The sequence below is a fragment of the Curtobacterium sp. NPDC098951 genome, from assembly GCF_044759965.1.
Lineage (GTDB): Bacteria > Actinomycetota > Actinomycetes > Actinomycetales > Microbacteriaceae > Curtobacterium.
This window is the reverse complement of sequence record NZ_JBIWAG010000002.1, coordinates 455,533-513,203: the sequence shown is the minus strand read 5'-3', so window position 1 is coordinate 513,203 and position 57,671 is coordinate 455,533. Positions and strand designations below refer to the sequence as shown.

The following is a 57,671-nucleotide window of genomic DNA, read 5'->3' as shown; positions in this document are numbered from 1 at the left end:
CGGTCTCCGTCAGGGCGATGCTCACGCACATGGAGCTCTCCCTGTGCTGCCATGACCTCAGCGCGACACTGCCGCCACTCGGTCGAGTCAGCGGGGAGGGAGCTGGCAGTCCTCCGTGCCCACCGGAGGACCCCGTCAGCCCCGTACCACCGCCGCAACCGTCGCCACGACGACCTCCCGCCGCCGCGCCGCCCCCACCTCGTCCGTCAGTCGGGCGTACTCCGGTGTCGCACCACTCCACAGCGCCGCGGTGTGGATCACGACCCCGAGGAGCTCCGCCGCCGAGAACGCCGTCGGCAGCCGTCCGTCCCGCTGTGCGTCCTCGATAGCCCGGAGCTTCGCGGCGTTGCTCTGCACCACGGCATCGATCGGGTGCGAGGTGTCGCCCCGCTCGAGCCGGTACCAGGTCGCCAGGCGCTGCACCCACGGCCGGTGCGCGTACGAGTCGTGCAGGCGTCCGGCGTACTCGGGGAGGTCGTCGGCGTCGATCGTGACCTCGTCGAGCGTCTCGGCGACCATCGCGTCGAAGACCGCGTCGAACAGGCCGTCCTTGCTGCCGAAGTAGTGGTAGATCTGCGCCTTGTTGCTCGCAGCGGCGGCGGCGATCCGGTCCACCCGCGCGCCGGCGATCCCGACCGCCGCGAACTCGTCGCGGGCGGCGACGAGGAGTCGGGCGCGGGTGGCGTCGGCGTCGCGGGGCATCGGCATCAGCCCACGTTATCAACCGGGCGGTTGACAAGCGAGCGACGAAGGTGTTCCATGGGGCCTGTCAACCAACCAGTCAGTTAGGAACACCATGTCCGTCTTCCTCGTCACCGGCGCCTCGCGGGGCCTCGGCCGCTCGATCGTCACCGCAGCCCTCGCCGCCGGTCACCAGGTGGTCGCCGGGGTCCGGGACGTCCACGCCCTCGACGACCTCATCGCCGGCACCGAGCCGACGTCGGCCAGCGCCCAGCTCGTCCCGGTCGCCCTCGACGTCACCGACCCCGACGCCGCCCGTGCAGCCGTCCGCACCGCGGTCGGGCGCTTCGGACGGCTCGACGTGCTCGTGAACAACGCCGGGTACGCGAACCTCGCCAGCATCGAGGACGTCGACCCCGCCGACTTCCGCGCCCAGGTCGAGACGAACCTGTTCGGCGTGGTGACCCTCAGCCAGGAGGCCGTGCACGTCATGCGCGAGCGGGGCTCCGGGCACATCGTGCAGGTCTCGTCCGTCGGTGGCCGCATGTCGACGCCGGGGCTCGGCGCGTACCAGACCGCGAAGTGGGCCGTCGGCGGGTTCTCCTCGGTGCTCGCGAAGGAGGTCGGGCCCCTCGGCATCCGCGTCACCGTCCTCGAGCCGGGCGGTATGCGCACCGACTGGGCCGGCTCGTCCATGTCGGTCGCTCCGGTCCGGCCGGAGTACGAGGCGACCGTCGGCGTGTCCGCGCGGATGCACGGGGGCACGAGCATCGGTGCGAGCGACCCGGACCTCGTCGCCCAGCTCGTCCTGCAGGTCGTCGCGATGGACGAGCCGCCGCTCCGCCTGCTCGTCGGTCCGGACGCGTTCGAGCACGGGACGACCGCCGGTCGCGCGCTCCTGGCCGAGGACGAGCGGCACGAGGCGCTCAGCCGGTCGACGCAGGCGGCCGACGCGACACCCGAGCAGCTGGACCCGCTGGCGCACGCCTGAGTCGTGACCACCCGCCGGACGGGAGGCGCGGTGCCAGCTGGCACCGTCCCTCCTGTCCGCGAACGGTGCCGTCGTCACGCGCTGGCCGACAGTTCACGGGGCGGGGAGCGCGTGAGGTGTCGGTGAGCGCGAAACGTCCCCTGCACGCGCACCCGCCCCCCGCGTGCACGACGCACCGTGCGGGTACACGGTGCGTCGTGGTGTGGTCACGTCGCGACACGCGCCGTTGCGCGCCGCGACGCGAGTCCGTCGGCCGCGGGGCGGCAGGGGCTGGTCGTGCGGTCCCGACCGTGGGTCCGGCCGGTGTCAGGAGCGTACGCAGGATCGGGGCTGCCGTGGCGGAGTGCTGCGGGATGCCGAACACGCCCTGCGGGTCCACGCAGGCGAGCGTCCGGTCAGGCGGAGGCCAGCGCGCCCATCTCGGCGACGACGGCGCGGAGCCTGGTGGCGAGTTCCTCCGGGCCGCTGACGGTCTCACGGTGCGCCACCTCGGACAGCGCGGACATCACGAGCGCCACCGCGGTGCGGGCGGTCTGCTCGTCGGTCCGGGCCCCGACCGTGGCGAGCAGGGACTGCCGGGACTCGGCCATCCACTGCATGACCATCGCGGACATCTCGGGGCGGAGCACGAGCAGCTCCTTCATCCGGCGCCGGTCCTGCGAAAGGGGCACGGTGGCGGCGACGAGGCCGCACAGGTCGTCGATGAACCGACCCTCGGCGGCGGCGAACCAGGTCGCGGCAGCCTCCGGGACCTCGACGGTGTCGAGGCCGAGGGCGGCGTGCGCCTTCGACGAGAAGTAGTTGAAGAAGGTCCGCGGCGAGACGTCGGCATCGGCGCAGATCTGCTCCACGGTGACCCCGTCGAGGCCGTGCGCGGAGACGAGCGTCAGCGCGGCGTCGTGCAGCGCCGTGCGGGTCTGCTGCTTCTTCCGTTCACGCAGCGAGCACGGCTCCGTCGCCGTCGTCGCGGGGATGGTGGTCACGGTCGCTCCTGGGGTGGTGGTGTGGGGCGCCCGTCCACGAAGGGGGACAGCGGACGGACGCCCCGGTCGGTCACCGACGCCGCGCGGGCTGCGTCGGGGTGGATCCGGTCATCGGGCCGGTGAAGGACCCCGCCTCGGCGGCGGCGAGACCGGCGGCGGCCTCGAGCTCGTCCTCGGCGGAGAGCCGGTCGTCGTCGGCGTCGCGCTTCGCATCGGCGGCATCCGCCTGCTCCTGCAGGGCCGAGCGCTGACGCAGCGGCGGCACCCGGAAGAACCAGGTGAGGACGAAGGCGAGCAGGATCACGCCGAGCCCGACCCAGTAGATCGTCACGGACGAGGCGTTGAAGCCCGCCATGAACGGCCGGGTGAGCCGGCTGTCCGCACCGGTCAGGAACGAGGTGTCGTTCGTGCTCATGGTGCTCGACCCGGAGTCACTGCTGTCCGAGACCTGCTTCGCGACGGCCGGGGTGAGCTCGCCCACCCAGTACGACCGCTCGGAGGCGTCCGACCAGTCGACGACGAGCCTGCCGTCCTGCACCGAGGCGTGGGCCTTCTCGGCCGCTGCGGCGAGGGCCTGGTCCTGCACGGCTGCCGGGGCGCTCGCGGTCGCCTGCTGCACCTGCGCGGTGACGTCGTCGAGCGACGCCTGCACGTTCTGCTCGAGCGGGGTGATGATCGGCGACCAGATCTCGTCCATGACGCCGCGGTTCGCCGGCGCCGTGGCGACGGTCGGGTTCGTCGCCGCCTCGAGTGCCTGGCGCAGGTCGGTCCGGTCCGCGGTCGCGTGCAGGATGTTCGACGGCATGACCGAGAACAGGATGGACAGGAGCACCGCGGTGCCGAGCGTGCCACCGATCTGGCGGAAGAACGTGGCGGACGACGTGGCGACGCCCATGTCCCGGGCCTCGACCGAGCCTTGCGACGCCAGGGTGAGCGACTGCATGACCGAGCCGAGCCCCAGGCCGATGAGGAACATGCCGATCATCAGGAACCAGAGCGGCTTGTCGATCGTCATGAACGTCAGCACGACGTAGCCGGAGGACACCAGCGCGGTGCCGATCACCGGGAAGATCCGGTAGCGGCCGACGCGGGCGACGATCTGGCCGCTCGTGATCGACGCGATCATGAGCCCGCCGACGAGGGGGAGCGTCGCGAACCCGGACTCGGTGGGGGTCAGGCCGACGACGATCTGCAGGTAGAGGGGGATGGTCAGCATGGCGCCGAACATCGCGAAGCCGACCAGGAAGCCGATGACGGTCGCCATCGAGAACGTGCCCGAGCGGAAGAGCTTGAGCGGGATGATCGCGGCGTCGCCCATCTTCGACTCGACGAGCAGCAGGACGACCAGGCCGACGACACCGATGACGTAGCAGGCGATCGCGGCGGGCGACCCCCAGCCCCAGGTGCGGCCCTGTTCGGCCACGAGCAGGAGCGGGACGAGCGTGACGATGACCGCCGTGGCGCCCCACCAGTCGACCTTCGGCTTCGCACCGTCGCCGCCGTGCACCTTCGGCAGGTGCAGGAAGACGAGCACCATGACGAGGGCCGCGATGCCGATCGGCACGTTGATGAGGAGCACCCAGCGCCAGCCGGTGATCCACAGGATCTCGGAGGAACCGGCGAGCAGACCGCCGATGAGCGGGCCGATGACGCTCGAGATGCCGAACACCGCGAGGAAGTAGCCCTGGTACTTGGCACGCTCACGCGGGGCGAGGATGTCACCCATGATCGCCAGCGGCAGCGACATCAGCGCACCGGCGCCGATGCCCTGCACGGCCCGGAAGCCGGCGAGCATGAGCATCGAGGTCGACATCGACGAGAGCACGGCGCCGAGGATGAACACCACGATGCCGAAGATGTAGAGGGGACGGCGTCCAAAGATGTCGGAGAGCTTGCCGTAGATCGGCGTTGCGATCGTCGAGGTGATGAGGTACGCGGTCGTGACCCAGGCCTGCTGGTCGAGCCCGTGCAGGTCGTCACCGATCGTCCGGATGGCCGTGCCGAACACCGTCTGGCCGAGCGAGGACAGGAACATGCCCGCCATCAGCCCGTAGATCACGAGGAGGATCTGGCGGTGGGTCATCAGCGGCTGCTGACCGGCTGCGGCGGAGTCCGTGGGGACCCCGGCTGCGCGTCGGCCGTGCTGCACCGGGACGGGTGCGGTGGCGGTCATCGAGCTCCTTGCTTCGTGCTGTGTTTCCTGCTGTGAAAGTTTGCAGACCGCGCAACGATACATCCATTGCTTCCGGGAAGCAACTAATTCCGCCCACTACGCTGTGCGGCATGACCGAGGACCGGGACGACGCCGAGCGGCTGCTGCGTGCCCAGCTCGACCGACTGTGGGTCCGGCAGACCCTTCGGTCATCGCTCATCGAGTCGCGCGGGGGACTCGACCCCACGGCACGCGTGATCCTGCGCGCGGTCGACCACTTCGGGGCCGTGCGGTCGATGGCCATCGCGGACGCCACGGGGCTCTCGCGCCCGGTGATCAGCCGTCGCGTGGCGTCGCTCGTCGAATCCGGGTACCTCGGCACCGAACCGGACCCGGCGGACGGTCGCGCCAGCCTCGTCTCGATCGCGCCGGCCGGACGCACGCTGCTCGACACGCTCGACGTCGCCGGCGCCGAGGTCTTCGACGACCTCACCGGGGCCTTCGCGACCGGGGAGCTGCACACCCTCGCGGGGCTCCTCGCCCGGCTGAACGACCGCGCCGACGCGGTCCTCGGGATCGGCGCCACGGACCGGCGCGACGCGTCCTGACGACGCGGCACGCGTCCTGGACGTGACCACGGGGCGGACGGGAGGCGCGGTGCGGGCCCGCCCCGCCCTCCCTCGCAGGCTCGGTCGGCGCGTCTCGCGTGCCGCTGGCGCGTCACCGCTGAGCGAGACGCGCCACACCGTCACTGCTGACGCCGTATTCGAGATACCGTTTCCGCATGAGCACGGACACCGCCACCACCACTGAGACCCTCGACGACGGGCCAGTGGTGACCTTCGCCGACCTCGGCCTGAGCGATGCTGTGCTCAAGGCCGTCAAGGACATCGGCTACGAGACCCCCTCCGCCATCCAGGAGGCCACGATCCCGACGCTGCTCGAGGGGCGCGACGTCGTCGGCCTCGCGCAGACCGGAACCGGCAAGACCGCGGCGTTCGCGCTCCCGATCCTGTCCCGCATGGAGGCCGGCGCCAAGGTGCCGCAGGCGCTCGTGCTCTCCCCGACCCGTGAGCTCGCCCTGCAGGTGTGCGAGGCGTTCGAGCAGTTCGCGTCGCACATGAAGCACGTGCACGTCCTGCCCGTCTACGGCGGCCAGGCCTACGGTGTGCAGCTGTCCGCGCTCCGCCGTGGCGTCGACGTCGTCGTCGGGACCCCCGGTCGCATCATGGACCACATCGCCAAGGGCACGCTCGACCTGTCCGAGCTGAAGTACCTCGTGCTCGACGAGGCCGACGAGATGCTCAAGATGGGCTTCGCCGAGGACGTCGAGACGATCCTCGCCGAGACCCCGGACGACAAGCAGGTCGCGCTCTTCTCGGCGACGATGCCCGCGCAGATCCGCCGCATCTCTCAGCAGTACCTCACCGACCCGGCCGAGATCACGGTCAAGACGAAGACGAAGACCGCCGCGAACATCACGCAGCGGTACCTCATGGTGTCGTACCCGCAGAAGGTCGACGCGCTCACCCGCATCCTCGAGGTCGAGGACTTCGAGGGCATGATCATCTTCGTCCGCACGAAGAGCGAGACCGAGACCCTCGCCGAGAAGCTCCGCGCCCGCGGGTACGCCGCAGCAGCCATCAGCGGTGACGTCGCCCAGGCCCAGCGCGAGCGCACGGTCAACCAGCTGAAGTCCGGCAAGCTCGACATCCTCGTCGCCACCGACGTCGCCGCCCGCGGCCTCGACGTCGACCGCATCACGCACGTCGTGAACTACGACATCCCCGTCGACATCGAGTCCTACGTGCACCGCATCGGCCGCACCGGGCGTGCCGGCCGCTCGGGCGACTCGATCAGCTTCGTCACCCCGCGTGAGCGTCGTCTGCTCTCGGCGATCGAGCGGCACACCAAGCAGCCGCTCACGCAGATGCAGCTGCCGACGATCGAGGACGTCAACGAGACGCGCCTCACCCGCTTCGACGACGCCATCACCGCGGCGCTCGAGCAGCAGGACCGCATCACCGCGTTCCGCGACATCATCGCCCACTACGTCGAGCACCACGACGTGCCGGCGGACGACGTCGCCGCCGCGTTGGCCGTCGTGGCGCAGGGCGAGGATCCGCTGCTGCTCGACCCGAAGGCCGACGAGCTGCGGAACCGCGTCGACCGCGACGGCCGGGGCAGCGACCGCCGCGACCGCGACGACGACCGCGGCGCCCGGGGCGAGCGGTCCGACCGTGGCCCGCGCCGCTCGCAGCCGATGACCGCCTACCGCATCGAGGTCGGGCGTCGGCACCGCGTCGAGCCGCGCCAGATCGTCGGGGCCCTGGCGAACGAGGGCGGCCTGCGCCGCGACGACTTCGGGGCGATCCAGATCCGTCCGGACTTCTCGATCGTCGAGCTGCCCACCGACATGGACGCCGGGGTGCTCGACCGGCTGACGGACACCCGCATCAGCGGCAAGCTCATCGAGATCAAGCCGGACCGCCGCGGTGGCGGTGCCGGTGGTGCGCGTCGGTTCGACCGCGACGACCGTGGGCCGCGTGCCGGTGGTCGGGACCGCGACGACCGCGGCCCGCGTCGGTACGACCGCGACGACCGTCCGGAGCGCAAGCCGCGTCACTGAGGCACGACCGGGCGCGGGCTGCCCGCGCGGCGGATCACGGAACGCCCCGCCGTCCGGGTGCCGCCTTGCGGGATGACGCACGAGGGCGTGCGCTGCCCGCACGATCCCCGTGCCGACGGGTCCGCGGCGCCCGAGCGGTGGTCTGATACCCCTAGCCGTGGCGCAGGACCACGGGACGACCGAGGGGAACGCACGTGTTCAGAGCCGTAGTCACCGCCGCCGCAGCGGTGGCGCTCGTCATCGGGGGAGCAGCGCCGGCGACGGCCGCACCCTCGTCGGTGCCGGGTGCGCCCACCTCCGTCCGCGTCACGGGTGCCGCCGACAGCGCGACCGTCACCTGGGGACGGCCGGGGTCCGGTGCGAAGGTCACCGGCTGGCGCGTCACGGTGTCGCCCGCCGAGCAGCAGCCGGACGGCGGGGTCGACCGACTCCCGGCGACCGCCCGCTCCGACCGGTTCGGCGACCTGACCGCGAGCACGACCTACACGTTCTCGGTCCGTGCGGTCGGGTCCCGCGGCGCGGGCAAGGCCGTCTCGGTGCGCTACACCGCGCCCGGGTCGGTCCGGACCGTGCAGTCGCTGTACGCCCTCGACGGCACCGGCTCCGTCGTGCGCTTCCCGGTCAGCGGGACCGGCGCACCGACCACGATCGCGCCGAACGGCGCGGGCTTCACGGCGGACGACGTCGGCGACGTCTTCGTGCCCTCGGGAGACCGCACGTCCATCGTGATGTACCCGGCCGGCGGCGCCGCTCCCCGGACGGTGGCGACGGGTCTGCACCTCGGCGCCGACCTGCGCTCGGACGTCGCCGGCAACCTGTACTGGGTCGACTCGTCGACCGGCGCGATCACCAAGCTGCCGGTGACGGGTGCCGCGCCGAGGGCGATCATCCCCTCGGCCGGGACCGGGTGGGCGGTCGGACGCGACGGCACGGTCTCCGCGGTGACGTTCGGCCGGGCGGGCGCGGACAGCACCGTCGTCTCCGTGTCACCCTCGGGTGCGCGCACCACGCGGAGCTTCCCGGAGACGGGGTACCGCGTGTTCGCCGGCGTCCTCGCCGACGGCCACGGCAACCTCTACCTGAACTACACCGCGACGGGTGCCTCCGGCGCCAGCGGGTGGGTGCTCCTGGCCGCCGGCTCGTCGACGCTCACCGCCGCCGACGACCGGCTCGCATTCGACTACGCGGCGACGACCACCCGTTCGCTGCTCATCGCCAAGTCTGCGGAGTGGTGCGCCGCCCCGGCGGACTCCAGCCCGACCGGCTGCTCGGCGGACAAGACGATCACGAGCGTCGTGTCCCGGAACGCCGACGGCTCCGTGGCCGAGCGGGTCACGAGCGGCGTGAAGGCCCAGGGGCGCGGGCTGTGGATCGGCGCCGCCGACGAGGCCGGCGACCTGTTCATCGACGTGCGTGCCGGTGCGACACCGGGCCTCTGGCGGCTCGACGCCGCCGGCGGCGTCGCCCAGCGGCTGTCCGCCGGAGCGTTCACGCGGTTGCTGGTGATCTGAGGTCGGACCCGACCGGACGCCGGACGCCAGGCGCGGTGCCAGCGGGTGCCGCGCCTGGCGTCCTGCCGTGCGTGGCGGTCACACCACACCCGTCACGGTCCGTCGGCACACCTCGTCCCACGGGGTCGGCTCGATCCCGAACCGGGCGCGGCTCGCCGAGTCGTCGACCACGTACGGCGCGGTCCACTGGTAGCCCATCTCGGCGATCTCGCGCATCATCGGTGACACCAGGCCCATCGCGCGGAACACGCCGACGGGCATCCGACCGACCCGCACCGGGGGCTTCCCGGCCGCGGCCAAGACCTCGGTGAGCGCCTGCACCTGCGTCCGGGGCGCGTTGCTCGGCACCATCCAGGTGCGCCCGTGGGTGCCCTCGTCCGCACCGGCGGCGACGAGCATCCGTGCGACGTCGAGCACGTCGGTGAAGGTGTGCGGCAGGTCGGTGCGTCCGACCATGGACACGGACCGGCCCTCGAGCGCGGCCGGGAGCACGCGGGTGACGTGCCCGTTCTGGCCGATGCCGGGGCCGACGTAGTCCGACGCGCGGACCTCGACGGCGCGGACCCGTCCGGCCTCGTGCGCGGCGCGCGCATCGGCCCAGAGGCGTGCCCGCAGGATGCCCTTGTGGTCGGTCGCGGCGTCCGGCAGGCTCTCGCGCATCGGGCCGTCCACCGGACCGTACGGGTAGAGGTTGCCGGTGATCGCGTACACGGCGCCGGTCCGTTCGGCGGTGGTGAGCAGTGCGGTCGCGAGCGGCGGCCAGGTCCGTTCCCACTGCGTGTAGTCGCCGGGGTTCGCGCAGTTGTAGAGGACGGCGGCCCCGTCGGTGACGCGGGTGAGCGCGTCGGCGTCGGACGCGTCGAGTGCGACGTGTTCGACGCCGTGGACACCCGTGTCCCGGCCGGACCGGGTGACGACGGCGACCCGCTCGCCCTGCTCGGCGAGGAGTGCGGCGACGTGACGGCCCACGGGACCGGCGCCGACGACGACGTGCTGGTGGGACATGACTTCCTGCTTTCGTTCGTGAGCGAGAGCACCGCTCTCTGTGTCCAGGATGCACGCCCGGTCGTCGAATTGCAAGAGCAGTGCTCTCGTTTGTGTGCAGTGCTCTCGCGTGGCATGGTGGAGGGATGACCGACACGGCCCCGACCGCCCGAGCCCGCGCTCGCGAGGCGGTGCACGCGAGCATCCTCGCCGCCGCCCGGGTGCGGCTCACCGACGAAGGTCCATCGCAGCTGAGCCTGCGGGCCGTGGCCCGTGACGTCGGCATGGTGTCGTCGGCCGTCTACCGGTACTTCCCGAGCCGCGACGACCTGCTGACGGCGCTGCTCATCGCCGACTACGACGAGCTCGGGGCCGCGGTCGAGGCGGCCGACGCGGCAGCGGGTCCGGCCCCGGGGGCACGGTGGGTCGCGGTCTGCCGAGCGATCCGCACCTGGTCGATCGCCCACCCGGGGGACTTCGCGCTCCTGTTCGGCTCGCCGGTGCCCGGGTACGCCGCGCCGCGATCGACCGTCGAGCCGGCGTCGCGGACGACGCTCACGATCGTGCGGGTGGTCGCCGATGCCGTGGCCGACCCCGGGTACCGGGCGCCGGACGCGCCCCGGTCGGGCCCGGGCCGGCTCACGCCCGCCGTCGCCGACGGGGTGGAGTCGCTCCGGGCCTTCGGAACGGGGCTACCGGAAGAGGTCCTCGCCCGCACGCTCATGGCCTGGACGACGGTGTTCGGCACGGTGTCGTTCGAGCTGTTCGGGCACTACGTCGGGTCGGTCTCCGACGGCGCGGCCTTCTTCGACGAGGTCGTCGCCCGGCTGGCCGAGGGGCTCGGGATCGTCGCCGCGTTCGACTGAGTGCTGTCCGTCCCACGCCGGTGGACGGATGCGGGCTGTCCCCAGACCGGGGCGCCGGTCTGGCAGGAGGGTGCTCCCTGCGGTAGACAGGTCGTGGGCCCCGGCCGTACCCGACGGCGCAGCCCTCGCCCGGGACGGCACACCTGGAGTCACCCCGGACGGACCACCACCCTCGGGCGCGCGCCGCGGCCGGGGCCGACGGATCAGGGAGGCACGCTTGCGACGCAGCACGTTCGGCGACGCCGTCGGGGGCACCCGGTGACCGCGCTCGACGTCAGCCGGCAGGACCGCCGCCGCCTCACCACCGGCACGTCCCGGCGTCGACTCGTCACGGTGCGGACCGTCGCACTGCTCGCCTCGATCGCCGGCGTGAACTACGTCGTGTGGCGGTGGGCCGCGTCGGTGAACTGGCACTCGTGGTGGATCGCCGTGCCGCTGATCCTCGCCGAGACGTACAGCGTGATCGACTCGCTCCTCTTCGCGTTCGGGGCCTGGCGGCTCCGTGAACGCGGCGAGCCACCGACCTCGCCGGGGGACCACGTCACCGTCGACGTGTTCATCACCACCTACGACGAGCCGGTCGACCTCGTGCTCCGCACCGCGCGCGCCGCGAAGGCCATCCGCCACCCGCACGCCACGTGGATCCTCGACGACGGCAACCGTCCGGAGATGCGTGCGGCCGCCGAGTCGCTCGGCATCGGGATCATCACCCGTGGGGCCGACTGGGTCGATCGGCCCCGGCACGCCAAGGCCGGCAACCTCAACAACGCACTGCTCGCGACCCAGGGCGAGTTCCTGCTCATCCTCGACGCCGACCAGGTGCCGGACCCGGCGATCCTCGACCGCACGCTCGGGTACTTCAAGGACACCGAGATGGCGCTCGTGCAGACGCCGCAGTGGTTCGAGAACGTCCCCGACGCCGATCTGCTCGGCAGCCAGGCGCCGTTGTTCTACGGCCCGATCCAGCAGTCGAAGGACGGCTGGAACGCCGCGTTCTTCTGCGGTTCGAACGCGATCCTCCGCCGCGAAGCGCTCATGCAGCTCGGGGTCACCCGCTACGTGCGCGAGGTCGAGGCGTCGGTCGCGCGGACGATCAAGACCTCGCGGAAGCTCCTCGCCCGTGCGCGGGAGACCGAGACCGACGAGCGGGTGCTCGGCGCCCTCGACGAGGCCGAGGCCGTGATCGACCGGGCTCGCGACCAGGTGGAGCGCGGCGAGCCCCTCGGCGACGTGACCTACGACTTCCAGCGCGGGATCGACGCCATCTCCTACCGGTTCGCGGCCTCCGACCTCGAGTCCGTCCGCAACGACCTGCAGGAGCTCGCGGCGATGTCGACCGACGCGAACACCTTCGCCGGCCTCGACGACGCGGCGCTCGACGTCCTCGGTCGTCGCGACGCCTCGCCGGTCGCCGCGATCGAGTCCATCGCCGTGCTCACCCGCGCGCTCGACGTCAACCGCGACGACGAGGCCCAGCCGATCATGCCCCTGGCGACGATCTCGGTGACCGAGGACATGGCGACCGCGATGCGTCTGCACGGCCTCGGCTGGAAGTCGGCGTACCACGACGAGATCCTCGCGACGGGCCTCGCCCCCGAAGACCTGCCGACCATGCTCGTGCAGCGGCTCCGTTGGGCGCAGGGCACCATGCAGGTCTTCTTCCGCGAGAACCCCCTCGTGCAGAAGGGGCTCTCGTGGGGGCAGCGGCTCATGTACTTCTCGACGATGTGGAGCTACCTGTCCGGCTTCGCCGCGATCGTCTACATCGCCGCGCCGGTGCTCTGCCTGTCGTTCGGCGTCGTGCCGGTCCAGGCGTACAGCGTGGACTTCTTCGCCCGGCTCATCCCGTTCCTGGTGCTGAACCAGCTGCTGTTCTGGGTGGTGGCGGCCGGCAGACCGACGTGGCGCGGACAGCAGTACTCGCTGGCGCTGTTCCCGGTGTGGATCGAGTCGGTGACGAGCGCCTTCGAGAACGTGTTCCGCGGCAAGCCGTTGGGCTTCCGGGTCACCCCGAAGGTCCGTGACGAGTCCGAGCAGCGGCCGCGGTGGGACCTCGTCAAGCCGCAGCTCGTCGCGATGGGAGCCCTCGTGGCGGCGCTCGTGCTGATCGGCATCCGGTACCTGACCGGTCAGGCATCCGGCATCGCACCCCTCGTGAACACCGCGTGGGTCGTGTTCGACCTGTTCATCTTCAGCATCGTCATCCGTGCGGTGCTGTACCGGGGGCCCGGGACGGCACGGTCCGGACACGGATCGAGCACGGTCGGAGGACCCCTGTGAGCCCGGAGCGCATCGAGTTCGACGTCCCCGCGGTCCCCGAGTCGCTCGACGAGGTGCAGGACCGCTTCGGTTCGTGGTGGGACGCCCTGGGCATCGACGACCTCCGACTCCGGTTCGGTCTCGAGACCGCCGTCGCCGAGATCGCGGCGAACATCGTCGAGCACACCCGTCGTGCCGACCAGGAAGCAGGCAGGCGCTACACCGTGGAACTCGACGTGACCGACCGCGAACTCGTGGCCGTCCTCACCGACAACGGGCTGCCCGTCGACATCGACCTCGCCGCGGTGACGATGGCGGACGTCGACGAGGAGAGCGGCCGCGGCCTCGCCCTCGCGATCGCCGCACTCGACCGGCTCGAGCACCGGCACGAGGGCGGGCACAACGTGTGGACCCTGGCGTGCACGCGGTGAGCCGACCCGCCGCCCGGCTCCTCGCGTTCCTGGTCGTCCTCGCGACGTTCGCGCTGGGCGGTGCGCTGCCGGCGTCCGCGGTGCAGGCGACGACCACCGCAGCGGCGTCGGCGACGACCGCCGAAGCTGCGTCTGCGACGACCGCCGCAGCGGCGTCTGCGACGACCGCCGCCGCGGCGGGACCGAGCTCCGGGACGACCTGGTTCGGCCCGGACATCGACTGGGGTGACGACGCCCCCGACGGCTACGCCGGACGCCTCGGCGCGACACCGTCGATGTACGGCGTCGAGATCCCGTACCCGCTCGACCGCAGCGCCCGCAAGGAGTTCCTCCGCGCGACCAGAGCGGCGGCGACGCAGGGCGCGGTCCTCGTCGTGAGCTTCGAGCCCGACCGGTCGCTCGGGTCCCTGACCGCCGCCGACGCCCGAGCCGCGAACACCCTGCTCGAGGACGTCCACCGGCAGTACTACACCCAGGTCCTCGTCCGGTTCGCACCGCAGATGAACGGCACGTGGGTGCGGTGGGGGCAGCAGCCGACCCAGTTCGTGCAGGCCTTCCGCGCGCTCGCGACGGCGGTGCACGCCGGCAGCTCGGACGCCCTGATGGTGTGGTCCCCGTCGTACGGCGCCGGGTACCCCTTCGGCGAGTCCGCGGGACGCCTGCAGGACCTCTCGGCGACGGACGTCTCGAAGCTCGACACGAACGGCGACGGGCGGCTCACCGCCGCCGACGACCCCTACGCGCCGTACTGGCCGGGGGACTCCGCCGTCGACTGGGTCGGGCTGTCGATGCTGTACTTCGGCAAGGGCAAGGCGACCGAGGCCGCCGGCCGGGACGTCCCGCTCACCCGGAACGACGTCCCCGAGGCCGGCGAGGTCTCCGCTCGCTTCGACGAGACCTGGGGCTACGAGCAGCGACAGCGGGGGAGCTTCTACGACCGCTTCGCCGTGGCGGACGACCGGCCGATGCTGCTCGACACCGGGGCGCTGTACGACCACTCGCTCCGTGGCGACGACGAACTCCCGGTGAAGCAGGGCTGGTGGCGACAGGTGATCGCCGCCGTGCAGGACCGCCCGTTGATCCGCGGGGTGACGTTCCTCGAGACGAACCGCCGTGAGCCCGAGGCCGGCAACCGGGTCGCCGACTGGCGCGACACCGCGGTCCCCGGCATCGCGGGTTCCTTCCGGACGGACCTCGAACGCGCGGGCGACTTCGTCTTCGGACCGGTCACCGAACGGGTCACGCCCGAGGCCGGGGCCGCGGCGACCGACCAGCAGTACGACACCGGCGGCGACCAGATGGCGTGGATCGTCTGGTGCGCGGTCGGCCTGGCGGTGGTCTTCCTGCTGAGCGGGCTGTTCGGCCGCCTGCTGCCGAGCTGGCGGTACCCGGACGACGGCAAGCCCGGGCGTGACCTCCGGCTCGACCTGTTCCGCGGCTTCATCATCCTCGCCGTGGTGATCACCCACATCGAGATCGGCGGTCCGTACTCGTACATCACGCTGCACGCCGTCGGTGCGATCACGGGCGCCGAGATGTTCGTGTTCCTGTCCGGCATGGTGCTCGGCATGACGTACCCGTTCGCCATCAAGAAGTTCGGCGAGTGGGCGGCCGCGATCGGGGCGTGGAAGCGGGCGCGGAAGCAGTACCTCGTCACGCTCGCGGTGATCCTCGTCGTCTTCGCGCTGAGCTTCGTGCCCTTCCTCAACACCGACGCGATCACCACGTTCACCGACCGGGGGACCGGCACCGGGGGCGTCGGGGCCGAGGGGCGCGTGTACGACCTCTACCCGAACGCGATGCAGCTGCTGGCCTACCCGCCGCCCTGGTACGCGATCCGGCAGTTCCTGCTGCTCGAGATGGGCCCGTGGCCGTTCAACATCATGGGGCTCTTCGTCGTGCTGAGCCTCTTCATCCCGGCGTTCATGTGGGTGATCCGTCGCGGCTTCTGGTGGGCGCTGCTCGTCGTCAGCTGGGCGCTGTACCTGTTCCAGGCGCTCAACCCCGAGTTCCGGCCGCTGAACTCCCAGTTCGAGGCGGTGTTCCCGCTGCTCACCTGGCAGGTGGTGTTCACCCACGGCCTCGTGCTCGGGTACTACCGTCGCCAGATCATCGCCGCCCTCACCGGACGACTCGGCAAGGTGCTCATCGGCGTGGGCATCGGCGGCTACGCCCTGTTCCTCGTGTACGTGTGGGCGGGCAACCACTTCGGGTTCACGCCCGCGCCGTTCTCGGCGTCGATGTACGACCAGCTGTACAACACCGCCTACCAGCGCGTCGACCTGCAGTGGGGACGCCTGGTGGACATCGCCTTCTTCGCGATCGTCTCCTACGCGATCCTCACCGTGTTCTGGAAGCCGATCTCGACGGTGATCGGCTGGCTGTGGATCCCGATCGGCCAGGCGAGCCTCTACGTCTTCGTGTGGCAGGTGTTCTTCGCGCTGGCGATCGCGTCCATCCCGGGCATCGACTGGGGCAACGCGTGGATCGGTTTCGCGACCCACACCCTGCTCATCCTGTTGGCCTGGTACATGGTCCGGAAACGGTTCCTGTTCTCGGTCATCCCGCGCTGACGCGCTGACTGACGGACGGGAGGCGCGGTGCCAGCCGGCACCGCGCCTCCAGTCCGTGCAGTGGTCGCGTTGCGTTGCGTTGCGATCCGAGTCGGCGCGACGTCGGAGCGCCTGTCGTGTGCTCGTGCGTCCCTGACTGCGCGGACCGTCTCGGCGAGCGATCGGTGACCGGACGCCTCGCTGGTGAACCGGCACCGCCCTCGCGAGCGAGCAGTCGAGCAGTGAACGCGCGAAGATCGGACCATGGAACCGTCGCCGTGCCAACGCGATGGAGGCGCGGTGCGGGTCCGACCCGCACCGCGCCTCCTGACACGGTGTGCGCTGTCCGTCCGCGTCAGCGGACCGCGACGCGCAGCGGCTGCGGGTCCACCGGGTCCGGCGGGACCGGCAGCGAGCCGCGGATCTGGTTCTGCGCCTGGCACTGGCTCGTGCAGTTCGTCGCCCCCTGCGAGAGCTCGACGGCGTCCTCGCCGAGCACTCCGCCCATCCGGCCGCCGGGCTGGACGGTCCACGTCGTCGTGGTCGCGGTCTGCGATGTCTTGGTCGCGACCTGCGGGCTGTCCTTGCCGAGCAGCATCTGGTGGGCTCCGCTGCCCGAGGTCACGGCGGGGTTGCCGTCGCCGAAGTTGATCTTCCCGGTGTACGGGTTCGTGAAGTAGAACAGGCCGGCGCCGAGCGTGTGCGTGAACGTCACCGGCTGGGCGAACTCGGTCTCCATCTGGAAGATGCCTCCCTGCGCGCCGTCCTTCGCCTGCACCTTGAGCTTGCCGGCCCCGGTGGCGAAGATCGCGACGAGGGTGTCGTCCCGCACCTCGAGCGACGACAGCGTCGCGCCGGCGAGCTGCGCGGCGGTCAGCGACGGGACCTTGGAGGCGAACACCACGGTCGGCTTCGTCACCATCCGCTGCGTGTCAGGCGCGCCGGTGAGCGTGTAGTCGTACACGCCGAGGTCGGCCGTGCGGATGTCGAACCCGTTGTGCTTGCCGCGCACCGCGATGGTGCCGGAGACGGCGACGTCCTTGACCTTGAAGTCCTTGCCCGGTGCGGGGTTGGTGGTCGTGCCGTTCAGGGTGACGGCGTAGTCCCCGCCGGTCGAGGTCTTGCCGGACGCGTTCGCGGGGGCGACCCCGGCGAGGGCGACCGCGGCGACGACGCCCGCGGTGACCGCGGCGACGATGCCGATGCGCCGTCCGTGGCGCTGGTGCGTGCTGGTCATGGTGTGCCTCCTGGTGTGCTGGGGTGAGAACCCCTCGACACCGATCGTCGCCGCCCCGCCGCGGCCGCACCATCGGACCTTGGTACTAGTACCCGTGGTCCCTGCCCCAGAGCGCCGCGCTCGTGCGGTCGGCCACCCCGATGCGGCGGAAGAGACTGCCGGCGTGGACCTTGACGGTCCGTTCCGCGATGCCGAGTTCGGTCGCGATCTGCCGGTTCGACAGGCCCCGCGCGATCCGGACGAGGACGTCGCGCTCCCGGGGCGGCAACTGGACGTCCGGTACCGTGGTCGACGTGGTCGACGTGCCGCCGGGGAGCAGCGCACGGGCGACCCGGGGGTCGATCGGTGTCTCGTCGCGGGCGGCCGCACGGACGGCACGCACGACCTCGTCCGGGGCGGCGTCCTTCAGCAGGTACCCGGTCGCCCCGGCAGCGAGTGCGGCGCGCACCCGACCGTCGTCGGCGAACGTGGTGAGGACGAGGACCCGGACGTCGGGCATCGCCGACCGCAGCGCCGCCGTGGCAGCCACCCCACCGGCCCCCGGCATCGACAGGTCCATCACGACGACGTCCGGCCGGAGTCCGGGCGCGAGCGCGACGGCCTCCTCGCCGGTGGCGGCCTCGCCCACGACCTCGCAGTCACCGGTCGCCGCGAGGACGGCCCGCAGCCCGCTCCGGACGAGGGCGTGGTCGTCGACGAGGAGGACCCTCACCGCAGCGCCTCGGTGTCGACCGGCACGCGCAGTCGCCAGGTCGTCCCGGCACCCGGAGCGGTCTCGAGCTCGAGCGAGCCGCCGGTGTCCTCGGCGATCTCCCGCAGGAGCGTGGTGCCGAGGTGCCCCGGACGGTCCGGGGCCGTCGCACGCACCGGGTCGAAGCCCACGCCGTCGTCCGAGACCGTGACCACCAGCACGGCACCGCGGCCGGCGCCGGAGGCACCCGGGGCCGCCGCGACCTGCACGTCGACGACGGAGGCGTTCGCGTGCGTGACGACGTTGGCGACCGCCTCGCGGACGAACCGGACGACCGCGAGCAGCGCCGCGGACGACGCCTCGACCGGGTCCGGCACGTGGACGCTCGTGGTGAGCCCGGCGGCGCGCGCCCGTGCGCAGACGTCGTCGAGCGCCGCGCCCAGGCCGTCCCGTTCGGGAGCCGCCGGACGGATCGCGGACATCGAGCCGCGCAGCGACGACACCGCACCGCGCAGGGCCGCCGCCGCGTCACGGGTGGCCGGGTCCGCCCCGAGCGAGAGGGCGAGCCCGGCGACGTCCTGCACCGGGCCGTCGTGCAGGTCGGCCGCCATCCGTCGGCGTTCGGCGGCCTCGGCGTCGAGCGCACGACCGAGCAGCCGCTCCCGCGCGCGCTGCCCCGACCGGATCCGGAGCAGCAGCCAGAGCAGCAGCGGGACGAGCAGGGCGAGCACGACGCCGACGGTGCCGAACGCGAGGGCGGCGAACGCGCCACGCAGGTCCGCGGCGCGGGACACGACCTCGTCGTAGCGCTGGTAGGCCTCGAACAGCAGCGCCTCGCCCGACGGGGTGTGCACCGCCTGGTACGCCTCGAGCAGCGGGCCGTGCCCCCGTTCGAAGCGGTTCTCGGGCTCGGACAGGTCGGACACCTCGGCGTCGGACCGGTCGGTCTCCAGCGCTTCGAGGTCCTCGGCGCCCAGCGGGAACCGTTCCCCGACGAGCCGGGCTTCGTCGGACCAGAGGACGGTGCCGTCGGCGGCCCAGAGCTTCATCCGCACCGCGGACCCCGCCCGCAGCTCGCCGGCCACCGCATCGGCCAGTCGTGCGCGGGCCGCAGCCCGTTCGGAGGTGGGCGCGTCGGGGTCGGCGATCGCGTCCACCAGGGCGGGCTCGACCACGACCCGCGCCAGTGCGGCCGTGTCCGACGTCGCGTCACGGACGGCGAAGCCCTCGGCGATGCGCTGCGAGACGAGCGCGCCCGCCGTTGCGACGGCCGCGCCCCCGACGAGGGCGGCGATCACCACCCCGACGAGGACCCTGCCCCAGGGCGTCCGGCCGGTCCGACGACGCTGGTCGGCCGCGACGAGCACCAGCGGGGTCCCCGCCGCTTCGGTGTCCGACGACCGGTGTCCACGCACAGGGCCACCGTAACGGTGCCGGCCCGGGTCCGGTGGGTGCGCGCCGATGACCGGTGGTGACGGTGACGCACGCTGGACAGACGGGAGGCGCGGTGCGGGTCCGACCCGCACCGCGCCTCCCGGCCCACTCGCCTCGTTCAGCCGAGCGCGGCCGTGTCCGGTGACCCCGTCGCGAGCGCGCTCCGGACCGATCCCCACGCGGCGAGCCGCTCGCGGATCGACTCGTCCTGCTCGGCTTCGAGCGCGGTGGCGTGCGCCTGCTCGAGGACCTCGTCGATCACGATGCGCCGTCCGGTGCGGGCGGACGCGATCGCGGCGTCCACCATCGTCAGGCTCATCACGTTGCCGTGCACCTCGCCGTCGGGGCGCTCGCCGGAGCGGACCGCGCGGACGAAGGACGCGAGGGCGCCGGCGATCTCGTTGCCGACGCCGGGTGCCGCCTCCGGAGCGCCCGGGGTGCCGTCGAGGTCGCTCCACGGGTCGTGGTCGCCGTCCCACAGCGCGGTCCCGTCGGACCCGGAGGCCCGCCAGTCGCCGTTCCACGAGGTCTCGGCGCCCGGCGCGCACCACGAGCCGTCGTACACGTAGCGGACGTCGTCCTCGAAGGTGAAGACCGCGGCGGCCGCGGCGTCGCCCCGGTACCAGGACCACGACGGGTTCCACGACTCGCAGTACACCGACACCGGGTCGCGCTCGAGGACGTACCGGGCGGAGTCGAAGGCGTGGATCGCCATGTCGAGCAGGAGGACGTCGTCCATCTCCTCGCGGAAGCCGCCGAAGTGCGGGGCCTTGGCGAAGCGCGTGCTCAGGCCGCCCACCTGTCCGAGCCCGCGGACGTGCTGCCGGAACGCGACGAGGTGGTCGTTGTACCGACGGGACTGCGAGACCATGAACAGCTTGCCGGTGGCCTCGGCGGCCGCGGCGAGCGAGAGCGCCTCGGCGACGGTCTGCGCTGCCGGCTTCTCCCCGAGGACGGGGAGCCCGGCGCGGAGGGCCTCGAGGGTGACCGGGTGGTGCGCGACGGGGACCGTGATGTCGAGGACGGCCTCGGCACCGGTCTCGGCGATGAGTGCGGTGAGGTCGCGGCCGACCGGGATCGTCGGGTCGCCGGCGACCTCCGCCCCGGCGCGCGCGGCGTCGAGGTCGAGGTCGACGATGCCGACGAGCTCGACGTCCGGGTCCGCGGCGACGGTCGCGAGCCACGCCCGGCCCATGCCACCGGCACCGACCTGGACGACCCGGAGCGGCGCGGTCACGCGGACACCTCCTCGTCGACCGGTGCGTCGTCGAACGGGCCGCGGTAGTGCTGGCCGTCGAAGTACTCGCCGAGGTCGTACCGGCGGAGCGTCGGGATCTCCCGCTCGCGCTCCGGCCGGGCCCACTCGGTCGCGTTCGCGATCACGCGGCGGACGTCCTTGTGGTGGTACACGGGGAAGTCCTGGTCGCCGGGGGAGAAGTAGAAGATCTTCCCGAGGCCGCGGCGGTAGGTCATGCCGCTCCGGAACACCTCGCCGCCGGTGAAGCCGGAGATGAAGACCAGCTCGTCGGGGGTCGGCACGTCGAAGTACTCGCCGTACATCTCCTGCTCGGGGATGACGATCGGGTTCGGGACGCCGCGCGTGATGGGATGCTGCGGGTTCACGGTCCAGACGAGTTCCTGGTCGTGCTCGCTGCGCCACCGGAGCGTGCAGGTGGTCCCCATGAGCTTCCCGAAGATCTTCGACCAGTGGCCGGAGTGCAGCACGACGAGCCCCATGCCGGACAGGACGTGCTTGTGCACGCGGTCGACCACGGCGTCGTCCACTTCGTGGTGCGCGGCGTGCCCCCACCAGGTGAGGACGTCGGTCTCGGCGAGGACCTCGTCGGTGAGTCCGTGTTCGGGCTCCTGCATCGTCGCCGTGCGGACGACGGCGTCCGGCAGGTTCTCGCGGATGCCGTCGGCGATCGCGCCGTGCATGCCGTCGGGGTACCGCTCGGCGACGTGCTGCTCGACCTGCTCGTGGACGTTCTCGCCCCAGACGGTGATGCGCAGCGGGGTGGTGGTCATGGTGTGCCTTTCTGGCTGGGGTTCGTGGGTGTCGCCGGTCGTCACAGGACGGCTGCCCCGGGGTCGACAGCCGCGGTCGCCGCGGTCGCCGCGGTCGCCGCGGTCGCCGCGGTCGCCGCGGGGTCGGTCGCCGTGGGGTCGGTCGCCGTCACTTGACGGCGCCGCCGAGCGCACCGGCGGAGATGTACCGCTGGGCGACGATGAGCAGCACGGCGGCCGGCAGCGACGCGAGGACGGACGTCGCCATGACGGGCCCCCAGTCGGTGACGTTCGAACCGATGTAGTTGTAGATGCCGAGCGTGATGGGCCTGACCGCGGTCGTCGACGTCAGGGTCAGTGCGATGAGGAAGTCGCCCCAGGCCCCGAGGAAGGTGAAGAGCGCCGCCGTGACGATGGCGTTCCGGCTGATGGGCAGGACGATCGAGACGAACGCCCGGAAGTCGTTCGCGCCGTCGACGAGCGCGGCCTCGACGAGGCTCGGCGGGATCGACTCCATGAACGCGCGCATGAGCAGCACGGCGAACGGCACCTGGACGGCGCTGTCGGCGAGGATCAGCCCGATGTAGCTGTTCAGCAGTCCGACGTTGTTGAACAGCGTGTAGAGCGCGTTCGCGATGACGATCGCCGGGATCATCTGCGTGATGAGCAGCACGAGCAGGAACACCCGGGTGCCGCGCATCTTGAACCGGGCCAGCCCGTACGCGGCCGGGGTCGCGATCGCCAGGGTCAGCACGACGGTGCCGAGGCCGATGATCATGCTCGACAGGAAGTTCTGCCCCTGCTGCGCGAACGCCGTCTCGTACCCGCGGAAGGTGGGCGAGAACGGGAACCAGGTCGCGGTCGCGGCACCGGACGTGGCCTGCAGGCTCGTGTTCACCATCCAGTAGACGGGGAACACCATGATCGCGAGGAACACGCAGCCGAGGATCGTGAGCGGGATGCCCTTGACGCCGCGCTTCGGCCCGGGGACCCGTGCGCTGCGCTTCGTCGTGATCGCCCGGGTGGCGGTGACGGTCTGGTTCGCGATTCCGACGCTCATTCGTCGACCGCCTTCCTGGAGATCGCGATGTAGACCATCGCGAAGACGAACGAGACGACGATGAGCACGTTGCTCACCGCGGCTCCGATGCCGAACTGGAAGTTGATGAACGACTGGTGGTACGCGTTCGTGGCGAGGGTCTGCGTGGAGTTCGCCGGTCCGCCGCCGGTGAGGCCGAGGATGATGTCCACGACCTTCAACGTGTAGACCACCCCCAGGACGATCACGACGCTGACGACGCTCCGGATGCTCGGCCAGGTGATGTACCAGAACGCCTTGAAGCCGGTGGCGCCGTCGAGTGCGCCGGCTTCGTACAGCTCCGGCGGGACGGACTGCAGTCCGCTGTAGAGGATCGTCGTGTTGAACGGGATGCCGAGCCACACGTTCACGCCGATGACGGCGATGAGGGCCAGGCTCGGGCTGACGAGCCACGGCACCGGTGCGATGCCGACCAGGCCGAGGAGCTGGTTGAGCGCTCCGCTGTCCTGGTCGAGCAGCCACTTCCAGACCGCGCTCGACGCGATCAGCGGCAGCAGCCACGGCAGCAGGAGGAGCCCGCGCAGGAAGCCGGAGAGCGGGAAGTGCCGCCGGAAGAACAGCGCGAGACCGAGGCCGATCACGAACTGCAGGACGATCGAGCCCGCGGTGAACAGTGCGGTGTTCACGACGCTCGTCGCGAAGACCGAGCTCTGGAACACCTGGATGTAGTTGCCGAGCCCGACCCACGGGGCCTCGCCCGTGAAGAAGGTCTTGGTCGTGTAGTCCTGGAAGGACATGATGACGTTCTTGACGACCGGGTAGCCGAAGAACACGGCCACGAACAGCGCGGCCGGGATGACGAAGAGCCATCGGGTGAGCCCGGTGCGCATGCGCGCTCGGCGCTGGCCGGGTCGTGGTGGTGGGACGGACGCCGTGGTCCGTGGTCGGGTCTGTGTCGTGGCGCTCATGCCGGAACCGCTCCTTCCGAGGGTTGGGAGGGAGCCGACCGGGCGGCCGGCTCCCTCGTGCACTACTGGCTCTGCGACTGCGCCTGCTTGAGCGCGGCCTCGGGGTCGGCCTTGCCCGTGAGGGCGAGCTGGACGGCGGTGTAGATCTTCGTCGCGGCCTTGGGCCAGTCGGGTCCGAGCTCACCGGTGCGGGCGCGGGCGGTCTTCACCGTGGTGACGAACGAGGCGACCTGCGGGTGGTCGGACGCCCACGCGGCGCCGGCCTCGAGGTTCGTCGGCACGTTGCCGCTCACCTCGGCGAGGGCCTTCTGGGTCTTCTGCGAGTGCAGGCAGCCGACGAACTTGGCGGCCAGCTGCATCTTCGCCTTGTCGCCGGTCTGCGGGACGGTGAACGCCTCGCCGCCGAGCGGTGCGACGGTCGCCTCACCGGTGCGGGTCGGGATCGGGACGCTGTCGAACTCGAGGCCCTTCTTCGCGTTGAGCGCGGGGAGCTGCCACGGGCCGTTGATCATCATCGCGGCCTTGCCGGCGAGGAACTGGTTGTTGACGTCGGCCTGGGCCCAGTTGATCGAGCTCTTCGACATCGAGCCGTCGTTCTGCAGGTCCTCGACGAGCTGCAGGGCCTGCGCCGCCTCGGGTGTCGCGATGTCCTTCTCGTCACCACCGTTCGACCAGAAGAACGGCAGGAACTGCCAGGTGCCCTCGTAGGTGTTGATGTTGCTCATCGCGAAGCCGTACGTCGACCCGGAGGTGAGCTTCTTCGCGGCGGCCTTCAGCTCGTCCCACGTCTTGGGCGGCTGGACGCCGGCGTCCGAGAGCAGCTTCTTGTTGTAGTACAGCGCGATCGAGTTCGTGTTCGACTGCAGGCCGTAGAGCTTCCCCTTGTAGGTGCTCGCCGCCTTCACGCCGGGGACGTCGCCCTCGGCGCTCAGGCCGTAGTCGCTCAGCTCGGACAGCGCACCCGAGGCCGCGATCTGCTGCACGTCGGGGTTGTCGAGCATGAGGACGTCGGGGAGGGTCCGCGACGATGCCTGCTGCAGGACCTTCGAGATCAGACCGGCGCCGGCGACGTGGTTGATCGTGACGGTCGCGTCGACCTGCTTCGCGCACTGCTTGTAGACGGGGTTGTAGGTCGCGTCGTAGTAGTCCTCGATCGTCAGGGCCTTGCTCCCGCCGGAGGAGGCCGAGCCGGAACCGGAGCACCCGGTGAGGACCAGGGGGATCGTCGCGAGCACGGCGACCGCGCCGACGAGGGCTCGGGTCCGGCGCGTCGTGGAGGGGAATCTTTGCTTCATTGCAGAGCTCTTCTCTGTGCGGATGCAGGGGCAGGCACGCAACCACGAATCCGCTGACGTCATCGTCGCTGTGTCCTTGGGGCGAGAAGCTAACAGAAAAGCGCTTCACCTGTAAAGCGCTTTTTTCGGATCCCGGACGGTAGGCTGGACGGCATGGCCACGATGCAACAGGTCGCCGATCGCGCGGGAGTCTCGATCGCCACCGTGTCCTTCGTGGTGAACGGCACGAAGTACGTCACCCCGGCGACGACTGCCCGGGTGCAGGCGGCGATGCGCGAACTGAAGTTCCGCGGCAACGTCGTCGCCCGTGCGCTGGCGAGCCGGCGCACCCGGATCATCGCGCTGCTGTTCCCGACCACGGGCAACCGGTTCAGTCCGACGACGTCGGAGTTCTTCATGAGCGCCGCCGAGCGGGCGTCCGAGCGCGGCTACCACCTCGTGCTCTGGCCGGTGGACCCGGCAGGGGACGACCTCGACGACCTCGTCTCCGGAGGGCTCGTCGACGGCGTCATCCTCATGGAGGTGCGGATGGACGACCCGCGCGTCGCCGTCCTCACCGCCCTCGACGTCCCCTTCACGCTCATCGGGCGCACCCGGGACAGCAGTGGTCTGCCGTTCGTCGACATCGACTTCGAGACCACGATCGAGTCGAGCATCGACCACCTCGAGGCGCTCGGGCACCGGCGGTTCGCCCTCGTGCTCGAGGACCTCGAGGGCACGCCCATGGCCGGCTACGCCCCGCACCTCCGCACCCAGGACACCTTCCGTCGGGTCACCGCTGCACGGGGACTCGTCGGCACGGTGGTCACGGCTGGCCCGGGGAGCGACGGTGGGCGCACGGCCGCGAGCGAGCTCCTCGCCCTCGACCCCGACGTGACGGCGGTGCTCGTGATGAAGGACGACTCGTCGGCGGGGCTCCTCGTCGGGCTGTACGCCGCCGGTCGTCGCGTGCCCGAGGACGTCTCGGTGCTGAGCATCGCCTCGTCCGAGACGAACGCCGACCAGCACTACCCGCGACTGTCGACCATGGTGGCCCCTGGCCGCCGGCTCGGTACCCGCGCCGCCGATGCGCTCATCGACCAGCTCGACGGGAAGTCCGACGAGCTGCCGCACTTCCTGCTGCCCTGCACCCTCCGCGAAGCCGAGTCGACGGCTCCCGCGCCCGCCTGAGGCGCCCGCCCCGCCCCGCGCGAAGCGCGAGGCGGGTGAGGTTTCGTGCTGGACGACAGTTCACGCGCGGCGGGACCCGTGAACTGTCGCCCAGCGCGAAGGGTCGCGTTGCCGCGCGGACGCGACCACCGGGCGGACGGGAGGCGCGGGTCAGCCCCGCACCGCGCCTCCCGTCCGCCCGTCGGCCGTTGTCCCGCGCCCACCGACACGTCACGCGCTGCGTGACCCGTGCGGTGTCGCCCAGCGCGTGGAGACGAGAATCAGCGCCCACACGGAAGCCGAGTCGACGGCTCCCGCGCCCGTCTGGCGCAGGCCGAGTCTCGCCTGGGCGGACACCTTCGCGGCTCCGATGCCGCGAAGGTGTCCGCGTGGCCGAGTCTCGGGGCAGGGCCGCGTCCGGGCGGACGGGAGGCGCGGGTCGGCCCCGCACCGCGCCTCCCGTCCCGCGCCCACCGGCCGCCGCTTCGCGCTGACCGACACGCCACGCGCTGCGTGACCCGTGCGGTGTCGCCCAGCGCGTGGAGACGGGAGGCGCGTGGCGGATCCGCCACGCGCCTCCCGCGCCCGTCTGGCGCAGGCCGAGTCTCGCCTGGGCGGACACCTTCGCGGCTCCGACGCCGCGAAGGTGTCCGCGTGGCCGAGTCTCGGGGCAGCGCCGCGTCCGGGCGGACGGGAGGCGCGGGTCGGCCCCGCACCGCGCCTCCCGTCCGCCGCCACCGGCCGCCGTTTCGCGCTGACCGACACGTCACGCGCTGCGTGACCCGTGCGGTGTCGCTCAGCGCGTGGAGACGGGAGGCGCGTGGCGGATCCGCCACGCGCCTCCCGTCGGTTCGTCAGCGGCCGCGCGGGTCGCGGGCGGTGTCGGTGAAGAAGTCGTCGTAGAGGCCGGCGCCGTCCTGCAGCTCGCCGTACTTCCAGCGCTTGCGCATCCGACGGAACGTCTCGATGCGCACCGGATCGACGCCCTGCTGGGATTCGTACGTGCCCATGGTTCCCTCCCCGTCGTCTGGTACCCCCGATCGGGGGCATCCTCCGGAGACGCTACGGCCGCCGCTGGCTCCCGTCCGGCCAGATAGATAGGGAAGTTACCTAACTGCGCTTGGTGGACAAACGTTCGGGGTGCGTCCGCCACCGCCCGTACGCTGCCGTCACGGGGACGGGGCGCCGAACTCGAGCGCCTCGATGACGCGGTCGATGACCCGGACGTACTTCGCCCGCTCGCGATCAGTGAAGGAGGACACCAGCTCGTGCAGATGCTCGTTGGTGCTGTCCATCGCACTCGCGTAGGCGCGCTCGGTCTCCGGGGTCAACTCGATGTAGCGGCTCCGCCCGTCGTCCGGGTTCGGCACGCGGCACAGGTGTCCGGCCCGTTCGAGACGGTCGACGGCGCCCGTGACCGCCGGGCCGCTCAGGCCGAGGTGCGACGCGAGGTCCTTCACCCGGACCTTCCGCTCGGCGGCTTCCGCGCGGGCGACGTACTGCAGCACCGTGAGGTCCGAGCCGGAGACGTCCAGGCGCACCCGCAGTCGCCCGCGCAGCGCGCCCATCGCGGCCTCGAGCCGGGTGATGGCGGCCGTCAGGTCGATCTCACTCACGCGGTCGCCCCTTCGGTGCGGATCGGTTCCGCGCAACGATACGCTGCGCTCACCGGGACAGCGTATCCAGATAACGAGGGAGACAGCGGGTTCTGGACATCTGCCAGACGGGGATGCGCGTGGCCGACCCGTTGACGGACGACTTCGCCGACGGACCGGCCCCGACACCGGCGACGGTCCGCTTCGAGGTGTCCGGTGAGCTCCCTGCCGACGCCGCGCGGGACCTCGGCGCGGTCTACGGCGGCGAGCGGTGGGTCGCGCGCGTGACCGAGACGCCGTTCGAGTACCGGTACACGGCGATCGGTGACGCCGAGCTGACCGTTCGGCGGTCCCAGCTGCGCGGTGCGCTCTCGGGAGTGGTGCCGGCCGGCGGTGACTACGTCGTCACCTGGATCGGCTCCGGCACCGCCGAGGTCGAACGGCTCGGCGAACGGCTCGTGCTCCCGCTCGGCGCACCGGCGCTGTTCCCGCCCGACCACGAGTACGCCTTCCTCGTCACGGACCACGACCAGCGCATGGTGCACCTCGACCGCGCCTTCGTCCACCGGGTCGCCGCGACCCGCAGCACCGTCGGCGACCACTCGCTCCGCTTCGACGACCAGCACGTGCCCGAGCCCGAGGCCGCACGGCGGTGGCAGGGGGCGCTGACCGCGCTCGTCCGGTCGCTCCGGGCCGGCGGCACCGAGTCCGTGGCGTGGCAGCAGGCCAAGGTCGTCGTCGCCGAGCTGTTCCTCGAGCTGTTCCCGCCGATGGTGGACGACCTGCCCGGGGTGCTCGGGCAGCCGCGCAATGCCCGGCTCCGCGCCGCCGTCGAGTACGTGCACGACCACGCCGCCGAACCCGTCACGATCGCCGACCTGTCCGCGGCGTCGGGGCTGAGCGTCCGGTCCGTGCAGGAGTCCTTCCGCCGCGTGTTCGACGTGTCCCCGCTGACGTACCTGCGGCAGGTGCGACTCGACCGTGTGCGGGCGGAGCTGCTCGACGCCGACCCGCTCGCCGGCGCCGTGGGCGACGTCGCCAGGCGGTGGGGGTTCGCGCACCTCGGGCGGTTCTCGGCGGCGTACGTCGAGCGGTTCGGGGAGTACCCGAAGCAGACCCTGCGGCGCTGACGGCCCAAGGCCAGGCCGGGCCGGGCCTGGTAGCGCCGGGCAGGGCAGCGCCGGGCAGTGCCAGGCCGGGCTCAGCGACCGGCGGGCACCGGGCCGGTGCTCCGGCGCACGCGCAACGTCGTGGGCAGCCGGACGTGGTCCGACGCCCGCTCACCACGCAGCATCGTGAGGAGCATGTCGACCGCCCGCGCGCCGAGCTCGACGAGGGGCTGTGCGACGGTGGTCAGCGGCGGCGTGGTCGTCGCGGCCTGCGGCACGTCGTCGAACCCGACCACCGACAGGTCGCCGGGGACCTGCAGCCCGAGCTCGGCGGCGGCGCGGAGCACTCCGACCGCCGACGAGTCGTTGGCCGCGAACACCGCGGTCGGACGGTCCGCGCCGGCGAGCAGGTCGGCGGCGACCTCGGCCGAGCGGTCCTCCTGGTAGCCGCCGTCGCGGACGAGCGACTCGTCCACGGGCAGGCCCGCCGCGGCCAACGCGCGCCGGTAGCCGGCCTCGCGGAGCTGTGCCGACGCCAGGTCCGGACGGCCGCGCAGGTGTGCGATCCGGGTGTGTCCGAGCGCGACGAGGTGCTCGACGGCCTGGACGGCCCCGGCCTCGTTGTCCGAGTCGACCGTGGCGTGTCCCTCGGGGCCCGTGTGCGGGTCGATCGCCACGACCGGGATCGACGAACTCGACAGCGCGGTGCTCGGCGTGACGACGATCGCGCCGTCGATGAGGGTCCCGGACAACCGCGAGAGCGACCGGCGTTCCCAGCCCTTCTGCTCGGCACCGGTCACGAGGCCGGCGTACGCGAGCAGCTCGTAGCCGGTACCGGTGGTGGCGCCGGACACCCCGCGCAGGAGCTCGGTCGAGAACGGTTCGAACTCCGTGACGAGGATCCCGATGACGTTCGTCCGCGAGCTGCGGAGGCTCCGTGCGACGAGCGAGGTCTCGTAGCCGAGCTGCTCGACCACCTCCTGCACCCGCAGGATCGTCGCCGCGGCCACGCCGTCGCGCTGGTTGATGACCTTCGACACGGTGGGGATGGACACCCCGGCGGCACGTGCGACGTCCGCGATGGTGACCCGGCCGGCTCCGGGACGCATGCCGAGGGCCGTGTCCATGTGCACACCGTACCGCTGACCCCGCGCCGAATCGGTAAAGAAAACGTTATCGATATCGATTGACAAGCGTCCGGAGCAGCTGGCACGCTCTCCGCAGCGGCAGTCGATGTCGCTGTTTGTCAACGACGACACTTCAGGAGATCCACGATGACGAGGAAGATCCGTGCCGCGGCAGCCATCGCGCTGATCGGGGCGACCGCACTGGTGGCCGCGGGCTGCTCATCCGGCAGCGACGCGGCCGGCGGCGACGGCGGGAAGGTCTCGATGACCTTCTGGCACAACTCGACCACCGGTCCCGGCAAGGCGTTCTGGGAGAAGACCGTCAAGGACTTCGAGGCGAAGAACCCGAACGTCACCATCAAGATCCAGGCCATCCAGAACGAGGACCTGGACGGCAAGCTCCAGACCGCCCTCAACTCGGGGTCCGCACCCGACGTCTTCCTGCAGCGCGGCGGCGGCAAGATGTCCGCGATGGTGAACGCCGGCCAGCTGATGGACATCTCCGACTCGATCGGGAAGACGGCGAAGAGCGAGATCAGCGACGGTGCCTTCGGCGGGTACAAGCAGGACGGCAAGACCTGGGCCATGCCGGTCGACGTCAACCCGGAGGGGATCTGGTACAGCCAGGACCTCTTCAAGCAGGCCGGCATCGAGGGCACGCCGACCACGATGGACGAGCTGAACGACGACATCCAGAAGCTCAAGGACGCCGGCATCCAGCCGGTTGCCGTCGGTGCGAAGGACGCCTGGCCGGCCGCGCACTGGTACTACAACTTCGCGCTCCGCGCCTGCAGCGAGAAGACCCTCGTCAAGACCGCGCAGGACCTGAAGTTCACGAACTCCTGCTGGACCCAGGCGGGCAAGGACACCAAGGCGTTCTTCGACACGAAGCCGTTCAACGACGGCTACCTGACCACCGCTGCGCAGCAGGGCGCCGGCAGCTCGGCCGGACTGGTCGCGAACCACAAGGCCGCGATGGAGCTCATGGGGGCGTGGGACCCGGGCGTGATCTCCTCGCTCACCCCGGACGGCAAGCCGCTGTCCGACCTCGGCTTCTTCCCCTTCCCGGAGGTCTCCGGCGGCAAGGGCGCACCCGGTTCGATGATGGGCGCGGTCGATGGGTACTCCTGCTCGGCCAAGGCTCCGAAGCAGGCGTGCACCGACTTCCTCAACTACATGACCGAGAAGCCCGTGCAGGAGGCCTACTACAAGGCCTTCAACGCGATCCCGGCGAACGAGTCGGCGCAGTCGGTCGTCACCGAGCCGTACCTGAAGACCGTGCTCGAGTCGTACAACAAGGCCCCGTTCGTGTCGAACTACCTCGACACGGTCTACGGCCAGAACGTCGGCAACGCGCTCAACACGAGCGTGGTCAACCTGCTCGCGGGCAAGGGGTCCGTCGACGACATCATCTCCACCGTCAACCAGGCCGCGGCGAAGGGCTGACACCCATGACCACCTCCGTCACCAGCGCCTCCTCGGCTCGTCCCGAGGAGGCCCGGTCCGGGACGGGGCGTCGCACGGGCGGGGCCGACGGTTCGCCGTCGGCCCCGGTCCGCCGGGTCCGCAAGGGGACCGACGTCCGCACCCGGGTCGAGATCGCCGTCCTCGCGGGGCCCGCGACCATCATGTTCGTCGGGTTCGTCATCCTGCCCGTCGTGCTCGCGGCCTACTACGGCTTCTACCGCTGGCAGGGCTACGGCACCCCCACCGACTTCGTCGGCCTGCAGAACTACGCGGTGATCTTCACCGACGCCGCGTTCCGGGGCGTGCTCTGGCACAACCTGATCATCGTCGTCGGGTCGCTCCTCGTGCAGGGCCCGATCGCGATCGTCCTCGCGCTGCTGCTCAACCAGCGCATCCGCGGACGTGGCCTGATCCGCGTCCTCATCTTCCTGCCCTACGTCATCTCCGAGGTCATCGTCGGCACCGGGTGGAGCCTCATGCTCCAGTCGAGCGGCGCCGTGAACGACCTGCTCCAGACCGTCGGGCTCGGTGCGCTCCGCGCCGACTGGCTGTCGAACCCCGACATCGCGATCTGGACGCTGCTCGCGATCATCTCGTGGAAGTACATCGGCTTCGCGGTGATCCTCTTCCTCGCCGGACTGCAGAGCATCCCCGAGGAACTGTTCGAGGCCGCGCAGCTCGACGGCGCGAGCTACTGGCAGATCCAGCGGCGCATCACGCTGCCGCTCCTCGGCCCGACCGTGCGCATCTGGGCGTTCCTGTCGATCATCGGGTCGCTCCAGCTGTTCGACCTCGTCTACATCATCTGGGGGCAGTACATCGCCTCGACGGCCGGCACCTCGACGATGGCGACGTACATGGTCGCCAACGGCCGCCTCTCCGGCAACTACGGGTACGGCAACGCCGTCGCCGTGGTCATCTTCCTCATCTCGCTGGTGATCGCCCTGGTCTACCAGCGGTTCGTCCTGCGCCGCGACACCGCCGGCGCCCTGACCGAGAAGGCCGACCGATGACCGCCACCGCCCTGACCGAGAAGGCCGACCGATGACCGCCACCGCCTCCCTCGTCGCACCGAAGCGTCGACCCCGCGACACCGGGCCCGTCCGGCGCGAGCGCAACCTCGGCACGTACTTCATCGCGCTGCTCTTCATCGCGGTCTGCGTCGGGCCGGTCCTGTACATCGTGCTCGGCGGGTTCCGCAGCAACTCGCAGATCACCGCGAGCCCCGCGGGACTCCCCAGCCCGTGGCAGGTCGACAACTACCTCTCCGTGCTGTCGAGCGGCGTGTTCTGGCAGCAGCTCGGCAACTCCGTCATCGCGGGCGTCACCACCACCGTCGGTGTCGTCGTGCTCGGACTGATGGCGAGCTTCGTCATCGCCCGCTACCGGTTCCGGGGGCGCGACGCGCTCTACTCGCTCTTCGCCGCCGGCCTGATGTTCCCGATCACCGTCGCGATCACCCCGCTCTACCTGCTCGTGAAGGACCTCGGGCTGACCAACAGCCTGGCCGGGGTGATCCTGCCGCAGATCGCCTTCGCCCTGCCCACGACGGTGATCATCCTCGTGCCGTTCCTCCGCGCGATCCCCGACGAACTCGAGGAGGCGGCGTCGATCGACGGGGCCAGCCGGCTCGGGTTCTTCTTCCGGATGGTCGTCCCGCTGTCGCTGCCCGGTGTCGTGACGGTCGGCATCCTGGCGTTCATCGGCAGCTGGAACAGCTACATCCTCCCGCTGTTCATCCTCAACGACGCATCGGCGTACACGCTGCCGCTCGGGGTCCAGGCGTTCTCGTCGCAGTACTCGGTCGACACCGCCCGGGTGCTCGCGTTCACGTCGCTGTCGATGATCCCCGCGCTCGTGTTCTTCGCGGTCTTCCAGAAGCGCATCGTCGGCGGTCTGACCGGGGCGGTGAAGGGGTGAGCACGCTCGGCCCGACGGCCGAGACCACGGACGGCCAGGAGGCGCGCCCCGCGACGCAGGAGCACGTCACCAGCGCGACCGGTGACGGACGGGAGGCGCGGGGCGGTCCCGCACCGCGCCTCCAGTCCGAACGCACCGAGCTGGCGGACGGGACCGCCGCCGACCGAGCGACCACCCTGCTCGCCGCGATGACGCTCGAGGAGAAGACCGCCCAGCTCGTCGGCTACTGGCTCGACCAGAACGGCCTCGTCGCCCCGATGCAGGGCGAGATGGCCGGCGACCAGGACGCCGACGGCGGCCGGACGCTCGCGGACATCACCCGACACGGTCTCGGGCAGTTCACCCGGGTGTACGGCACCCGGCCGGTCGAACCCGACGAGCGCGCCGCCTGGCTCTGGGCCGAGCAGCGCCGGCTCAAGCGGGAGACGCGACTCGGGATCCCGGCGCTCGTGCACGAGGAGTGCCTCACCGGGCTCGCCGCGTGGAAAGCCGCCACGTTCCCGACGCCGCTGGCGTGGGGTGCCGCGTTCGACCCGGACCTCGTCGACCAGGTCGGCGAGGCGATCGGCGACTCGATGCGCCAGCTCGGCGTGCACCAGGGCCTCGCCCCGGTGCTCGACGTCGTCCGCGACCCGCGGTGGGGGCGGGTCGACGAGTGCATCGGCGAGGACCCGTACCTCGTCGGGACGATCGGCACGGCGTACGTCCGCGGACTCCAGCGCGCCGGTGTGGACGCGACGCTCAAGCACTTCCTCGGGTACTCCGCGTCGCAGGCCGGCCGGAACCACGCCCCGGTGCACGCCGGCCCGCGTGAGGTCGCCGACGTCTTCCTGCCGCCGTTCGAGATGGCGCTGCGCGACGGCGGCGCCCGGAGCGTCATGAACTCGTACGCCGAGGTCGACGGCGTCCCGGTCGCGGCGAACGGCGAACTGCTCACCGACCTGCTCCGCGACCGTCTCGGCTTCGACGGCACGGTGGTGGCCGACTACTTCTCGGTCGCGTTCCTCGAGGTCATGCACGGCATCGCCGCCGACCGTGGCGAGGCGGCCGCGATGGCCCTCACGGCGGGGATCGACGTCGAGCTCCCGTCCGGTGACGCCTACCTGCAGCCGCTGGTCGACCGCGTGCGGGCCGGCGAGGTGGACGAGGCGCTCGTCGACCGCGCGGTGCTCCGCGTGCTGCGCCAGAAGGAGCGGCTCGGACTGCTCGACCCCGACGCGTTCGAGGACGAGCCGCCGACCCGGATCGACCTCGACACGCCCCGGCACCGGGCACTCGCGACGGAGCTCGCCGCGAAGTCGCTCGTCCTGCTGTCGAACGGGTCCGTGGACGGCAGCGACGCCCCGGTCCTTCCCCTCCGGCCGGGTGCCTCGGTCGCCCTGATCGGCCCGAACGCCGACCGGGCCGAGGCGCTGCAGGGCTGCTACTCCTTCGCCAACCACGTGCTCGCGGCCCACCCCGACCTGCCGCTCGGGTTCGCCATCCCGACCGTCCGCGAGGCCCTGACCGACGCCCTCGGCAGCGACGCGGTCCGCTTCACCGCGGGCTGCGCCGTGACGGGCGACGACCGGTCCGGGTTCGCCGACGCGGTGGCGGTCGCGGAGCGGTCCGACGTGGCGGTCGTCGTGGTCGGCGACCAGGCCGGGCTGTTCGGCCGCGGCACCGTCGGCGAGGGCAACGACACCGAGTCGCTCGACCTGCCCGGTGTCCAGCGCGGCCTCGTCGAGGCCGTCGTCGCCACCGGCACCCCGACCGTCGTGGTGCTGCTGACCGGTCGGCCGTACGCGATCGGCTGGGCGCTCGACGGCGTCCCGGACCGGACCGGCTCCGTCGGACGTCGACCGGACGCCGTCGTGCAGGCGTTCTTCCCGGGCGAGGGCGGCGGATCCGCGATCGCGGACCTCCTCACCGGGGTCGCCGCACCGTCCGGTCGTCTGCCGGTCTCGCTGCCGCGGGCGGCCGGGGCGCAGCCGTACACGTACCTGCACCCGCGCCTCGGTGGGCCGTCGGACGTGACCGCGACCGACTCGACCCCGGTCCGACCGTTCGGGTTCGGGCTCTCCTACACGTCGTTCGCCCACGAGGACCTCGTCGTCGACCCGACCGTGTCCAGCGCGGACGCCTTCGAGGTCTGGGTGACCGTCCGGAACACCGGGGAGCGCGCGGGCGAGGACGTGGTGCAGCTCTACGGCCACGACGTGCACGCGAGCGTCACCCGCCCGGTCGTGCAGCTGCTCGGCTACGCCCGGGTCGCGCTGGGACCGGGGGAGACCGCGCGGCTCCGCTGGAGCGTGCCCGTCCAGCGCTTCGCCTTCACCGACCGGGCCCTCCGCAAGGTGGTCGAGCCCGGGGACGTGCAGGTGTGGGTCGCGTCCCACGCGGCGGCGTCGGAGCCGGGAGGCACGGTGCGCGCGGACGGGATCGTCGCGGCGGGCGACCGCACCGGTCCACCGCCCGTCCCCGGCTCCGCCACCCGGCGCGCGGTGGTCCGCGTCACCGGTCCGGTCCGCGAGGTCCGGGCGTCCGACCGGCGCACCGTCACCTGGGAGCGCTGCTGACGGCGGCTGCGCCGGGACACGACCAGCGTGTCGGGACCCGGCACGACGCCGGGTGGTGCGAAGGGGGCACCACCCGGCGTCCGGTGGCGCGCCGAGGTCCACGGCGCGGCCGGATCCCGGTGGCGACGGTACGGTGAACGAGTCATGACCCAGTACACGCTCGGCCCGGTCATCGCACGGATCAGCGTGCCCGAGGCCGCCACCGCCCCGCGGGCAGCTCCGGTCGCCCGGTGGCGCCTCGCCCGGTCCGCCCCGCTCGTGAACCAGGCGGTGATCGCCGGGCTCACGATCGTGGCCGCCGTCAGCAGCGCCGTCGTCCCGGTCCTCGCGGTCACCGACGTCGCCAGCGTCTGGGGCGGCGTCGTGCTCGCCCTGGCCGGGCTCGGGTTCGCCGCCCTCATGGTGTGGCGGCCGGGTCTGGCGCGCGCCGAGCTGCTGGTCCCGGCGGTCGACTTCATCGCGATCGGCCTGCTGCGCTTCGGCACCGGGGACGCCCGGTCGCCGTTCCTCGCCGCCGTCCTGCTGCCGCTGGTGTGGATCGCGGCGAAGCCCGGTCGACAGCACATCGTCTACCCGCTCGTCGGCACGGTGATCACGTTCGCCGTGCCGATCGTGCTCGACCCGGACGACCTGATCGCGAGCGAGATGGTGCGCCTGGTCTTCGTGATCCTGGTGTTCGCCGCGGTCGCCGGCGTCACGAACGAGCTCGCACGGCAGGCCGACCTGCGACTCCGGTTCGCCCAGCAGCGCCGGCGGCAGGCGGAGAGCGAGATCAGCGAGGCCGCCCTCGTGCAGCGGTCCCTGCTGCCCGACTCCCACGACGACATCCCGGTCGAGCTCACGACGCGGGGGATCTGCCTGCCTGCCCGCACGGTCGGCGGCGACTTCTACGACTGGTACCCGACCGCGCACGGTGCGGCCTTCACCCTCGGCGACGTGATGGGCAAGGGCGTCGCCGCGGGCATGATCGCGGCCGTGGTGCGGTCCCTCGTGCGGACGGCGTCGAGCCCCGGCGCTCCGGAGGCCTCGATCGGTTCGGCGGCCGAGGGGATGCGGTCCGGCCCGGGCGCTGACCAGTTCACGACCTGCTTCCACTTCCAGATCGCCCGCGACGGAACGACCCACTGGGTCGACGCCGGTCACGGGCTGTCCGTGCTCCTCCGCGCCGACGGCGACGACGAGTGGCTCCGCTCCGACGACCTGCCGATCGGCGTCGGAACCGAGTGGGCCCCGCAGCGGACGGTGCTCGGCCCCGGTGACGTCGTGGTGAGCGTCAGCGACGGAGTGCTGGACCTGTTCGGCGGCGACCTCGACGCCCCGGAGCGGTTCCGCGACTTCCTCCGTACCCACCGCGACCCGGACGAACTCGTGGCCGCGGTCCAGGAGCTCGGCGGGTCGGTCGACCACGAGGACGACGTGACCCTGCTCGCGGTCCGCTACGAGGGACCCGTCGCCCCCGCGGCCTGACGGCCCCGCCCGGACCGGTTCCCCGACGATCGGCGGCGTGCTCGCGACGGCAGGCGATCGGGGGCCCTGCAGCGACCGATCGCGCCCCGGGCCGCCGCGTCGTGACAGCATGGAGCGTGCTGACCGTCGGGATCCTCGTCGTCGCGGGCGTGGTGGCCGGGGTGATCGGCACCGCCGGTGGGATCACCTCGCTCGTCGCCTACCCGGCGCTGCTCGCCGTCGGGATCCCGCCGCTCGCCGCCAACGTCACGAACTCCGTCGCGCTCATCGGCAGCGGTGCGAGCTCCGCGTTCCGCGCGCGGCACGAGGTGCGTGCCGATCCCGCGGTCGTGCGACGCTGGATGCCGACCACCGTCGTCGCCTCGCTCGCCGGCGCGGTGCTCCTCGTCGTCACGCCGGCGCACCTCTTCGACCGCATCGTCCCGTTCCTCGTCCTCGCCGGGGGACTGCTCCTCCTGCTGCAGCCGCTCCTTGACCGTCGTCGTGCACGGACGACCGCCGACGCCCGTGCTCGGTCCACCGGTGCTGCGTCGGCCGGGATCGCCGGGGTCGGCGTCTACAACGGCTACTTCGGCGCGGGGTCCGGTGTGCTCATGATCGCCGTGCTCCTGCTCACCGGGTCGCCGTCGTTGCACCGGGCGAATGCCGTCAAGAACGTGCTGCTCCTCGCTGCGGACCTCCTGCCCGCCGTCGTGTTCGCGGTGTCCGGGCACGTCGTGTGGTCCGCCGCCGTCGCCCTCGGAGCGGGGGCGGTGATCGGTGGGCTCATCGGACCGACCGTCGCCCGACGGGTGCCGCACGGCGTCCTCCGGGTCGCGATCGCGTGCTGCTCGGTCGCGCTCGCCGGGTACCTGTTCGTCACGGTGGCGTCGTCCTGACCGGCGGACCGATCCGGCGCGCTGGTGACCCGCGGCCGTGCCCGTCGTCGGGATCGGTACGGTGGACGGCATGGCACCGTTCACGCCCCCAGCCGCCGACGCCGTCCGTGCACGACTCCTACTCGCCGCGCGCGACGAGTTCGCCGCGTCGGGGCTCGTCGGCGGCAAGGTCGAACGGATCGCCGCGGCCGCCTCGAGCAACAAGGCCCAGGTCTTCCACTACTTCGGCAGCAAGGAGGGGCTGTTCGACGCCCTCGTCGAACAGACCGTCGCCGAGACGTTCGAGCAGGTCCCGCTCGACACGGACGACCTCCCGGGGTTCGCCGGCCGGTTGCACGACGCCTGGGCCGAGCGTCCGTGGGCCCAGCGGCTGACGACCTGGCACCGGCTCGACCGGGCCTCGGCGGTGCCGCTCGACGCGGTCCTCGAACGGCAGGCCGCGATGGTGGCCGAGGTCGAGCGGGCGCAGCGAGCCGGCGTCCTGCCGCGCAGCTACCGGCCGGCCGTCCTGCTCGGCCTGGTGCTGCACCTCGCGGCCTTCTGGAGCGAGGCAGGTCCCGAGTCCGAGGCGCTGACCCGCGCGGTCGTGCCGGCGCGCCGTCGGCAGGTCGTGGTGGACGCGGTCACGTCGCTCGTCGGCGGCTGACGGTCAGGACCCCAGGCCAGCGGTCAGGCCGAGCCCGAACGGCACGCCCAGCCCGAGGAAGCCCGACGCAGCGATCGCCGCGGGCACCACGACCGTCGCCAGCGTCAGGGTCGCCCCGATCAGCACGGCCGCGAAGGCGAGGCCGTCGCCGCGCTCCCCGGTGCGCCGGACCTCGCGACGGGCGATGCAGCCGACCACGACGCCACCGATCGGGGCGACGAACGCGAGGGCGATGGCCACGACGGCCAGCAGGCTCAGCGGGGCGAGCGTGGACGGTGCGGCATCGGCGGCGGGAGTGTGCAGGCCGGGGGCGGTGTCGGTCACGGCCCCCGAGCCTACGAGCGTCGGCCGCGGGACGGGAGTACCCAGTCCTGGTGGCGTCCGGGCGCCTCGGTGTGCCACGCTCGGTGCGTGGACGACGGACTCCTCTACGACCTCTGTGCTCGAGCGCGACGCGTGCACCAGCGCACCGGCGGCTCGGAGCCGGCGCTCCGCGGCCTGGTCGACTTCATCTCGGCCGCCGCCGACCCCGACGGGACCTCGTCCGACGCGGCCATCGTCGCCCTGATCGACGCCGGTCCCGAGCCGGTCGGCTTCCGGTGGGGACTCGAGCGCCTCGAGGCGGTGAGCACGATCCGCACGGTCCCGCCGTCGGACTACTCCGCCGACGAGGTCGCCGAGTACGAGGACGCCCAGGCCGACCTGCTCCGACGGATCGGCCGCGACAGCGGGGACCCGGCGCCCGGCCCGGTCCAGGTCGTCAAGAACGTGCTGGAGCAGTTCGTCCGACGCTGGTACTGACCCGGGTGCCCGGTCAGTCGCGGGCGCGCAGGAACGCCACCTGGCGTTCCCAGTGCGCGAAGCCGCCGCCCTCGTGGCCGTTGTACGGGTAGACCTCGATCGCCGTGTCGGTCGAGCCGAGCGCGTTGTAGGCCGAGAACGTCGTCCGCGGCGGCACGACGTCGTCCATGAGCGCGACGGAGAACAGGGCCGGCGCCGTGATGCCCGCGGCGAAGTGCACGCCGTCGAAGTACGCGGCGGTGCGCCACACGGTGTCGACCTGGTCACGGTGCACCGACAGGTACGTCGCGAGCTCGAGGTACGGGCCACCGACAGCGACCGCGGTCCCGCCCTCCCAGTCGCAGAGGAAGGCGACGTCGGGCAGCAGCGCGGTGATCGGTCCGACGTGCGCCTCGACGAGCGCGGCCGCGGCGATGGTGATCCCGCCGCCCTGGCTCCCGCCGGTCAGGGCGATGCGTGCCGGGTCGACCCCGGGGAGCGTCCGGACGGCGTCGACCAGGCGGACGGCGTCGGTGTACACGCGGCGGTAGTAGTGGTCGGCGGGGGAGCCGATCCCGCTCGTCATCCAGCCACCGACGTGCGGGCCGGAGCCGTGCGGGTCGGGGGTGTCGCCGCCGGAGCCCCACCCGCTGCCCTGGCCGCGCGTGTCCATCACGACGTGCACGTACCCCGCGAGGGCCCACGAGACCCGCTCGCCGGGCAGCCCGCGACCGCCGTTGTAGCCGAGGAACTCGACGACGACGGGCAGCGGCTCCTCGGCGGCGAGCGGCCGAGCGACCCATGCGCGCACGGGGTCGCCCGCGAAGCCCGGGAAGGTGAGGTCCTCGACCACGAGGCCGGTGACGGGTGTGTCCGCCGGGACGAGGACGGGGTCGGTGCCCGCGCCGGCGGCCCGGGACGCGGCGATCGTGTCGGCCCAGAAGGCGTCGAAGTCGTCGGGACGGCGGGCGTCCGAGCGGTGCGCGCGCAGGGCGTCGAGTGGCAGGTCGGTGAACGGCATGTGGTCTCCTCCGGGGACGATGGTGCCCCCGACACCGTCGTGGACGGCGTCGGGGGCGGGTGTGTCCGCGAACGAACGAACGGACGAACGGACGAACGGACGGACGGACGAACGGACGAACGGACGAACGGACGGACGGACGGGTGGCGCGACCGCTCAGCGTGCGGCGGCTCGGTACTGCTCGAGCACCTCGGGGTGCGGATCCGCGGCGACGACCGTCGTGGCGGTGTCCCACGCGGGCAGGGTCCCGGTCAGCACCCACGCGGCCTGCTTCGCCGCGCCGGCCGCCACGTACTCGCCCGGCTCCGGCACGAGGACGTCCCGGCCGAACACCTGCGCCGCGACGACGCGCACGGCCTCGTTGCGGGCCGCACCGCCGATGAGCAGCAGCCGCTCGACGACGACACCCGTCCCCTCGACGGCCGCGAGGCCGTCCGCGAGCGCGCAGAGCATGCCCTCGACGGCGGCGCGGGCCAGGTGCGCCCGGTCCGTCGTCCCCGGCGTCATGCCGACGAGCGAGGCCGTCGCGTCCGGACGGTTGGGCGTGCGCTCGCCGACGAAGTACGGCACGAGCACGAGACCGTCGGCACCGGCCGGCGCCTGGAGCGCCAGCTCGCCGAGCGCGTCGTGGTCGACGCCGAGCAGGCCGCCGATCACCTCGAGCACGCGGGCCGCGTTGAGCGTCGTGACGATCGGGAGGCGCGACCCGCTCCCGTCGGCGAAGCCCGCCACGGTCCCGCTCGGGTCGCGCACCTCGGCGTCGGTGACGCCGAAGACCGTGCCGCTCGTCCCGAGGGACACCGCGACGTCACCCGGACCGAGTCCGAGGCCGAGCGCTGCCCCGGCGTTGTCGCCGAGTCCCGCGCCGACGACCAGGCCCGAGGGAGCGGTCGCACCGCCGGGGAGCGGCACGTCGACCCCGAGGGAGCCCGTCGCCTCGTCGGGCGCGACGACCCGCGGCACCACGACGGAGTCGTCCCGAGCGCCGCCGGTGGCACCCGCGACCCGCAGCCCACGGCCGAGCGCCAGCTCGAACAGCTCGGCGTCGTACTCGCGGCGCACCGGGTCCCAGTAGGCCGTGCCGCTGGCGTCCGAGCCGTCGGTCGCGAGCGCGTCGAGGTCCGGTCCGAGCGGGCTCTCGTCGGCCGGGCCGTACCCGCGCAACCGCCACGACAGCCAGTCGTGGGGGAGCGCGACGGCCGCGACGCGGGCCGCGTTCTCGGGCTCCGCGTCGCGGAGCCACCGGAGCTTCGTGCCGGTGAACGAGGCCACCGGGACCAGACCCGTCCGGGCGACCCATGCCTCCTGGCCCAGCTCCTCGACCATCTGCGCGGCCGCGTCGGCGCTCCGCACGTCGTTCCAGAGCAGCGCGTCGCGGACGACGCGACCGTCGGCGTCGAGCGCGACCATGCCGTGCTGCTGCCCGGCGACCGCGATCGCCCCGACGCCGTCGAGACCGCCGGCGTCCGCGATCGCGCTGCCGAGCGCGTCCCACCAGTGGCGGGGGTCGACGGACGTGCCGTCCGGGTGGGTCGCGCGACCCTCCCGGACGACGGCGCCGGTGTCAGCGTCGCGGATCGTGACCTTGCAGGACTGGGTCGACGAGTCGACCCCGGCGACGAGCTGCGAGCTCAACGAGCGCCCATGAGGTGCTCGATGGCGAGCTGCTGCAGCTTCACGAAGCCGAAGCCCTTGCCGCCGAAGTACGCGTCGGCATCGAAGTCCTCGTACGCGGAGCGGTCCGCGAGGAACGAGTCGTACGTCTCGCCGTCGTTCAGGGTCGGGGTGCTGAGCTCGCCGACCTTCGACGCCTCGAGCGCGGCCTGGACCTCGGGGTCGGCGCGGAACGCCTGTGCCCGCTCCTTGAGCAGGAGGTACATGCGCATGTTCGCGGCCGCCGAGTCCCAGACGCCGGTGATGTCCTCGGTGCGGCTCGGCTTGTAGTCGAAGTGGCGGGGGCCGTCGTACGCCGGGCCGCCCTGGGGAGCGCCGTGCTCGAGCAGGTCGACGAGCGAGAACGCGTTCTGCAGGTCGCCGTGACCGAAGACGAGGTCCTGGTCGTACTTGATGCCGCGCTGGCCGTTGAGGTCGATGTGGAAGAGCTTGCCCTGGTAGAGCGCCTGGGCGATGCCGGCGGTGAAGTTCAGGCCCGCCATCTGCTCGTGCCCGACCTCGGGGTTGATGCCGAACAGTTCCGGACGCTCGAGCGTCTCGGTGAACGCGATCGCGTGGCCGAGCGTCGGCAGCAGGATGTCGCCGCGGGGCTCGTTCGGCTTCGGCTCGATCGCGAAGCGGATGTCGTAGCCCTTGTCGGTCACGTACTGGGCGAGCAGGTTGACGGCCTCGCGGTAGCGCTCGAGCGCCGCCTGCACGTCCTTCGCCGAGTCGTACTCCGAGCCCTCGCGACCGCCCCACATCACGAAGGTCTTCGCGCCGAGCTCGGCGGCGAGGTCGATGTTGCGGAGCACCTTCCGGAGCGCGAAGCGACGGACCTGGCGGTCGTTCGAGGTGAAGCCGCCGTCCTTGAACACCGGCGCCGAGAACAGGTTCGTCGTGACCATCGGCACGGTGATCCCGGTGGACTCGAGCGCACCCTTGAGCCGGTCGATCTGGCCCTGGCGCTCGGCGTCGGTCGAGCCGAACGCGAACAGGTCGTCGTCGTGGAAGGTCAGGCCGTAGGCACCGATCTCGTCGAGCTTCTCGACCGCCTCGACCACGTCGAGCGCGGGACGGGTCGGGCCGCCGAACGGGTCGGAGCCGTTGTAGCCGATGGTCCAGAGACCGAAGGAGAACTTGTCGTCACGGGTGGGCGTCGTTGCCATGGTGGATCACCGTTCGTCGTCGAAACAAAATGTTGCCGCGCCCAACATAAGCGGTAGTGTTGACTCTGGCAAGCGTGATCGCAAAGGAGCGAACGAATGGCATCGGACCGACAGGCGCAGGATCGACTGCGTGTGGCGATGGTGGGCCACGGCTTCATGGGGGCCGCCCACTCGCAGGGGTGGCGGACCGCCCCCAGGTTCTTCGACCTCGGGGTCGAGACGGAGATGGCGGTGATCGTCGGACGGGATCCGGAACGCACCGAGGCCTCCCGTCGGCAGTACGGCTGGCAGGCGGCGTCGACCGACTGGCGTGCGGTGGTCGAGGACCCCGACATCGACGTGGTCGACATCTGCTCGCCCGGGTCGACGCACGTCGAGGTGGCGATCGCGGCCCTGCGGGCGGGCAAGCACGTCCTCTGCGAGAAGCCGCTCGCGAACTCCGTGGCCGAGGCCGAGGCGATGACCGCGGCGGCCGCGGCCGCCCGCGCGGACGGCGTCCGCTCGATGGTCGGCTTCAGCTACCGTCGGGTGCCCGCCATCGCGTTCGCGAAGCAGCTGGTGGCGGCCGGGAGGCTCGGCACCGTCCGCCAGGTCCGCGCGCTCTACCTGCAGGACTGGTTGGCAGACCCCGAGGGCCCGATGACCTGGCGGCTCGACAAGTCGCTCGCGGGCTCCGGCTCGCTCGGCGACATCGGTGCGCACGCGATCGACCTCGTGGAGCACGTCACGGGAGCGTCCCTCGCGACGGTGTCCGGCACGCTCGAGACGTTCGTGACCGAGCGCCCGCTCATGGCCGAGGGCGTCGGACTGTCGGGTACCGCGTCCTCCGAACGCGGGCAGGTCACCGTCGACGACGCCGCGTTCTTCACCGCGCGCCTCAGCGGCGGCGCTGCCGACCGCGCGATCGGCACGTTCGAGGCCACGCGCTACGCGACCGGCCGGAAGAACGGGCTCACGCTCGAGATCAGCGGGTCCGACGGTGCGATCCAGTTCGACCTCGAGTCGATGAACGAACTCCGCTTCTACGACGCCACCGCGCCCGCGGGGGAGCACGGCTTCCAGCGGATCATCGTGACCGAGCCCGAGCACCCCTACATGGCCGCGTGGTGGCCGACCGGGCACCTCATCGGCTACGAGCACACCTTCAGCCACGAGGTGAAGGACTTCGTCGAGGCGATCGTCGCGGGCACCGACCCGTCGCCGTCGTTCGAGGACGGGCTGCACGTGCAGCGGGTCCTCGACGCCGTCGAGCGGAGCGCGGCCGACGGCAGTGCCTGGACGGTGATCTGAGTGGCGGACCGGAAGGCACTCGTCGTCCGCGGCGGGTGGGACGGGCACATGCCCGTCGAGACCACCGACCTGTTCGTCCCGTTCCTGCAGGACAACGGCTTCGACGTCCGCGTGTCCGACTCGACCGCCGTGTACGCCGACGAGTCGGTCATGGCGGACGTCGACCTGATCGTGCAGGTCGTCACGATGTCGACCATCGCCGACGACGAGTTCGCCGGACTCCAGAAGGCCGTGCTCGGCGGTGCCGGGCTCGCGGGCTGGCACGGCGGGATCGCGGACGCGTTCCGGAACACCGCCGACTACCTGCACATGGTCGGCGGGCAGTTCACGCACCACGCCGGGAAGCACCCGTCGGAGCGCACCGGCGAGCAGTCCGACAACTACATCCCGTACACGGTGCACATCACGGACCTCGGGCACGAGCACCCGATCACCGAGGGCATCGAGGACTTCGACCTCGTCACCGAGCAGTACTGGGTGCTCTCCGACGAGTACAACGACGTGCTGGCCACGACCACGCAGGCGGCGAGGGACTTCGACGCCTGGAACCGTCCGGTCACGGCGCCGGCGATCTGGACCCGCCAGTGGGGCGAGGGACGCGTGTTCGTCTCCGCACCGGGGCACCGGCTCGAGGTCGTCGAGTCGCAGCCGCTCCGCACCATCATCGAACGGGGACTCCTGTGGGCAGCACGGTGAACGACCGACCGATGCGCGTCGGCGTCGTCGGCGTCGGCAACATCAGCCAGCAGTACTTCGAGCACTTCCCGGCCCTGCCCGGACTGGCGCTCACCGCCGTGGCCGACCTCGACGTCGAGCGTGCGCGGTCGGTCGGCGAGGCCCAGGGCGTCCGGGGCACGAGCGTCGACGAGCTCCTCGCCGCGGACGACGTCGACGTCGTGCTGAACCTGACGATCCCGGCCGCGCACGCCGAGGTCGCCACCCGGGCCCTCGACGCCGGCAAGCACGTCTACGGCGAGAAGCCGCTCGCGCTCGCGACGGCCGAGGCCGCGCCGGTGCTCGAGCTGGCCGGACGCTCGGGCCTGCGGGTCGGCAGCGCGCCCGACACCGTGCTCGGGACCGGCATCCAGACCGCCCGCGCCGCGATCGACGACGGCCTGATCGGTGACCCGGTCGGCGCCGCGGTGTCCTGGAGCGCCCCGGGACACGAGCTCTGGCACCCGGCACCGGCGTTCTACTACCAGCCCGGCGGCGGCCCACTGCTCGACATGGGGCCGTACTACCTGACGAGCCTCGTGCAGTTCTTCGGCCCCGTCGTCCGGGTGAGCGGCAGTGCCACCCGGTCGACCCGCGAGCGGACCATCGCGACCGGGCCCTTCGCCGGAGCGCCGATCCCCGTCGACGTCGACACCCACGTCGTCGCCGTCCTCGAACACGAGCGCGGAGTCGTCTCCACGGTCACCGTCTCGTTCGAGGTTTGGGCGACCAGGGCGCCGCTGTTCGAGGTGCACGGCACCGCCGGCAGCCTCGCCGTCCCCGACCCGAACCGGTTCTCCGACCCGGTGTCGATCGCGACGGCCGACGACCGCGAGTGGCGGGAACTGCCCGTGACGGCCGGCTACGCCGACGCGGGCCGCGGGTACGGGCTGGCGGACATGGCGCACGCCATCGCGACCGACCGACCGCACCGGGCGTCGGGTGACCTCGCGTTCCACGTCCTCGAGATCATGGAGGCCGTGCAGACCGCCTCGAGGAACCACACGGTCGTCGCGGTCGAGTCGCGCGTCGACCGCCCCGACACCGTGCCCGCCGGGTCGGACCCGGGATCATGGTGACCACCGCACACCGCGAGGAAGGACGACGACGATGACGACGACGGACGGAACCGACGAGACGGGGACGACCCGCGCCTCCAGGCCGGTCACCCTCTTCACCGGCCAGTGGGCCGACCTGCCCTTCGAGGAGGTCGCGCGCCTCGCCGGCGAGTGGGGCTACGACGGGCTCGAGATCGCCTGCTGGGGCGACCACCTCGACGTCCGGCGCGCCGCGACGGACCCCGGGTACGTCGCGGACCGCAAGGCGATCCTCGAGCGCAACGGGCTGCAGGTCTGGACCATCGCGAACCACCTGACCGGCCAGGCCGTGTGCGACGACCCGATCGACCAGCGGCACGAGGACATCCTCGCGCCGCACGTCTGGGGCGACGGCGATCCGGAGGGCGTCCGGCAGCGCGCCGCCGAGGAACTGCAGTGGACCGCACGGGCCGCAGCGGCACTCGGCGTCGACACCGTCACCGGGTTCTCCGGCTCGTCGATCTGGAAGACGGTCGCGGGGTTCCCGCCCGTGCCCCCGTCGATGATCGACGCCGGGTACCAGGACTTCCACGACCGGTGGTCGCCCATCCTCGACGTGTTCGAGGAGGTCGGCGTGCGCTTCGCGCTCGAGGTGCACCCGTCCGAGATCGCCTACGACTACTGGACGGCCAAGCGGGCGCTCGAGGTCTTCGCCGACCGACCGGCGTTCGGGTTCAACTTCGACCCGTCGCACTTCGTCTGGCAGGACCTCGACCCGGCAGCGTTCCTGCTCGACTTCGCCGACCGGGTCTACCACGTGCACTGCAAGGAGTCGGTCAAGCAGCTCGACGGCCGCAACGGACGACTCTCGTCGCACCTGCCGTGGGGCGACCCCCGGCGCGGGTGGGACTTCGTCACGGCCGGGCACGGCGACGTCCCGTGGGAGCGGGTGTTCCGCGTGCTGAACCACATCGGGTACGCCGGGCCGACGAGCGTCGAGTGGGAGGACGCCGGCATGGACCGACTCGTCGGCGGACCGGAGGCGCTGGCGTTCGTGCGGCGGCTCGGGTCCATCGCGCCGCCCGAGGCCGCGTTCGACGCCGCGTTCTCGCGCTCGCGGTAGCGCGCCGCGCCGCGCCGCGGCCCGCGGCCCCGAGACTCGGCTGGGCGGACTGTTTCGCGGCCGTGACGCCGCGAAACAGTCCGCCGGCCCGAGACTCGGCCGCACACCAACCACCACCACGAGGGACCGATGACGAGCACGACCGCCGCAACGCCGGGCACGACACCCGTGCCGAGCAACGCGGCGCGCGTCCTCCGGCTCGTGCACGAGGAGGGGCCGATCACCCGTGCCGAGGTCACCCGGCGCACCGGCCTGAACCGCTCGACCACCCTCACCCTCGTCGGCGAGCTCGTCGAGCGGGGCCTCCTGCACGAGGAGCTGCCGACCGCCGGCACTCCCGGCAGCGGGGTCGGCCGCCCGAGCCCGGTCGTCCGGGCAGCGGCGGACGTGGTCGCCGCCGCCGTCACGGTCGAGGTCGACGCCGTGTCGGTCGCCCTCGTCGGACTCGACGGCACCGTGCGCACCCGGCTCGTCGAACCACAGCGCCGTCCGCCGACGCCCGGTGAAGCGGTCGAGACCGTCGCCTCGATGCTCGACCGGATCCGTCCGGCGTCGGCGGGCTCCGCGACCCTCCGACTCGTCGGGATCGGGGTCGCCGTGCCGGGGACGGTCCGGGTGGAGGACGGGACCGTCCAGTACGCACCGCACCTCGGCTGGCACGACGCACCCTTCGCCCGGCCGCTCGCCGACCGGACCGGGCTGCCGGTGCGTGCCGCGAACGACGCCAACCTCGGTGCCTGGGCCGAACGACTGGCCGGCAGCGGCCGCGGGGTCGACGACCTGGTGTACCTCAACGGTGGCGCGAGCGGCATCGGCGGCGGGGTCATCACCGCCGGCCGGCCGCTGAGCGGGGCCGACGGCTACGCGGGTGAGCTCGGCCACACCTTCGTCGCGGCGAACGGCATCCGCTGTCACTGCGGGGCGGTCGGGTGCCTCGAGACCGAGGCCTCACGCGACGCCCTCGCCGCGGCGACCGGGACGGCTCCGGACGACCTCGTCGCCCTCGCCGCGGCGCTCGCCGAGGAGCGACCCGAGGTCGAGCGGGTCGTGGACCGCCAGGTGGCCGCCCTGGCCACGGCGCTCCGCAACGCGATCCACACCGTGAACCCGTCGATCGTCGTGCTCGGCGGCTTCCTCGGGGTCCTGCTCGACCACGTCGGGGACCGGATCCTCGAGGACGTCCGCGCGCAGTCGATGACCGGGACCGCCGACCGGCTCCGGATCGTGCCCGCGGCGCTCGGGGCGGACGTGCTCGTGCACGGCGCCGCCGAGATCGCGTTCGGTGCCCTGCTCGGCGACCCGGACCGGATCAGCGACGCCGTGCCGGCAGTCGGCGCAGTGTCGGCAGTCGGCGCAGTGTCGACTGCCACCGCGGTCCCGACGACCGCCGCAGTGCGGGCAGCCGCCCCGGTGCCGCCCGCCACCGCCACCGCCCCACACGACCGCACGACCACCCACCCGTCCGGCCGCGACGACGCGGCCGAGGAAGCGAGAACCCCATGACCTCCACCCAGCGCGTGAGCGTGCTGCTCGGCACGCAGGACCTCACCGTCGAGGACCGCCCCGTCCCCGCGGTCGACCCGGGGGACGTGCTCGTCCGGGTCGCCGCCGTCGGCGTGTGCGGCTCCGACGTCCACTACTACCGGCACGGCCGGATCGGGGACTTCGTGGTCGAGGAGCCCCTCGTGCTCGGCCACGAGCTCTCCGGCACGATCACCGCGGTCGGCGAGGGCGTCGACCCGTCGCGCGTCGGGGAGCGGGTGGCGATCGAGCCGCAGCGCCCCTGTCACCGCTGCGCCCAGTGCCTCGCGGGGCGGTACAACCTCTGCCCGCACATGCGCTTCTACGCGACGCCGCCGGTGGACGGGGCGTTCGCCGAGTTCGTGACGATCGAGTCCGAGTTCGCGCACACCCTGCCCGACTCGGTGTCGTTCGAGGCCGGGGCGCTGCTCGAACCCCTCTCGGTCGGGATCGCCGCCGTCCGCAAGGCCGGCATCGTGCCCGGGTCGAGCGTGCTCATCGCCGGCGCCGGCCCGATCGGCATCATCTGCGCCCAGGCCGCGCGGGCGTTCGGTGCGTCGCGCATCGTCATCAGCGACCTCGTCCCGGAGCGCCGCGAGCGCGCGCTGTCCTACGGTGCGACCGAGGCCGTGGACCCGACGGTCGTCTCGGTCGCGTCCGACCTGCCGCCCTTCGACGCCTTCATCGACGCCAGCGGCGCACCCCGCGCGGTGTCCGACGGCATCAAGGCGGTCGGACCGGCCGGTGCCGCCGTCCTCGTCGGGCTCGGCAACTCCGAGATGACGCTGCCGGTCGAGCACATCCAGAACCTCGAGGTCACCGTCACCGGCATCTTCCGCTACACCGGCACGTGGCCGGTCGCCATCGAGCTGGTCGCCTCGGGCCAGGTGGACCTGGACTCCCTCGTCACGGGTCGCTTCGGCCTCGACGACGTCCGCGAGGCCCTCGAGAGCGACACCGACCCGGCGTCCCTCAAGTCCGTCGTCTACCCCGGCGGTGCGCCGTCCGGAGCGTGACCGGACGACGGACGGGAGGCGCGGGGCGGGCCCGCACCGCGCCTCCCGTCCGTCCCGTGGTCCCCACCAGGGCACGCGACGCGCGTCGGGACGCCACCACTGGGGCCACCGTCCGGACACCGGGACGCGCTACGGTTCGCGCATGACGGCTTCACCCGCGGCTGCAGTGCCGCAGCGCACCGACCGGCGCGCCCTCGTGTCGTGGGCCCTGTGGGACTGGGGCTCGGCGGCGTTCAACGCGGTCGTCACGACGTTCGTCTTCAGCACCTACCTGGCGAGCCGCGCGTTCGTGGACCCGGCGCTCGTCGGCGACACCTCCGCCGCCGGGAAGGCGCTCGTCGAGCGGGAGCTCGCCCACAACGCGGCCGTGGTCTCCACCGCCCTCACGATCGCCGGGATCGTCGTCGCCCTGGTCGCTCCGGCCGTGGGCCGGCTCGCGGACTCCTCCGGACACCGACGCCGGTCGGTCCTCATCGCCACGATCGGGATCGCACTGTCGATCGGCGGCATGGTGTTCGTCGCGCCGAGCCAGCCGTACCTGCTGCTCGGAGCGGCACTGCTCGGCATCGGGACCGTCGCGTACGAGATCGCCAGCGTCGGCTACAACGCGATGCTCGGTCAGGTCGCGTCGGGGGAGCAGACCGGACGTGTCTCGGCGATCGGCTGGGCGGCCGGGTACTTCGGCGGGATCGTGCTGCTGGTCGTCCTGCTCGTGCTCTGCATCCAGGACTTCGGCGGCGGCGACGTCGCGGGGCTCCTGCAGCTGCCCGCGACCGTGGCGTCCGGGCAGTGGGACGTCCGTGTCGCGATCGGCATCGCCGCCGTGTGGCTCGCCGTGAGCTCGATCCCGCTGTTCGTGACCGTCCCCGAGGCCGCACCCGACCGCTCGCGCAGCGGCAGCCTGCTCGGGGCGTACCGGGACCTCGGGCGGGACATCGCCCGGCTCTGGCGCGAGCGCCGGAACGTCTTGGCGTTCCTGCTCGCGAGCGCGGTGTTCCGTGACGGTGTCGGCGCGGTGTTCACCTTCGGCGGCATCGTCGCCGCGCAGGTGTTCGGCTTCAGCCCCTCGCAGGTCATCCTCTTCGCCATCGCGGCGAACGTCGTCGCGGGCATCGCCACGTTCCTGTCCGGCCGGCTCGACGACCGGTTCGGTTCACGCGCGATCATCACCGTCTCGCTGATCGGGCTCGCGGTGTGCGGCATCGGCGTCTTCGCGGTCGGGAACGTCACCGCGGGCTTCTGGGTGCTCGGGCTGACGCTGGCGCTGTTCGTCGGGCCGGTGCAGTCGTCGTCGCGGGCGTACCTGGCGCGGCTCGCGACGCCCGGCCGCGAGGGCGAGCTCTTCGGGCTCTACGCCACGACCGGACGGGCGGCGTCGTTCCTCGCCCCGGCGCTGTTCGGGGTCGCCGTCACGGTCGGCGGGTCGACGCGGTACGGGATCCTCGGGGTCGTCGTGGTGCTGGTGGCCGGGCTCGTGCTCATGGCGTTCGTCAAGCGGGAGCCGGTGGTCGCGCGCTGATCCCGTGCACGCCGGTCGTGGCGGTGCTATCGTCGCGGACGTCCAGGGGGAACGACGGGGGAACACATGGGGGCCGCAGCACTGCGGATCGAGTCGGAGACGCTCGCAGCGGTCGCGACCGCGCTGACCGACGCCCGGACCGCACTCGGGGCGGACACCGCCCGGTTCACGGGCCTCAGCACCGGTTGCCTCGGCGTGCTCGACGTGATCAGCCGCACCGCGGGTCTCTCGCTCGCCCACCAGGGCATGATCGACGCCGTCGACGCCGCCCTCGAGCAGGCCGCGACGTTCCCCCACGACCTCGGTGCACAGGTCGACGCGCAGGAAGCCGCCCTCGCGAAGCAGGCGGACGGCAAGTGAGCGGCGAGGAGCCGGACGTCGGCGACCCCGCGGGCATCACCGCCCTCGGGAAGCACTGGCACGACCGGGCCGACGCCGTGCAGGACGCCCTGGCGAAGATCGCCTCGGCGTCCGACGTCACCGCCTCTCCGACGTGGAAGGGCGACGCGCAGACGCGCTTCGCGGCACTGCTCGACGAGATGCGTCCGAGCGCGTCCGGCCTCGTGGCGCTCTTCGACGCCGCCGGGGACGCCTTCGACCAGTACGCGAAGGACGTCCAGCGCATCAAGGACGACGCCGACGCGATCCGCCTGCAGCGCGGGACCGTCGCGGCCGAGCTCGCCGGACAGCAGCTGACGCTGCCGACGCTCCGCTCCGCCGCGAAGGCCTACGACGCGACCGAGGCGGACGCCAGGAGCCTCGCGAACGCGGAGCGGGCGATCGCTGATGCCGGCGACCGGTCCGCGGCCCTCGACGCGCAGTGGGAGCAGCTCGTGCAGGACCGCACGACGGCCGACCAGGCGCTGCTCCGGGTGATCACCGGCCCCGAGACGCTCGGACGCCTCGGCAGCATCGAGGGACGTGGCGTCGGCGCGTCCGACGACGACCTCGCGTCGATGCTCGCCAGCCTGTCGCCGACCGAGCTCGGCGCGCTCCTGATGCTCGACCGCACCCTCGCCGACCGCATCGCCGGCATGTCGCCCGACGAGGTCGCTGCGCTCTGGAAGACCCTGGGCGGCGGGAAGGACACGACCGGCGCCGAGCACACCGCCGCGCAGGACGCGCTCATCGCATCGCTGCCCGCAGTCGTCGGCAACCTCGCGGGGCTGCCCGCCTGGGCGCGGGACCGGGCGAACCGGATGACGCTCGTGTCGGCCGTGGCGCAGGCCGAGCAGGACCTCGCCGACGCGAAGGAGCGGCGCGAGGGGCTCGGGTGGCCGGCGTCGCAGGCGGCGGACCATGGGATCGAGGCGGCGCAGGCGAACCTCGACGCGTACCGGAACATCGAGAAGACCCTGGCGTCGACGGCGAAGCCGGGTCGCTCGCTCCTGACGCTCGACACCGAGCACCGGCCGCCGCTCGCTGCGGTGGCTGTCGGCGACCTCGACACCGCCACCAACGTCTCGTACATGGTGCCGGGGATGGGCACGACGACCAAGGACACCTCCGGGTGGACCACCGCGGCCCAGAACCTCTGGACGGCGCAGGAAGGCAAGAACGCCACTGGTTCCGAGCACGCGGTCGTCGCCTGGATGAACTACGAGGCACCGCCGGTTCCGAGTGGGCTCACCACGATGGGCGTGCTGCACGGCGACGCAGCCCGGGCTGGGGCGGACCGGCTCAGTGCCGACCTCCTGGGCTTCCGAGCGGCGCGTCCGGACGCACCGGCCCTCAACGTGGTCGGGCACTCCTACGGGACCACCGTGGCGTCTGATGCGCTCCACGATCACGGTGTGCACGTCGATGCCTTCGTCAGCGTCGCCTCGGCAGGCATCGAGCAGGACATCGGAGGTGCGTCCGGCATCGCAGCCGACCACGTCTACGCCGGCCAGGGGAGCCCCGGCATCCCGTTCACGGACGACCCGCGGGACCAGTGGGCCTGGGTCGGCCGAGCAGGCAGCGGTCGCCAGGACCCCATGGACGACTCCTTCGGCGCGAGTACCTTCGGGACGAACGGCGGTGATCCCGGCGAAGGAGCCGGCGTGACGACGCACGACCCGATCGGGTACGGCGGCAGCCAGGGGTACTTCAACCTCGGGACCGAGTCGCTCGACAACGTCGCGCAGGCTACGTTCGTCGGAGGCGAGGACCTCACGCCAGCCGACGACGCCGGGGTGAGCGCCCTGCAGCAGGACTACTTCGACAACCTGATGGGACCGACACTGTGAGCGGACGCCCCCGAGGCAAGGCCGCCGGGCCCTCACTCGCCGTGACACTGACCCTCACCCTGACACTGGCGCTCGCCGCGTGTTCGGGTCCGCCGACAGGAGGCACCGCTGTGCAGAGCACACCGAGTACACCGAGCGTCCAGCACCAGCGCGATCTCGCTGCCGCGTACGTGGACGCGACCATGCAGACCTCGGGCGTCACGTGGGACGACTCGCAGGCGAACGAGTACGCCCAGGAGTGTCTCCTCGGTGACGGCACGTCCGGAGCGCTCTACAACCTCGCCCGCATCGGCTCGGGGGTCTCGGACCCCGAGGCTGCGGTGCGGACCGTCGGCAGGTCGTGGGCTGCGGACGGATTGACCGTCCGGTACACCGAGTCCTCGCTCAACGACGGCAGCCGGCAGTTCGTCGTCAAGGGGGCTGGTGGTGACGTCGAACGCATCCAGTTCGGGGCGGCGATCGGGCGCAGCTCGCTCGTCGCGGTGTCGCACTGCGGGACGGGTGATGCAGCGGACCTCGGCTGAAGCGTGCGTCCGCAGTGAGCGGTCTCCGTGGAGGGATCTCCGGTTCAGTCCGTGTCAGGGGCGGCGGTCTCGCTCGACGCGGATCACGACCAGAGAACCGACGGCGATCGGGACGGTGCTGCTCGCCGCGTTCCTGCTCGCGGGCTGCGCGGCGGGCACCCCGACCAAGGAGGACACCGTGCGGGCTGCACCGACCGCGGAGCACCAGCGCCGACAGGCAGCGGACTACGTCGAGGAGACGATGCGCCGTTCCGGAGTCGACTGGGACGCCGACCAGTCCGAGGAGTACGCGCAGGACTGCGTGCTCGCGGACGGCTCGGCGGGCGCCCTCTCCAACATCGTCCGGACCGGCGCGGGTGTCGACGACCCGGAGGCCGTGACCAAGTCGGTGGGCACGGCCTGGGCGCGCGACGGCTTGACGGTCGAGTACACGACGGACGAGATGACCTCCGGCGCGAAGCGGTACCTGGTGAACGGACGCGGTGGCGTGGCCGAGCGCATCCAGTTCGGTTCAGCGACGACGAAGTCCAGCATGGGAGGGGTGTCGAAGTGCGGAACCGGAGACGCTGCGGACCTCGGCTGACCGGTCTCCTCACCGCTGCCCTGACCGCTCTCGCCCTGGCGAGCTGCTCGATTGACCCGTCAGGCGCGGGCGCGCCGACGACCACCGTCCCCACCACGCCGCAGCAGGGCGTCCTCGCCGAAGCGTTCGTCGCGGAGACGATGCGCGCGTCCGCCGTGGACTGGAACCCGTCCCAGGACAACTCGTGGACGCAGGACTGCGTGCTCGCGGGCGGGAGTCGCGGGGCCCTGTTCAACGTCACTCGGGTCGGTGGGGGAGTGCCGGACCCGAAGGCCACGCAGCAGCTGGTCGGCGCAGCGTGGGCAGCGGACGGGCTCGACGTGCAGTACTCGACGGACTCCTACAACGACGGCAGTCCGCAGTACGTCGTCAGCGGAACCGGCGGACGCGTGGCGAGTGTGCAGTTCGGCGCTGGGCCACACCGAAGCACGATCTCGGCGGTCTCACGATGCGGTGCCGGGGACGCAGCGGAGCCCGGTTGAGGCGCGCGGGTGGGTTCGCGCCCGGGCCAGGAGGCGCAGTGTGGGCCCGTCCACCCGCTGCGGTTGTGCGCACGGTTGCGACGGTCGGGCGGTTCCGGCGGACTCCGCAGCGCGCGTGCGCCAGGATGGAGCCATGACCGACCAGCGCATCGCCGTCGTCGTCCTCGCCGCCGGGCAGGGCACGCGCATGAAGTCGTCCACGCCCAAGGTGCTGCACCGCCTCGCCGGGCTGCCGCTCATCGCGCACGTGCTCCGGACGGCGTCGTCCCTCGAGCCCGAGCACGTCGCCGTCGTCGTGCGGCACGAACGGGAGCTCGTCGCGGCCGAGGTGACCGAGCGGGCGCCGGATGCGATCGTGGTCGACCAGGACGACGTGCCCGGCACCGGGCGTGCGGTCGAGGTCGCCGTGCAGGCCCTCCCCGCCGACTTCGAGGGGGCCGTCGTGGTGCTCTCCGGCGACGTCCCGCTGCTCGACGCGGCGTCGCTCCGAGCACTCGTGGACGCCCACGTCGGCGGGAGCAACGGCGCCACCTTCGTCAGCGCGATCGCCCCGGACCCGACCGGTCTCGGCCGCATCGTCCGTGACGCCGACGGGACGTTCGTCGGGGTCGTCGAGCACAAGGACGCCACGGCCGAGCAGCTGACGATCACCGAGGCGAACGCGGGGATCTACGCGTTCGACGTCACGCACCTCCGTGCGGTCCTGCCCTCGCTCACCACGGCGAACGCGCAGGGCGAGAAGTACATCACCGACGCACCGGCGCTCATCGGGGCCCGGGGCGCGCGCATCGACGTCGTCAAGCTGACCGACCCGTGGCTCGTCGCCGGCATCAACGACCGTGCGCAGCTGTCCGACGCCGCGCGGGTGCTGAACGCGCGCATCGTCCGTCGGCACCAGCTCGCCGGCGTCACGGTGCAGGACCCTGCGACGACGTGGATCGACCTCGACGTCTCGATCGAACCCGACGCCGAGATCCTCCCGGGCACGCAGCTCATCGGCGCCACCGCGATCGCCTCGGGCGCGGTCGTCGGGCCGGACACGACCCTGCGGGACACCGAAGTCGGCGTCGGAGCCGTGGTGAACCGCGTCGACGCCACCCTCGCGGTCATCGGCGACGGTGCCTCCGTCGGGCCCTTCGCGTACCTGCGGCCGGGCACGATCCTCGGCGACGGGGGCAAGATCGGTACGTTCGTCGAGACGAAGAACGCGACGATCGGCCGGGGCAGCAAGGTGCCGCACCTGTCGTACATCGGCGACGCCGAGGTGGGCGAGGACTCGAACATCGGCGCGAACACCATCACGGCCAACTACGACGGGGTGCACAAGCACCGGACCGAGGTCGGCTCGAACGTGCGCACAGGGTCGCACAACGTGTTCGTCGCCCCGGTTAGGATTGGTGACGGAGCGTACACCGGCGCGGGTACGACCGTCCGCAAGGACGTCCCTGCCGGGTCGCTGGCGATCAGCTACGCCCCACAGCGCAACACCGACGGATGGGTCGAGGAACACCGACCCGGTTCGCCGGCAGCCGAGGCCGCTCGGCGCGCGAACGGCGAACAGATCTGACGGCTCTCGGGCCGATCAACACGGCCCCGCGGGGTCAGGGAGTGAGCACCGCACTTGTCCGGAATCAAAACGACCGGCCAGAAACGACTCGTCCTCGTCTCGGGGCGGGCACACCCGGCGCTCTCGGCCGAGATCGCCGAGGAACTCGGCGTGGACCTCGTCCCGACCGATGCACGGACCTTCGCGAACGGGGAGCTCTACGCCCGCTTCGACGAGTCGGTCCGCGGCTGCGACGCGTTCGTCATCCAGTCCCACACGGCACCGATCAACGAGTGGCTCATGGAGCAGCTCATCATGGTCGACGCCCTGAAGCGTGCCTCGGCGAAGCGCATCACCGTCGTCGCGCCGTTCTACCCCTACGCCCGCCAGGACAAGAAGGGCCGTGGGCGTGAGCCGATCTCGGCACGACTCGTCGCCGACCTGTTCAAGGCCGCCGGTGCGCACCGCATCATGAGCGTCGACCTGCACGCCGCGCAGATCCAGGGCTTCTTCGACGGCCCGGTGGACCACCTGTTCGCCATGCCCGTCCTGCTCGAGCGCTTCCAGCAGACGCTCGACCCCTCGACGCTGACGGTCGTCTCGCCGGACATGGGCCGCGTCCGCGTCGCCGACATCTGGTCGGAGAAGCTCGGCGCGCCGCTCGCCATCATCCACAAGCGCCGCGACCCGCTCGTGCCGAACCAGGTGTCCGTGCACGAGATCGTCGGCGACGTCTCGGGTCGCGTCTGCCTGCTCGTCGACGACCTGATCGACACCGGTCGCACCATCGCCAAGGCGGCCGAAGCGCTCAAGGCGGCCGGAGCGACGGGCGTGGTCGT

At 72.2% G+C, this 57,671-nt stretch carries 51 protein-coding genes (1 of these 51 running past the window's edge); 32 read left to right on the top strand and 19 right to left on the bottom strand.

The genetic code is table 11. The features are described from left to right. Positions 1–135 precede the first annotated feature (135 nt). A complete protein-coding gene (locus ACIQUC_RS07060; protein WP_402264848.1) occupies positions 136–708 on the bottom strand; it encodes a TetR family transcriptional regulator in 573 nt (190 codons plus the stop codon). An 88-nt stretch (positions 709–796) separates the two neighbouring features. On the opposite strand from ACIQUC_RS07060, the gene ACIQUC_RS07055 reads away from it, so the two are divergent. Next, positions 797–1,672 (top strand): SDR family NAD(P)-dependent oxidoreductase, encoded by an 876-nt coding sequence (locus ACIQUC_RS07055; RefSeq protein WP_402264845.1) that lies wholly within the window; start codon positions 797–799, stop codon positions 1,670–1,672. Between the two features lie 395 nt (positions 1,673–2,067). On the opposite strand, the gene ACIQUC_RS07050 is transcribed toward ACIQUC_RS07055, so the two are convergent. Together ACIQUC_RS07050 and ACIQUC_RS07045 are read right to left on the bottom strand one after the other, a co-directional pair. Next, positions 2,068–2,655 carry a TetR/AcrR family transcriptional regulator gene (locus ACIQUC_RS07050; RefSeq protein WP_402264842.1) on the bottom strand — a complete coding sequence of 196 codons (588 nt, stop codon included), beginning with the start codon at positions 2,653–2,655 and terminating at the stop codon, positions 2,068–2,070. Between the two features lie 70 nt (positions 2,656–2,725). Continuing rightward, positions 2,726–4,828, bottom strand: coding sequence for an MDR family MFS transporter (locus ACIQUC_RS07045; protein ID WP_402264839.1), 2,103 nt, complete (start codon positions 4,826–4,828; stop codon positions 2,726–2,728). Positions 4,829–4,938: 110 nt separating this feature from the next. Here ACIQUC_RS07045 and ACIQUC_RS07040 point away from each other — a divergent pair, with 110 nt between their 5' ends. From ACIQUC_RS07040 to ACIQUC_RS07030, 3 genes are all read left to right on the top strand, one after another. Next, positions 4,939–5,415, top strand: coding sequence for a MarR family transcriptional regulator (locus ACIQUC_RS07040; protein ID WP_309778753.1), 477 nt, complete (start codon positions 4,939–4,941; stop codon positions 5,413–5,415). 176 nt (positions 5,416–5,591) lie between these two features. Next, positions 5,592–7,436 carry a DEAD/DEAH box helicase gene (locus ACIQUC_RS07035; RefSeq protein WP_402264836.1) on the top strand — a complete coding sequence of 615 codons (1,845 nt, stop codon included), beginning with the start codon at positions 5,592–5,594 and terminating at the stop codon, positions 7,434–7,436. Positions 7,437–7,630: 194 nt separating this feature from the next. Beyond that, positions 7,631–8,947: a fibronectin type III domain-containing protein gene (locus ACIQUC_RS07030; protein WP_402264833.1), complete on the top strand. Its 1,317-nt coding sequence runs from the start codon at positions 7,631–7,633 to the stop codon at positions 8,945–8,947. 78 nt (positions 8,948–9,025) lie between these two features. Here ACIQUC_RS07030 and ACIQUC_RS07025 read toward each other — a convergent pair whose 3' ends face one another. Next, positions 9,026–9,952: an NAD-dependent epimerase/dehydratase family protein gene (locus ACIQUC_RS07025; protein WP_022908163.1), complete on the bottom strand. Its 927-nt coding sequence runs from the start codon at positions 9,950–9,952 to the stop codon at positions 9,026–9,028. Positions 9,953–10,077: 125 nt separating this feature from the next. Here ACIQUC_RS07025 and ACIQUC_RS07020 point away from each other — a divergent pair, with 125 nt between their 5' ends. The 4 genes from ACIQUC_RS07020 to opgC all read left to right on the top strand — a co-directional run bounded on the left by ACIQUC_RS07020 (position 10,078) and on the right by opgC (position 16,060). Then, a complete protein-coding gene (locus tag ACIQUC_RS07020; protein WP_022908164.1) occupies positions 10,078–10,797 on the top strand; it encodes a TetR/AcrR family transcriptional regulator in 720 nt (239 codons plus the stop codon). Between the two features lie 258 nt (positions 10,798–11,055). Then, on the top strand, positions 11,056–13,077 hold the full coding sequence (locus ACIQUC_RS07015; RefSeq protein ID WP_022908165.1) for a glycosyltransferase: 2,022 nt from the start codon (positions 11,056–11,058) through the stop codon (positions 13,075–13,077). After that, on the top strand, positions 13,074–13,487 hold the full coding sequence (locus tag ACIQUC_RS07010) for an ATP-binding protein (RefSeq protein WP_402264829.1): 414 nt from the start codon (positions 13,074–13,076) through the stop codon (positions 13,485–13,487). The genes ACIQUC_RS07015 and ACIQUC_RS07010 overlap by 4 nt, the downstream gene beginning before the upstream one ends. Next, positions 13,484–16,060, top strand: coding sequence for an OpgC domain-containing protein (gene opgC / locus ACIQUC_RS07005; protein WP_402264826.1), 2,577 nt, complete (start codon positions 13,484–13,486; stop codon positions 16,058–16,060). Before ACIQUC_RS07010 ends, opgC begins: the two co-directional genes overlap by 4 nt. Positions 16,061–16,394: 334 nt before the next feature. On the opposite strand, the gene ACIQUC_RS07000 is transcribed toward opgC, so the two are convergent. From ACIQUC_RS07000 to ACIQUC_RS06965, 8 genes are all read right to left on the bottom strand, one after another. Then, positions 16,395–17,276 (bottom strand): hypothetical protein, encoded by an 882-nt coding sequence (locus ACIQUC_RS07000; protein ID WP_402264824.1) that lies wholly within the window; start codon positions 17,274–17,276, stop codon positions 16,395–16,397. An 85-nt stretch (positions 17,277–17,361) separates the two neighbouring features. Further along, complete coding sequence (locus ACIQUC_RS06995) at positions 17,362–17,988, bottom strand: response regulator (RefSeq protein WP_402264821.1); 627 nt, start codon at positions 17,986–17,988, stop codon at positions 17,362–17,364. Further along, positions 17,985–19,382 (bottom strand): sensor histidine kinase, encoded by a 1,398-nt coding sequence (locus tag ACIQUC_RS06990; RefSeq protein ID WP_402264818.1) that lies wholly within the window; start codon positions 19,380–19,382, stop codon positions 17,985–17,987. The genes ACIQUC_RS06995 and ACIQUC_RS06990 overlap by 4 nt, the downstream gene beginning before the upstream one ends. Positions 19,383–19,519: 137 nt before the next feature. Continuing rightward, positions 19,520–20,638 (bottom strand): Gfo/Idh/MocA family protein, encoded by a 1,119-nt coding sequence (locus ACIQUC_RS06985; RefSeq protein WP_402264816.1) that lies wholly within the window; start codon positions 20,636–20,638, stop codon positions 19,520–19,522. Next, positions 20,635–21,429 (bottom strand): ThuA domain-containing protein, encoded by a 795-nt coding sequence (locus tag ACIQUC_RS06980; protein WP_022906941.1) that lies wholly within the window; start codon positions 21,427–21,429, stop codon positions 20,635–20,637. The genes ACIQUC_RS06985 and ACIQUC_RS06980 overlap by 4 nt, the downstream gene beginning before the upstream one ends. Before the next feature lie 148 nt (positions 21,430–21,577). Continuing rightward, the gene (locus ACIQUC_RS06975) at positions 21,578–22,468 is read right to left on the bottom strand and encodes a carbohydrate ABC transporter permease (protein ID WP_022906943.1); all 891 of its coding nucleotides are present in this window, start codon (positions 22,466–22,468) and stop codon (positions 21,578–21,580) included. Further along, positions 22,465–23,415, bottom strand: coding sequence for a carbohydrate ABC transporter permease (locus ACIQUC_RS06970; RefSeq protein ID WP_031262171.1), 951 nt, complete (start codon positions 23,413–23,415; stop codon positions 22,465–22,467). The genes ACIQUC_RS06975 and ACIQUC_RS06970 overlap by 4 nt, the downstream gene beginning before the upstream one ends. 62 nt (positions 23,416–23,477) lie before the next feature. Then, complete coding sequence (locus ACIQUC_RS06965; RefSeq protein ID WP_042723770.1) at positions 23,478–24,710, bottom strand: sugar ABC transporter substrate-binding protein; 1,233 nt, start codon at positions 24,708–24,710, stop codon at positions 23,478–23,480. Between the two features lie 153 nt (positions 24,711–24,863). On the opposite strand from ACIQUC_RS06965, the gene ACIQUC_RS06960 reads away from it, so the two are divergent. Beyond that, positions 24,864–25,880: a LacI family DNA-binding transcriptional regulator gene (locus ACIQUC_RS06960; protein ID WP_022906946.1), complete on the top strand. Its 1,017-nt coding sequence runs from the start codon at positions 24,864–24,866 to the stop codon at positions 25,878–25,880. Between the two features lie 833 nt (positions 25,881–26,713). Here the strand turns inward: ACIQUC_RS06960 and ACIQUC_RS06955 are convergent. Both ACIQUC_RS06955 and ACIQUC_RS06950 read right to left on the bottom strand, forming a co-directional pair. Further along, positions 26,714–26,869 carry a hypothetical protein gene (locus ACIQUC_RS06955; protein ID WP_022906947.1) on the bottom strand — a complete coding sequence of 52 codons (156 nt, stop codon included), beginning with the start codon at positions 26,867–26,869 and terminating at the stop codon, positions 26,714–26,716. 159 nt (positions 26,870–27,028) lie between these two features. After that, positions 27,029–27,475: a MarR family winged helix-turn-helix transcriptional regulator gene (locus tag ACIQUC_RS06950; protein ID WP_022906948.1), complete on the bottom strand. Its 447-nt coding sequence runs from the start codon at positions 27,473–27,475 to the stop codon at positions 27,029–27,031. A 119-nt stretch (positions 27,476–27,594) separates the two neighbouring features. Here ACIQUC_RS06950 and ACIQUC_RS06945 point away from each other — a divergent pair, with 119 nt between their 5' ends. Further along, positions 27,595–28,584, top strand: a complete 990-nt coding sequence (locus ACIQUC_RS06945; protein ID WP_402264809.1) for a helix-turn-helix transcriptional regulator — start codon at positions 27,595–27,597, stop codon at positions 28,582–28,584. Between the two features lie 71 nt (positions 28,585–28,655). On the opposite strand, the gene ACIQUC_RS06940 is transcribed toward ACIQUC_RS06945, so the two are convergent. Continuing rightward, complete coding sequence (locus ACIQUC_RS06940) at positions 28,656–29,690, bottom strand: LacI family DNA-binding transcriptional regulator (RefSeq protein WP_402264807.1); 1,035 nt, start codon at positions 29,688–29,690, stop codon at positions 28,656–28,658. A 147-nt stretch (positions 29,691–29,837) separates the two neighbouring features. Here ACIQUC_RS06940 and ACIQUC_RS06935 point away from each other — a divergent pair, with 147 nt between their 5' ends. The 7 genes from ACIQUC_RS06935 to ACIQUC_RS06905 all read left to right on the top strand — a co-directional run bounded on the left by ACIQUC_RS06935 (position 29,838) and on the right by ACIQUC_RS06905 (position 38,626). Beyond that, the gene (locus ACIQUC_RS06935; protein WP_402264804.1) at positions 29,838–31,136 is read left to right on the top strand and encodes an ABC transporter substrate-binding protein; all 1,299 of its coding nucleotides are present in this window, start codon (positions 29,838–29,840) and stop codon (positions 31,134–31,136) included. A gap of 5 nt (positions 31,137–31,141) precedes the next feature. After that, a complete protein-coding gene (locus tag ACIQUC_RS06930; RefSeq protein WP_402264801.1) occupies positions 31,142–32,170 on the top strand; it encodes a carbohydrate ABC transporter permease in 1,029 nt (342 codons plus the stop codon). Between the two features lie 31 nt (positions 32,171–32,201). Then, entirely contained in the window at positions 32,202–33,077 is an 876-nt protein-coding gene (locus tag ACIQUC_RS06925) for a carbohydrate ABC transporter permease (protein ID WP_022906953.1), read from the top strand. Positions 33,078–33,265: 188 nt separating this feature from the next. Beyond that, positions 33,266–35,635 (top strand): glycoside hydrolase family 3 N-terminal domain-containing protein, encoded by a 2,370-nt coding sequence (locus tag ACIQUC_RS06920; RefSeq protein WP_402265695.1) that lies wholly within the window; start codon positions 33,266–33,268, stop codon positions 35,633–35,635. Positions 35,636–35,779: 144 nt separating this feature from the next. Beyond that, positions 35,780–37,102 (top strand): PP2C family protein-serine/threonine phosphatase, encoded by a 1,323-nt coding sequence (locus tag ACIQUC_RS06915; RefSeq protein ID WP_402264799.1) that lies wholly within the window; start codon positions 35,780–35,782, stop codon positions 37,100–37,102. Between the two features lie 101 nt (positions 37,103–37,203). Continuing rightward, positions 37,204–37,980 (top strand): sulfite exporter TauE/SafE family protein, encoded by a 777-nt coding sequence (locus ACIQUC_RS06910; RefSeq protein ID WP_402264796.1) that lies wholly within the window; start codon positions 37,204–37,206, stop codon positions 37,978–37,980. 70 nt (positions 37,981–38,050) lie between these two features. Further along, positions 38,051–38,626: a TetR family transcriptional regulator gene (locus tag ACIQUC_RS06905; RefSeq protein ID WP_402264794.1), complete on the top strand. Its 576-nt coding sequence runs from the start codon at positions 38,051–38,053 to the stop codon at positions 38,624–38,626. Between the two features lie 3 nt (positions 38,627–38,629). Here ACIQUC_RS06905 and ACIQUC_RS06900 read toward each other — a convergent pair whose 3' ends face one another. After that, entirely contained in the window at positions 38,630–38,950 is a 321-nt protein-coding gene (locus ACIQUC_RS06900) for a DUF4190 domain-containing protein (protein WP_022908184.1), read from the bottom strand. Between the two features lie 87 nt (positions 38,951–39,037). Between ACIQUC_RS06900 and ACIQUC_RS06895 the strand changes: the two genes are divergently transcribed. Further along, positions 39,038–39,427 carry a hypothetical protein gene (locus ACIQUC_RS06895; RefSeq protein ID WP_402264791.1) on the top strand — a complete coding sequence of 130 codons (390 nt, stop codon included), beginning with the start codon at positions 39,038–39,040 and terminating at the stop codon, positions 39,425–39,427. Positions 39,428–39,440: 13 nt separating this feature from the next. Here ACIQUC_RS06895 and ACIQUC_RS06890 read toward each other — a convergent pair whose 3' ends face one another. The 3 genes from ACIQUC_RS06890 to xylA form a co-directional block, all read right to left on the bottom strand. Beyond that, on the bottom strand, positions 39,441–40,427 hold the full coding sequence (locus tag ACIQUC_RS06890; RefSeq protein ID WP_402264788.1) for an acetylxylan esterase: 987 nt from the start codon (positions 40,425–40,427) through the stop codon (positions 39,441–39,443). Between the two features lie 156 nt (positions 40,428–40,583). Continuing rightward, on the bottom strand, positions 40,584–42,062 hold the full coding sequence (locus ACIQUC_RS06885; protein ID WP_402264785.1) for a xylulokinase: 1,479 nt from the start codon (positions 42,060–42,062) through the stop codon (positions 40,584–40,586). Then, positions 42,059–43,249 carry a xylose isomerase gene (xylA, locus tag ACIQUC_RS06880; RefSeq protein ID WP_402264782.1) on the bottom strand — a complete coding sequence of 397 codons (1,191 nt, stop codon included), beginning with the start codon at positions 43,247–43,249 and terminating at the stop codon, positions 42,059–42,061. The genes ACIQUC_RS06885 and xylA overlap by 4 nt, the downstream gene beginning before the upstream one ends. Before the next feature lie 96 nt (positions 43,250–43,345). Between xylA and ACIQUC_RS06875 the strand changes: the two genes are divergently transcribed. The 14 genes from ACIQUC_RS06875 to ACIQUC_RS06810 all read left to right on the top strand — a co-directional run. Further along, complete coding sequence (locus ACIQUC_RS06875; protein ID WP_402264779.1) at positions 43,346–44,539, top strand: Gfo/Idh/MocA family protein; 1,194 nt, start codon at positions 43,346–43,348, stop codon at positions 44,537–44,539. Positions 44,540–44,587: 48 nt separating this feature from the next. Further along, the gene (locus ACIQUC_RS06870) at positions 44,588–45,235 is read left to right on the top strand and encodes a ThuA domain-containing protein (RefSeq protein ID WP_402265692.1); all 648 of its coding nucleotides are present in this window, start codon (positions 44,588–44,590) and stop codon (positions 45,233–45,235) included. 11 nt (positions 45,236–45,246) lie between these two features. Beyond that, on the top strand, positions 45,247–46,332 hold the full coding sequence (locus ACIQUC_RS06865; protein ID WP_402264777.1) for a Gfo/Idh/MocA family protein: 1,086 nt from the start codon (positions 45,247–45,249) through the stop codon (positions 46,330–46,332). 31 nt (positions 46,333–46,363) lie between these two features. Next, positions 46,364–47,413, top strand: coding sequence for a sugar phosphate isomerase/epimerase family protein (locus tag ACIQUC_RS06860; RefSeq protein WP_402264774.1), 1,050 nt, complete (start codon positions 46,364–46,366; stop codon positions 47,411–47,413). A gap of 129 nt (positions 47,414–47,542) precedes the next feature. Next, a complete protein-coding gene (locus ACIQUC_RS06855) occupies positions 47,543–48,916 on the top strand; it encodes an ROK family protein (RefSeq protein ID WP_402264771.1) in 1,374 nt (457 codons plus the stop codon). Continuing rightward, positions 48,913–49,950 (top strand): NAD(P)-dependent alcohol dehydrogenase, encoded by a 1,038-nt coding sequence (locus ACIQUC_RS06850; protein ID WP_402264768.1) that lies wholly within the window; start codon positions 48,913–48,915, stop codon positions 49,948–49,950. Before ACIQUC_RS06855 ends, ACIQUC_RS06850 begins: the two co-directional genes overlap by 4 nt. A gap of 142 nt (positions 49,951–50,092) precedes the next feature. Continuing rightward, on the top strand, positions 50,093–51,469 hold the full coding sequence (locus ACIQUC_RS06845) for an MFS transporter (protein ID WP_402264765.1): 1,377 nt from the start codon (positions 50,093–50,095) through the stop codon (positions 51,467–51,469). Between the two features lie 66 nt (positions 51,470–51,535). After that, entirely contained in the window at positions 51,536–51,829 is a 294-nt protein-coding gene (locus ACIQUC_RS06840) for a hypothetical protein (protein ID WP_402264763.1), read from the top strand. Continuing rightward, positions 51,826–53,697, top strand: a complete 1,872-nt coding sequence (locus tag ACIQUC_RS06835) for an alpha/beta hydrolase (RefSeq protein ID WP_402264760.1) — start codon at positions 51,826–51,828, stop codon at positions 53,695–53,697. Before ACIQUC_RS06840 ends, ACIQUC_RS06835 begins: the two co-directional genes overlap by 4 nt. A 110-nt stretch (positions 53,698–53,807) precedes the next feature. Continuing rightward, positions 53,808–54,221: a hypothetical protein gene (locus ACIQUC_RS06830; protein ID WP_402264757.1), complete on the top strand. Its 414-nt coding sequence runs from the start codon at positions 53,808–53,810 to the stop codon at positions 54,219–54,221. Between the two features lie 115 nt (positions 54,222–54,336). Beyond that, entirely contained in the window at positions 54,337–54,804 is a 468-nt protein-coding gene (locus tag ACIQUC_RS06825; protein WP_402264754.1) for a hypothetical protein, read from the top strand. Continuing rightward, on the top strand, positions 54,771–55,286 hold the full coding sequence (locus ACIQUC_RS06820) for a hypothetical protein (RefSeq protein ID WP_402264752.1): 516 nt from the start codon (positions 54,771–54,773) through the stop codon (positions 55,284–55,286). Before ACIQUC_RS06825 ends, ACIQUC_RS06820 begins: the two co-directional genes overlap by 34 nt. 133 nt (positions 55,287–55,419) lie before the next feature. Further along, entirely contained in the window at positions 55,420–56,853 is a 1,434-nt protein-coding gene (gene glmU / locus ACIQUC_RS06815; RefSeq protein ID WP_402264749.1) for a bifunctional UDP-N-acetylglucosamine diphosphorylase/glucosamine-1-phosphate N-acetyltransferase GlmU, read from the top strand. 54 nt (positions 56,854–56,907) lie between these two features. Beyond that, positions 56,908–57,671 carry the 5' portion of a ribose-phosphate diphosphokinase gene (locus tag ACIQUC_RS06810; RefSeq protein ID WP_022907051.1) on the top strand. Its footprint extends 214 nt past the window's final position, so the window shows 764 of its 978 coding nt (coding positions 1–764); it begins with the start codon at positions 56,908–56,910; the stop codon falls past the right edge of the window.

Excerpts from the sequence above, each read along its gene's own strand:
- ACIQUC_RS07060 (WP_402264848.1), bottom strand. The coding sequence starts at position 708 with ATGCCGATGCCCCGCGACGCCGACGCCACCCGCGCCCGACTCCTCGTC.
- ACIQUC_RS07055 (WP_402264845.1), top strand. The coding sequence starts at position 797 with ATGTCCGTCTTCCTCGTCACCGGCGCCTCGCGGGGCCTCGGCCGCTCG.
- ACIQUC_RS07045 (WP_402264839.1), bottom strand. The coding sequence starts at position 4,828 with ATGACCGCCACCGCACCCGTCCCGGTGCAGCACGGCCGACGCGCAGCC.
- ACIQUC_RS07040 (WP_309778753.1), top strand. The coding sequence starts at position 4,939 with ATGACCGAGGACCGGGACGACGCCGAGCGGCTGCTGCGTGCCCAGCTC.
- ACIQUC_RS07035 (WP_402264836.1), top strand. The coding sequence starts at position 5,592 with ATGAGCACGGACACCGCCACCACCACTGAGACCCTCGACGACGGGCCA.
- ACIQUC_RS07025 (WP_022908163.1), bottom strand. The coding sequence starts at position 9,952 with ATGTCCCACCAGCACGTCGTCGTCGGCGCCGGTCCCGTGGGCCGTCAC.
- ACIQUC_RS07020 (WP_022908164.1), top strand. The coding sequence starts at position 10,078 with ATGACCGACACGGCCCCGACCGCCCGAGCCCGCGCTCGCGAGGCGGTG.
- ACIQUC_RS07000 (WP_402264824.1), bottom strand. The coding sequence starts at position 17,276 with ATGACCAGCACGCACCAGCGCCACGGACGGCGCATCGGCATCGTCGCC.
- ACIQUC_RS06980 (WP_022906941.1), bottom strand. The coding sequence starts at position 21,429 with ATGACCACCACCCCGCTGCGCATCACCGTCTGGGGCGAGAACGTCCAC.
- ACIQUC_RS06975 (WP_022906943.1), bottom strand. The coding sequence starts at position 22,468 with ATGAGCGTCGGAATCGCGAACCAGACCGTCACCGCCACCCGGGCGATC.
- ACIQUC_RS06970 (WP_031262171.1), bottom strand. The coding sequence starts at position 23,415 with ATGAGCGCCACGACACAGACCCGACCACGGACCACGGCGTCCGTCCCA.
- ACIQUC_RS06965 (WP_042723770.1), bottom strand. The coding sequence starts at position 24,710 with ATGAAGCAAAGATTCCCCTCCACGACGCGCCGGACCCGAGCCCTCGTC.
- ACIQUC_RS06960 (WP_022906946.1), top strand. The coding sequence starts at position 24,864 with ATGGCCACGATGCAACAGGTCGCCGATCGCGCGGGAGTCTCGATCGCC.
- ACIQUC_RS06955 (WP_022906947.1), bottom strand. The coding sequence starts at position 26,869 with ATGGGCACGTACGAATCCCAGCAGGGCGTCGATCCGGTGCGCATCGAG.
- ACIQUC_RS06940 (WP_402264807.1), bottom strand. The coding sequence starts at position 29,690 with ATGGACACGGCCCTCGGCATGCGTCCCGGAGCCGGCCGGGTCACCATC.
- ACIQUC_RS06935 (WP_402264804.1), top strand. The coding sequence starts at position 29,838 with ATGACGAGGAAGATCCGTGCCGCGGCAGCCATCGCGCTGATCGGGGCG.
- ACIQUC_RS06930 (WP_402264801.1), top strand. The coding sequence starts at position 31,142 with ATGACCACCTCCGTCACCAGCGCCTCCTCGGCTCGTCCCGAGGAGGCC.
- ACIQUC_RS06925 (WP_022906953.1), top strand. The coding sequence starts at position 32,202 with ATGACCGCCACCGCCTCCCTCGTCGCACCGAAGCGTCGACCCCGCGAC.
- ACIQUC_RS06920 (WP_402265695.1), top strand. The coding sequence starts at position 33,266 with ATGACGCTCGAGGAGAAGACCGCCCAGCTCGTCGGCTACTGGCTCGAC.
- ACIQUC_RS06915 (WP_402264799.1), top strand. The coding sequence starts at position 35,780 with ATGACCCAGTACACGCTCGGCCCGGTCATCGCACGGATCAGCGTGCCC.
- ACIQUC_RS06905 (WP_402264794.1), top strand. The coding sequence starts at position 38,051 with ATGGCACCGTTCACGCCCCCAGCCGCCGACGCCGTCCGTGCACGACTC.
- ACIQUC_RS06890 (WP_402264788.1), bottom strand. The coding sequence starts at position 40,427 with ATGCCGTTCACCGACCTGCCACTCGACGCCCTGCGCGCGCACCGCTCG.
- xylA (WP_402264782.1), bottom strand. The coding sequence starts at position 43,249 with ATGGCAACGACGCCCACCCGTGACGACAAGTTCTCCTTCGGTCTCTGG.
- ACIQUC_RS06875 (WP_402264779.1), top strand. The coding sequence starts at position 43,346 with ATGGCATCGGACCGACAGGCGCAGGATCGACTGCGTGTGGCGATGGTG.
- ACIQUC_RS06870 (WP_402265692.1), top strand. The coding sequence starts at position 44,588 with ATGCCCGTCGAGACCACCGACCTGTTCGTCCCGTTCCTGCAGGACAAC.
- ACIQUC_RS06865 (WP_402264777.1), top strand. The coding sequence starts at position 45,247 with ATGCGCGTCGGCGTCGTCGGCGTCGGCAACATCAGCCAGCAGTACTTC.
- ACIQUC_RS06860 (WP_402264774.1), top strand. The coding sequence starts at position 46,364 with ATGACGACGACGGACGGAACCGACGAGACGGGGACGACCCGCGCCTCC.
- ACIQUC_RS06855 (WP_402264771.1), top strand. The coding sequence starts at position 47,543 with ATGACGAGCACGACCGCCGCAACGCCGGGCACGACACCCGTGCCGAGC.
- ACIQUC_RS06850 (WP_402264768.1), top strand. The coding sequence starts at position 48,913 with ATGACCTCCACCCAGCGCGTGAGCGTGCTGCTCGGCACGCAGGACCTC.
- ACIQUC_RS06845 (WP_402264765.1), top strand. The coding sequence starts at position 50,093 with ATGACGGCTTCACCCGCGGCTGCAGTGCCGCAGCGCACCGACCGGCGC.
- ACIQUC_RS06840 (WP_402264763.1), top strand. The coding sequence starts at position 51,536 with ATGGGGGCCGCAGCACTGCGGATCGAGTCGGAGACGCTCGCAGCGGTC.
- glmU (WP_402264749.1), top strand. The coding sequence starts at position 55,420 with ATGACCGACCAGCGCATCGCCGTCGTCGTCCTCGCCGCCGGGCAGGGC.